Annotated in this window: 11 protein-coding genes and 2 pseudogenes (2 of these 13 only partly in view); 3 read left to right on the top strand and 10 right to left on the bottom strand. The window is 73.3% G+C overall.

The window, feature by feature from the left end; translation table 11 throughout:
- From K7I03_RS31155 to K7I03_RS31130, 8 genes and pseudogenes are all read right to left on the bottom strand, one after another.
- A protein-coding gene (locus tag K7I03_RS31155; RefSeq protein WP_449657238.1) for a type I polyketide synthase crosses the window boundary here: on the bottom strand, positions 1 to 2,445 show its 5' portion. 2,403 nt of this gene lie to the left of the window's left edge; only the first 2,445 of its 4,848 coding nucleotides appear in the window; the start codon lies at positions 2,443 to 2,445; its stop codon lies off the left edge, out of view.
- 77 nt (positions 2,446 to 2,522) lie between these two features.
- Positions 2,523 to 14,285 (bottom strand): type I polyketide synthase, encoded by an 11,763-nt coding sequence (locus K7I03_RS31150; protein WP_224347303.1) that lies wholly within the window; start codon positions 14,283 to 14,285, stop codon positions 2,523 to 2,525.
- Between the two features lie 52 nt (positions 14,286 to 14,337).
- Positions 14,338 to 22,497 (bottom strand): SDR family NAD(P)-dependent oxidoreductase, encoded by an 8,160-nt coding sequence (locus K7I03_RS31145; RefSeq protein ID WP_449657235.1) that lies wholly within the window; start codon positions 22,495 to 22,497, stop codon positions 14,338 to 14,340.
- Positions 22,496 to 25,942 (bottom strand): annotated as a pseudogene (locus K7I03_RS34150) (type I polyketide synthase); the annotation flags it as partial. The gene K7I03_RS31145 and the pseudogene K7I03_RS34150, both read right to left, overlap by 2 nt.
- Positions 25,943 to 26,011: 69 nt before the next feature.
- Positions 26,012 to 26,077, bottom strand: a pseudogene (locus K7I03_RS34550) (polyketide synthase docking domain-containing protein); the annotation flags it as partial.
- A gap of 216 nt (positions 26,078 to 26,293) precedes the next feature.
- Positions 26,294 to 38,347: a type I polyketide synthase gene (locus K7I03_RS31140; protein WP_185941069.1), complete on the bottom strand. Its 12,054-nt coding sequence runs from the start codon at positions 38,345 to 38,347 to the stop codon at positions 26,294 to 26,296.
- Positions 38,348 to 38,399: 52 nt separating this feature from the next.
- Positions 38,400 to 44,882, bottom strand: coding sequence for a type I polyketide synthase (locus K7I03_RS31135; RefSeq protein ID WP_399474490.1), 6,483 nt, complete (start codon positions 44,880 to 44,882; stop codon positions 38,400 to 38,402).
- 45 nt (positions 44,883 to 44,927) lie between these two features.
- Positions 44,928 to 52,463 carry a type I polyketide synthase gene (locus K7I03_RS31130; protein ID WP_185941071.1) on the bottom strand — a complete coding sequence of 2,512 codons (7,536 nt, stop codon included), beginning with the start codon at positions 52,461 to 52,463 and terminating at the stop codon, positions 44,928 to 44,930.
- 303 nt (positions 52,464 to 52,766) lie between these two features.
- Here K7I03_RS31130 and K7I03_RS31125 point away from each other — a divergent pair, with 303 nt between their 5' ends.
- Complete coding sequence (locus K7I03_RS31125) at positions 52,767 to 53,567, top strand: thioesterase II family protein (RefSeq protein WP_185941072.1); 801 nt, start codon at positions 52,767 to 52,769, stop codon at positions 53,565 to 53,567.
- A 223-nt stretch (positions 53,568 to 53,790) separates the two neighbouring features.
- On the opposite strand, the gene K7I03_RS31120 is transcribed toward K7I03_RS31125, so the two are convergent.
- Both K7I03_RS31120 and K7I03_RS31115 read right to left on the bottom strand, forming a co-directional pair.
- A complete protein-coding gene (locus K7I03_RS31120) occupies positions 53,791 to 54,402 on the bottom strand; it encodes a TetR/AcrR family transcriptional regulator (protein WP_185941073.1) in 612 nt (203 codons plus the stop codon).
- On the bottom strand, positions 54,380 to 55,915 hold the full coding sequence (locus K7I03_RS31115; RefSeq protein ID WP_224347302.1) for a DHA2 family efflux MFS transporter permease subunit: 1,536 nt from the start codon (positions 55,913 to 55,915) through the stop codon (positions 54,380 to 54,382). The genes K7I03_RS31120 and K7I03_RS31115 overlap by 23 nt, the downstream gene beginning before the upstream one ends.
- A gap of 298 nt (positions 55,916 to 56,213) precedes the next feature.
- Between K7I03_RS31115 and K7I03_RS31110 the strand changes: the two genes are divergently transcribed.
- Positions 56,214 to 57,065: an alpha/beta fold hydrolase gene (locus K7I03_RS31110; protein ID WP_224347301.1), complete on the top strand. Its 852-nt coding sequence runs from the start codon at positions 56,214 to 56,216 to the stop codon at positions 57,063 to 57,065.
- A 121-nt stretch (positions 57,066 to 57,186) separates the two neighbouring features.
- Positions 57,187 to 57,671, top strand: the 5' end (the start) of a protein-coding gene (locus tag K7I03_RS31105) for a type I polyketide synthase (protein WP_185941075.1). Its footprint extends 1,930 nt past the window's final position; 485 of the gene's 2,415 nt are visible here — the first part of the coding sequence; its start codon is at positions 57,187 to 57,189; the stop codon falls past the right edge of the window.

Here is a 57,671-nt window from a genome sequence, read left to right as displayed (position 1 = left end):
CAGCTCCACGAACACCCCGGCCTGGTCGGCGACGTGCGCGATGGCCTGCCGGAAGAGAACCGGCTGGCGAACATGACGCACCCAGTAGTCGGGAGACGCGATCTCTTCATCGGCAGGGAGACCGGTCACATTGCTGATCAACGGGATCGCAGGAGCCTTGAACCTCACCTCGGCCAGCGCGTCGGCGAAGTCCGGGAGCATGGGCTCCATCAGCGCCGAGTGAAACGCGTGGCTGACGGAGAGCGCTTTCGTCTTGCGTCCCTGGGCGGACCATGTGGCAGCGATCCGCTCCACAGCATCGGCAGGGCCGGAAATCACGGTGGAGTCGGGGGTGTTCACCGCAGCGACACTCACCCCCGAGCCCTCCAGGTCGCCGGCGAGTTCCTCAGGGGTGGCCTGCACCGCACACATCGCACCACCCTCGGGCAGCGCGCCCATCAACCGCGCCCGGGCACCCACCACCCGGCACGCATCCGCCAGATCGAACACACCCGCCACATACGCGGCAGCGATCTCACCGACCGAATGACCGATCACCACATCAGGACGTATCCCCACCGACTCCCACAACCGGGCCAACCCCACCTGGAGCGCGAACAACCCCGCCTGCGCCCACATCGTGTGATCCAAACGATCTTGAGGGCCACCGAAGACGACGTCCTTCAGCGACCCCTCAAGCTCCCCCTCCAACAGCCCACACACCTCATCGAACGCCCCCGCGAACACCGGGAACCGCTCATACAACCCCGACCCCATCCCCACCAGCTGACTCCCCTGACCACTGAAGAGCCACACCGTCCTCCCCCCACGCACCACGCCCGGACCCACCAACCCCGCATGCGACTCCCCCACCGCCAACGCCTCAAGCGCGGCCACCCGCTCCGCTTGCTCCGCAGCGACCACAACGGCCCGATGCTCGAACAACGACCGTGTACGCAACAACGACCAACCCACATCACGTACATCACCAGCATCGCCCACGGCCTCGCTCAAGCGGCCCGCCTGCGCCCGCAACGCGTCCCGGCTGCGGGCCGAGACCACCCACGGCACGACGGCACCGTCCGGGGCGGCGTCGGCGCGCTCCACCGGCTCGTCCGCTTCGTCGGGGGCCTGTTCCAGGATGAGGTGGGCGTTGGTGCCGCTGATGCCGAAGGAGGAGACGCCCGCCCGCCGGGGCCGGTCGGCGCGTGGCCACGGCACGGGGTCGGTGAGCAGCCGCACTCCCCCGCCCTCCCACTCCACATGGGGCGTGGGGCGGTCGATGTGCAGCGAGGCGGGCAGTTCCCCGTGCCGCATCGCCATCACCATCTTGATCACACCGGCGACGCCGGCGGCGGCCTGGGTGTGGCCGATGTTGGACTTGACCGAGCCCAGCCACAGCGGCCGGTCGTCGGCGCGCTCCTTGCCGTACGTGGCGAGGAGCGCCTGCGCCTCGATGGGGTCGCCCAGCGTCGTCCCGGTGCCGTGTGCCTCCACGGCGTCGACGGTGTCCGGGGTGACCCGGGCGTTGGCCAGGGCCTGGCGGATCACCCGTTCCTGGGCGGCGTCGTTGGGGGCGGTGAGGCCGTTGCTCGCGCCGTCCTGGTTGACGGCGGATCCGCGGATGACGCCGAGTACGCGGTGCCCGTTGCGGCGGGCGTCGGAGAGGCGTTCCAGCAGGACGAGGCCGACGCCCTCGGAGAATCCGGTGCCGTCGGCCGCGGCGGCGAACGGCTTGCAGCGGCCGTCCGGTGACAGGCCCCGCTGGCGGGAGAACTCGACGTACGCGGTGGGCGTGGACAGCACGGTGACGCCGCCCGCGAGGGCCAGCTCGCACTCGCCCTGCCGCAGCGCCTGCGCCGCCAGGTGGATCGCGACCAGCGACGCCGAGCACGCGGTGTCGAGCGTGACCGCGGGGCCCGCGAGGCCGAAGGTGTAGGCGATACGACCGGAGATGACGCTGGAGAGGGTGCCCGTGGTGGCGTACCCCTCCACTTCGGCGGGCACCCGGGACCGGGACATGTAGTCCTGGCTGGACACCCCCGCGTACACGCCCGTCGGGCTGTCCTTGAGGGAGGCCGGGTCGATGCCCGCGCGCTCGAACAGTTCCCAGGCCACTTCCAGGAGCACCCGCTGCTGCGGGTCGGCGGCCAGCGCCTCCCGCGGGTTGACGCCGAAGAAGTCGGCGTCGAAGCGCGTGGCGTCCCGCAGGAAGCCGGCCTCCCTCACATAGCTGGTGCCCGGGTGATCCGGGTCGGGGTGGTACAGGTTCTCCACGTCCCAGCCGCGGTCGGCCGGGAACGCCTCGATGGCGTCGCCACGCGAGGCGACCAGGTCCCACAGTTCCTCCGGCGACGTCACACCGCCGGGGTACCGGCAGGCCATCGCGACGATGGCCAGCGGTTCCCGCTGCCGCTCCTCCGTCTCGCGCAGGCGCTGACGGGTCTGTCCCAGATCCGCCGTCACCCGCTTCAGGTAGTGGCGAAGCTTCTCCTCGGTACCCGGCGTGTCTTTCGTACCCGGCATGTTTCTTCCACTCCTGATCAAGAAGGCAGTTCGCGGTCGATCAGCTCGAACAGCTCGTCGTCGGACGCGGACTCCAGGTCGTCGCCCGCGACGGTGTCGCCGCTCCCGTCACCCGCGCCGTCGCCCAGCCGCCACAGCAGGGACTCCAGGCGCGCCACCAGGCGGCCGCGGGTGTCCTCGTCGTGCGCGTGGCCCGCGATCACCGTCTCCAGCCGGTCCAGCTCGCCGAACAGCGGCGCCGACGGGTCGGCCGCCGCGGGGCAGAGCTGCTCGCGCAGTTCCTCCGCGATGGCGGCGGGGGTGGGGTGACGGAAGATGAACGTGGCGGGCAGGCGCAGGCCGGTGGCGGCGGAGAGCCTGTTGCGCAGTTCGACCGCCGTCAGGGAGTCGAAACCGAGGTCCGTGAAGGGAACGTCGGCGCGTACGGCGTCGGTGCCCGCGTGCCCGAGCACCGCCGCGGCGTGGGTACGCACCAGGTCGAGCAGGTTCTGGTACTGCGCCTCGACGGTGAGGCCCGCGAGTCGCCCGGCCCAGTCGGTGCTCGGCCGGCCGGCGGCAGCGGTCGGCCGGGCGGGCCCCTGCCCGTTGGCGAAGGCGCGCAGCAGGGCGGGCAGGGCGGTGGCGGATTTGGCGGCCAGGACGCGGGGATTGAGATCGGCGGCGAGTACGTAGGGCTCGGCGCGGCGCTGTGCGGCGTCGAGGAGGGCGAGGCCGTGTTCGCCGCTCATCGCCTTGACACCGATGCGGGCCATGCGGGCGACGTCGGTCTCACCGAGACCACCGGTCATGCCGTCGCCGGAGGTCTGCCACAACCCCCAGCCCACCGACAACCCACTCAACCCCGCGGCACGACGGCGGCGCATCAGAGCGTCGCAGTAGGCGTTCGCCGCGGCGTAGTTGGCCTGACCCGGACTGCCCAGCGTCGCAGCCGCGGAAGAGAAGACGACGAACGCCCCCAACCGCAGGTCCCGCGTCGCCTCGTGCAGATGGGCCGCGGCCGTCGCCTTCGCCGACCACACACGCGCCAGGCTCTCGGGGGTCTGGGCCGTCACCACCGCGTCCTCCAGGACACCAGCGGCATGCACCACACCGGTCAGCGGATGCGCCGGATCCGCCTTGCCGACCAACTCCGCCACCGACACCGCATCACTCACATCAGCCGCCACCACCGACACCTCGGCACCCAATCCGCGCAGGTGCTCGACCAGCTCGGCCGCGCCCGGAGCCTCCGGCCCACGACGACCCGCCAACAGCAGACGCCGCACACCCCACTGCCGGACCACATGTTCGGCCACGACCCGGCCGAGAGCTCCGGTGCCGCCGGTGATCAGTACGGTGCCTTCGGGGTCGAGGGCGGGCGGTATTTCCAGGACCAGCTTGCCGGTGTGCTTGGCCTGGCTCATGAACCGGAACGCCTCCCGCGCCTTGTCCAGCGGCCAGGAACGCACCGGCAGGGGAGCGAGCGCGCCGGAGGCGAACAGCTCCTCCATCGCCGCCCACATATCCCTGATCCGGTCGGGTCCGGCGTCGGTGACCAGGTCGTAGAGGTGGTACGTCACCCCGGGATACCGCTCGGCCACCTCAGCCGGGTCGCGCACATCGGTCTTGCCCATCTCCAGGAAGCGCCCACCCTCGCGCAGCAGCCGCAAGGACGCCTCGATGAACTCACCCGTCAGGCTGTTCAGCACCACATCCACACCACGACCACCCGTGGCCCGCCGGATCCGGTCCTCGAAATCCACATCACGCGAGGAGGCACGGTGCCCGGCGTCGATGCCCATCTCCTCCAGCACACCATGCTTGGCAGGACTGGCCGTCGCGAACACCTCCGCACCCAGATGACGGGCGATCCGCACCGCCGCCATCCCCACCCCACCCGTCGCCGCATGCACCAACACCGACTCACCCGGCCGCACACCCGCCAACTCCACCAGCCCGTACCAAGCCGTCAAGAACGCCACCGGCGCACCCGCCGCCTCCAGCACACCCCACCCCGACGGAACCGGCGCCACCATACGGGTGTCCGCTATGGCCACCGGCCCGAACGAGCCGCCGAGCACACCCATGACCTGGTCGCCGACCGCGAGGTGCGTGACGTCGGGCCCGACCTCCGTGACGACGCCGGCACCCTCGCCGCCCAGGCCGGTCTGTCCCGGCACCATGCCGAGGCTGACCAGGACGTCGCGGAAGTTGATTCCCGCGGCCCGGACCTCCAGGCGCACCTGGCCGGAAGCCAGGGGTTCGGCGAGTTCGGGGCAGGTCACGGGGGCCACCCCCTCGAGCGTTCCGGTGCCGCTGGTCTCCAGCCGCCAGTCCCGTGCGCCGGGCGCCCCGACGGCAGGGCCCCCGGTCGCGCGGACCAGCCTCGGGATCAGCAGCGTTCCGTCGCGGAGGGCGAGTTGCGGTTCGTCCAGTTCCTCGACGGCGTAGCGCAGCGCGGCGTGCGGGAGATCGTCGCCGTCCGTGTCCACGAGCACGAAGCGGCCCGGGTGTTCGGACTGGGCACTGCGGACCAGCCCCCAGACGGAAGCGGCGACCGGATCGACGTCACCGTCGTCCTCGATGGCGACAGCGCCCCGGGTCACCAGCAGCAGCCGGGACTCGGCCGACTGGGGCGCGGCCAGGAACTCCTGGACCAGGGAAAGCACCCGCTCTGCCGCCGCGAGACCGTCGCCGCCGGCCTCGATGGGAGTGACCACCGCCCAGGGCGCTTCGTCGTCGCCGCTTGGGACGTCCTCCCCAACCGTGGCGGGAAGCGGCAGCGGCGTCCACCGCACGGTGAACAAGCCGTCGTCGTCCCTCACGGACCTCAACTGCCCGACGTCCGCCGGGCGGAGCGTCACCGATCCCACGCTCAGTACGTTCGTCCCGGCGGCGTCCGTGACCAGGAGCCGGAGTTCCCGTTCGGTGGCGTCGTGCTCACCGGGCGACACGCGTACGCGTACGGTGTCGGCGCCCGCGGCCCACAGGCCGACCCGGTTCCAGGTGAACGGCAGCCACAGCTTGCCGTCGTCCTGCGGTTCCCCGCCCCAGTCGAGCAGGAGGGCCGGGTGGAGCGCGGCGTCAAGGAGGGCGGGGTGGATGCCGTAGCCGTCCGGCGAACCGGCGGCCTCCGGCAGCGCGACCTCGGCCAGCAGGTCGTCACCGTCCCGCCACACCGACCTCAGCCCCTGGAAAGCCGGACCGTACGCGTAACCGGCCGCGGACATCCGCTCGTAGAAGCCTTCCACGGCGACCGGCACTGCGCCCGAAGCCGGCCAGGCCCCGACCAGTCCCTCGGGTGCGGCCGTGGGCTCGGGGGTGAGGACGCCGGTGGCGTGGCAGACCCAGGCGTCGTCGCCGTCGTCGGGACGACTGTAGACACGCACCTCACGACGGCCGTCGTCCGCCGCCGCGTCCACCACCACCTGCACCCGCAACCCCGACACCGCCGGCACCACCACAGGAGCCTGCAACATCAACTCCTCGACCGTGACACACCCCACCTCGTCACCGGCCCGCAACACCCACTCCACCAACGCCGCACCGGGAACGAGAACCGTCCCGGCCACCTCATGATCGGCCAGCCAGGAAACACCCGAAGACGACAACCGACCCGTCAGCAGGCAGCCGCCCCGATCGGCGAACTCCACCGCCGCACCCAACAACGGATGCCCCGCGGCCACCAACCCCAGACCCGCCGCATCCACACGCCCAGACCCTCCGGCCAACCAGAACCGCTCACGCTGGAACGCATACGTCGGCAGATCCACCACCGCGGGCTTGCCCTTGCCCTGGAACCAGACGTCCCAGTCCACGGCGGCCCCGGCCGTGTGCAGCCGCGCCATCGCCTCGAGGAACGCCTGCTCCTCGGGCCGGCCGCCGCCCAGCGACGAGACCAGCAGCGGCTCGGGCCCGTCCACCTCGTCGAGGGTGTGCTGGGCGGCGGTGGTCAACACCGGAGCCGGACCCAACTCCACGAAGAACCCGGCCTGGTCGGCAACATGCGCGATGGCCTGCCGGAAGAGAACCGGCTGGCGAACATGCCGCACCCAATAGTCCGGAGACGCGATCTCCTCGTCCGCGGGCAGACCGGTCACGTTGCTGATCAACGGGATCGCGGGAGCCTTGAACCTCACCCCGGCGAGCGCATCGGCGAAGTCCGGGAGCATGGGCTCCATCAGCGCCGAGTGGAACGCGTGGCTGACGGAGAGCGCTTTCGTCTTGCGTCCCTGGGCGGACCATGCGGCAGCGATCCGCTCCACAGCATCGGCAGGGCCGGAAATCACGGTGGAATCAGGAGTGTTCACGGCAGCGACGCTCACCCCTGAGCCGTCCAGGTCACCGGCCAACTCCTCGGGCGTGGCCTGCACCGCGCACATCGCACCGCCCTCAGGCAGCGCACCCATCAACCGCGCCCGAGCACCCACCACCCGGCACGCATCCGCCAGATCGAACACACCCGCCACATACGCGGCAGCGATCTCACCGACCGAATGACCGATCACCACATCAGGGCGAACCCCCACCGACTCCCACAACCGGGCCAACCCCACCTGGAGCGCGAACAACCCCGCCTGCGCCCACATCGTGTGATCCAAACGATCTTGAGGGCCACCGAAGACAACATCCTTCAGCGAACCCCCGAGCTCCTCCTCCAACAGCCCACACACCTCATCGAACGCCCCCGCGAACACCGGGAACCGCTCATACAACCCCGACCCCATCCCCACCAACTGACTCCCCTGACCACTGAAGAGCCATATCGACTTGCCCCCACGCACCACACCCGGACCCACCAACCCCGCATGCGACTCCCCCACCGCCAACGCCTCAAGCGCGGCCACCCGCTCCGTGCCTGCCACCACTGCTCGGTGTTCGAACAGCGACCGCGTACGCAGCAACGACCAGCCCACATCCCGTGCGGGCACGTCAGAGGCGTCCGCCACGGCGTCCTTGAGGCGGTGGGCCTGGTCGCGCAGCGCTTTCGGGCTGCGGGCGGACAGCACCCACGGCACCAGTCCACCGTCACCGGGATCCTCCTCCCGTGCGGCCTCCGCCGGCTCGGGGACGTGCTCGATGATCAGGTGCGCGTTGGTGCCGGACGCACCGAACGACGAGACACCCGCCCGACGCGGCCGGGCCGCCTCAGGCCACGGCACCGCCTCCGACACCACCCGCACCGCACCCGACGCCCAGTCCACATGCGGCGTCGGCTCATCCACATGCAGACTCGCCGGCACCACACCCCGCCGCATCGCCATCACCATCTTGATCACACCCGCCACACCCGCCGCGGCCTGGGTGTGACCGATGTTGGACTTCACCGAGCCGAGCCACAACGGCCGGTCCTCCGGCCGCCCCTGCCCATACGTGGCCAGGAGCGCCTGCGCCTCGATCGGATCGCCCAGCGTCGTCCCCGTGCCATGCCCCTCGACCACGTCCACATCGGACGCGGCGAGCCCACCGCTGGCCAACGCCTGTCGGATGACCCGCTCCTGCGACGGACCGTTCGGCGCCGTCAGCCCGTTGCTCGCGCCGTCCTGGTTCACCGCCGAACCACGCACCACACCCAGCACTCGGCGCCCATGGCGCCGGGCGTCGGACAGACGCTCCAGCAGGAGGACGCCGACGCCCTCTCCCCAGCCGGTGCCGTCGGCCGCGGCGGCGAACGGCTTGCAGCGGCCGTCCGGGGCGAGGCCACGCTGGCGGGAGAAGCCGGTGAAGACCTCGGGGGTCGCCATGACGGTGACACCGCCGGCGAGGGCCAGGTCGCACTCGCCCTGCCGCAGCGCCTGCGCCGCCAGGTGGATCGACACCAGCGACGAAGAACACGCCGTGTCGACCGTCACCGCCGGACCCTCCAGACCCAGCGTGTACGCCACCCGCCCGGAGACCACGCTCCCCGAGCCGGCCAGCATGGAGTAGCCCTCCAGTTGGGGGTCCTCGCCACTGGCCAGGCCCGCCGCGTAGTCGTGGTACATCACGCCCACGTACGTACCGGTCTGCGTCCCCTTCAGCGACGTCGGGTCGATACCCGCCCGCTCCAGCACCTCCCACGACGCCTGCAGCAGCAGCCGCTGCTGCGGATCCATGGCCAACGCCTCACGCGGGCTGATGCCGAAGAACGCGGCGTCGAAATCGGCCGCGTCGTGCAGGAAGGCCCCTTGGTCGGCGTAGCTGGTGCCGGGGTGGTCGGGGTCCGGGTGGAAGAGCCGGTCCAGGTCCCAGCCGCGGCCCGTGGGGAACTCCCCTACCGTGTCCACGCCCGATTCGACCAGCCTCCACAGATCTTCGGGTGAGGTGACGCCTCCCGGGTACTTGCAGGCCATGGAGACGATGGCGATGGGCTCGTCCGCCTCGACGGTGGCACGCTGAACGGCGGGGCCGGCCACCTCGCCGCCTCCCAGCCGGGTGCACAGATGGGCGGCCAGCGCCCGGGGCGTCGGATGGTCGAAGACCAGGGTGGCGGGGAGCCGCAGGCCGCTGGCCGCCGTCAGGCTGTTGCGCAGTTGCACCGCCGTCAGCGAGTCGAAGCCGAGGTCCTTGAAGTTGGCTTCGGTGCGGACGTCGGCCGGCGTGGGGTAGGCGAGTACCGCCGCGACGCACTCGCGCACCAGATCGGTGACGGCGGCGAGGCGTTCGGCGGCGTCGAGGCCCGCGAGCCGGTTCTCCAGCGCCGCCGGGTCGCCGGTGGAACCGGCGGCCGTCCGGCGGCGCGGCCGCCCTGCGAGCTTCCGCAGCATCGCGGGGGCGGTGTCCTGGGCCAGGCCGCGTACGTCGATCCCGGCGGCGACGACCGCCGGGCCGTCCACGTCGCGCGCCGCGTCCAGCAGGGCCAGTCCCTGCTCGTCCGAGAGCGGCTTCATGCCGCCCGCGCGCAGCCGCGCCAGGTCGGCCTCGTCGAGGTGCCGGGTCATGGCGCTGTCACGCGCCCACAGCCCCCAGGCGATCGACAGGGCGGTCCCGGTCCCGTGTGTGCCGTCGCGGCGGGTCACGAGGGCGTCGACGAAGGCGTTGGCGGCCGCGTATCCGGCCTGGCCCGCGTTGCCGAGGACACCGGCGGCGGAGGAGAAGGCGACGAACAGGGCCGGGTCCGCCCGCCGGGTGGCGAGGTCCAGGTTGGCGGCGACGGTCGCCTTGGCGGCCCAGACCCTGGCCAGTTGATCGGGGGTCTGCGCGGTGACCACGGCGTCGTCCAGCACGCCCGCCGCGTGGATCACTGCGGTCAGGGGGTGCTCCGGATCGACGGAGGCGACCAGCCCTTCGGCGGCCCGCCGGTCGGTGAGGTCGGCGGCGACGATCCGCACCTGGGCACCGAGCGCGGTGAGCCGGTCGGCGAGGTCACCGGCGCCGGGCGCGTCGGGGCCCTGCCTGCCGACGAGCAGCAGGTGCCGCACCGACCAGGTGCGGACGAGGTGTTCGGCCACCAGGCCGCCCATCATGCCGGTGCCGCCGGCGATCAGGACGGTGCCGTCGGGGTCGAGGCCGGCGCGGGCGGGCCGCCGGGGTCCGTCGGCTCCGGTCCCGGATTCGGTCTCGGATCCGGTCGTGGTGGCGCGTACGAGGCGCGGGGCGAGGACGCGGCCGGCGCGGAGGGCCAGTTGCGGCTCACCGGAGGCGAGGGCCCGTGCCACGGCCGCGCGGTCGAGCCCCTCGTCGTTCGCGGCGTCGAGGCCGTCCGCGACATCCAGCAGAACGAAGCGGTCCGGGTGCTCGGACTGGGCGCTGCGGACCAGTCCCCAGAGGGCGGCGGCCGACGCGTCCACGTCCCCCGGCTCGTCGACGTCCGGAACGGCCGCCGCGCGGTGGGTGAGGAAGACGAGGCGGGCGTCGGTCAGGCGCGGTTCGGCCAGCCAGTCCTGTACGAGCCGCAGTGTGCGCTCGGCGACGGCGCGACCGTGTGCCTCGACGGCGAGGGACGATGTGTCGGGTGCCGGGGAGGGTGCGACGAGGACCGTTCCGGGAACCGGTGCACCGCCTTCCAGCAGCGCCGCCGGAGTCGCGTAGCGCGGAACGTCCGCTCCGGCCCAGGCCGGCGCGTCCTGGCCGAGCACCGCCCAGCCGCGCTCGTCCCCCGCGTCCGCCGAAGGCACGTCCACCGGCGGAACGTCGGTCCACTCCACGGTGAACAGCCCCTTGGCCCCCGCCTTCCCCGCCACGCGCAGCCGCCCGGGATCGGCCCGGCGTACCGCCAGCGAGGCGACGCTCAGCACGGGTGCGCCGGTGGCGTCGGTCACCGTCAGCCGCAGGTCCGGTTCGTCCCCCTCCCCCCGGTGCGGGGACAGTCGCACCCGCGCCTCGGTGGCACCGGTGGCCCACAGGGAGACGCCGTTCCACGCGAAGGGCAGTCTGACGCCGGCTTCGGGCTCCTCCTGGGCTCCTTCATCGAGCAGCAGCGCCGGGTGCAAGGCGGCGTCCAGCAGGACGGGGTGGATGCCGAAGCCGTCATGAGCGCCCGCGGCGTCGGGCAGGACGACCTCGGCCAGCAGGTCCTCGCCGTGCCGCCACACCGTGCGAAGACCCTGGAACGCCGGGCCGTAGTGGTAGCCGGCGGCCGAGGCCCGCTCGTAGAGACCGCCGATGTCCACCTGCTCCGCGCCGGCCGGCGGCCATGCCCCGCCCGGTTCGCCGTCGACGGCGGACGCGGGTTCGGGGCTCAGCACACCGGTGGCGTGGCACGACCACGCCTCGTCGTGGTCCGCCGCGTCCTCGGTGTCGGGCCGGGAGAAGATCCGCACCTCCCGCCGCCCGTCCCTCTCGTCGGCCGGACCCACGACGACCTGTACCTGGAGCCCGCCGGAGTCGGGCAGCGCGAGCGGCGCCTGGAGCGTCAGCTCCTCCAGGGTGGGGCAACCCGCCTCGTCGGCGGCCTGGAGCGCCCACTCCACCAGGGCCGCGCCGGGCACCAGCGTCGTCCCCGTCACGGCGTGGTCGACGAGCCAGCCGGCGGCACCGGACGCCGCGAGCCGGCCGGTCAGTACGAGCGCGCCGTCCGCCAGACCGAGCGCGGCGGGCAGCAGCGTGTGCTCCAAGCGCCGCAGCCCCGCCTGCCGGACGTCACCGACTCCGTCGACCTCCAGCCAGTAACGCTGGTGCTGGAAGGCGTAGGTGGGCAGGTCGACGGTACGGGGGGTGGGGTCCGTGGGAAAGAAACGCCGCCAGTCGACGTCCGCGCCAGCCGTGAACGCGCGCGCCACGGAATGCGTGAGCTGGAGGATGTCGCCGTGCTCGCGGCGCAGGGTGGGCACCACCGTGGCGGTGACGTCCGCCTGCTCGATGGTCTCCTCCATGCCCAGGTTCAGCACCGGGTGCGGGCTGGCCTCGATGAAGACGCGATAGCCGTCCGCCAGCAGTGCTTCGACCGTGTCGGCGAAGCGGACCTGCTGCCGCAGGTTCGTGATCCAGTAGTCGGAGGTCAAAGTGGCGGTGTCGATCCGGCCGGCGGTGACCGTGGAGTAGAACGCGATGTCGGTCGCCAAAGGCTCGACACCGCTCAGACGCTCGGCCAGCAGATCCGCGATCTCATCCACCTGCGGACCGTGCGAGGCGTAATCCACATCGATCAGGCGTGCACGATGACCTTGCGCCTCAGCTTCCGCGACCACTGCGGCCACCTGCTCCGGCGGGCCCGAAACCACCGTCGACGAAGGGCCGTTCACGGCAGCGACGCCGACTCCTGCGTGCCCGTCGATGAACTCTTCGGCAAGTTCCCGGCCCACGCCGAGAGAAGCCATCGCACCCCGACCGGCCAACCTCCTCAACGCATCACTACGCACCGCGACGATCCGCGCCGCATCCTCCAACGACAACGCACCAGCCACCACCGCCGCAGCCATCTCACCTTGCGAATGACCGATCACCGCGGCGGGCTTCACCCCGTACTCCGCCCAGACGGCGGCGAGAGAGACCATCACCGCCCACAGAACCGGCTGCACCACCTCCACCCGCGACAGCACATCGCCGTCACCGCTCAATACCTCGACCAACGACCAGTCGACATACGGAGACAACGCCCGCTCACACTCGGCAATCCGAGCCGCGAACACCGGTGATTCATCCAACAGTTGGGCACCCATGCCCACCCATTGCGACCCCTGCCCCGGGAACACCAGCACCGGCCCAGGGCCCATCTCACCGGCCACCCCGGACACCACATCCGCCGACACCTCACCCGCGGCCAGCGCCTCAAGACCCGCGACCGCCTGACCGACGTCCCGGCCCACCACCACGGCCCGGTGCTCGAAGGCCGCACGCGACGTCGCCAGCGACCAACCCACGTCCAACAGCGAGGAGCTCTCCGACGCGAAGGCACCCAAACGCTGGGCCTGCTCCCGCAGCGCCTCACCCGTACGCCCGGACACCACCCACGGCACCACCGCACCCGGAACAGGCTCCGGCACACCCTCGTCGGAAACCTCCGCCGGCGCCTCCTCCAGGATCACATGCGCGTTCGTCCCCGAGATACCGAACGAGGACACGCCGGCCCGGCGCACCCGTTCGCTCCGCGACCACGGAACCGGCTCGGTGAGCAGCCGTACGCCGCCGCCTTCCCACTGCACGTGCGGGGTGGGCTCGTCCACGTGCAGGGTGGCGGGCAGCAGCTCGCGCCGGAGTGCCATCACCATCTTGATCACACCGGCCACACCGGCGGCCGCCTGCGTGTGGCCGATGTTGGACTTCACCGAGCCGAGCCACAGCGGCCGGTCCTCGTCGCGCTCCTTGCCGTACGTGGCGATGAGGGCCTCGGCCTCGATGGGGTCGCCCAGCTTGGTGCCGGTGCCGTGCGCCTCCACCGCGTCGATCTCGGACGTGGAGAGGTTGGCTCCGGCCAGCGCCTGCCGGATGACGCGGCGCTGCGAGGGGCCGTTGGGCGCGGTGAAGCCGTTGCTGGCGCCGTCCTGGTTGACGGCCGAACCCCGCAGAACGGCGAGGACCTTGTGCCCGTTGCGGCGCGCGTCCGACAGACGCTCGAGCAGGATCAGGCCCGCGCCCTCGCCCCAGCCCGTGCCGTCGGCCGCCGCGGCGAAGGGCTTGCAGCGGCCGTCGGGGGCCAGGCCGCGCTGGCGGGAGAAGCCGGTGAACACCTCGGGTGTGGACATCACGGTCACGCCGCCGGCGAGGGCCAGGTCGCACTCGCCCTGCCGGAGTGCCTGCGCGGCCAGGTGCATGGCCACCAGCGAGGACGAGCAGGCGGTCTCGACGGTCACGGCCGGGCCTTCGAGGCCGAGGGTGAAGGAGACGCGGCCCGAGAGGACGCTGGGCGCGCTGCCCGCGTACCCCTCGGTGGCCTTGCCCGCCGGGTCGCCCTGGGTCGGGTTGCCGGTCGTCGCGGCACCCACGTAGACGCCCGTGGGGCTGCCCTTCAGGGTGGTGGGGTCGATACCCGCCCGTTCGAGCACCTCCCAGGACGTCTCCAGGAGCAGGCGCAGCTGCGGGCTGCTGGCGAGGGCCTCGCGCGGGCTGAAGCCGAAAAACCCGGAGTCGAACCGGTCGGCGCCGTCGAGGAATCCGCCCTCGCGTACGTAGCAGGTTCCCGGGTGGTCGGGGTCGGGGTGGTAGAGGCCCTCCAGGTCCCAGCCGCGGTCGGTGGGGAAGCCCTCGATGGCGTCCTTGCCCTCGGCCACCAGCTCCCACAGGGCCTCGGGCGACGCGACGCCGCCGGGGAACCGGCAGGCCATGCCGACGATGGCCACCGGCTCCTGGGAGCGCTCCTCCACTTCGCGCAACCGCTGCCGCGTGTCGTGCAGTTCGGCGGCGACCCGCTTGAGGTAGTCGACCAGTTGCTCTTCACTCGCCATGAGAGTTCACCCAGCCTTCAGCGTGGTTGTCGCGCCGTGCACGGTCGTCGGTTCACAGACCCAGCTCTTTGTCGATGAAGTCGAGCACCTGGTCGGTCGTGGCGACCTGGAGCTGCTCCTTGGCGCTGCCGGAGTCGGGCGCGGCACCGGACGCCGCGCCGGACGCCCGCCACTTCGCCAGGAGGGATTCCAGACGCGCGGTGACGGCGTCCGCGTCGAGGTGTTCGACGAGCGCGGAGGACAGGGTGCGCTCAAGCTTCGCCATGTCGCGGAGGACGGAATCGGTGGCCTCCTGCCCGGTCGGCGTTCCGCCGTCGGGTGCGAGCCGTCCGTCGAGGTGTTCCGCCAGGGTGTCGGCGTCCGGGTAGTCGAAGACCAGTCCGGCGGGCAGGCGCAGGCCGGTGGCTGCGGAGAGCCTGTTGCGCAGTTCGACCGCGGTGAGGGAGTCAAATCCGAGTTCCTTGAAGGTGCTGCCGGTGGTGAGGCTGTCGGTGTGGTGTCCGAGGACGGTGGCGGCCTGCTCCCGGATGAGGCCGACCAGTGTGTGGTGCCGTTCGGCCGGCGGCAGGGCGGCCAGCCGGCTCGCCAGGTCGGCGGGCCGCGCGCCCGCGGTCGCCGAAGCCGTCGGCCTGCTCGTTGCGGCCCGATCGGGAGCGGCGAGGCCGCGCAGGAGGGTGGGCCTGGTGTCCACGGGGTGGGTGGCCAGGGTCCGCAGGTCGAGGTCGAGCCCCACCACGTGGGGCCGGCCCTGGTGGTGTGCGGCGTCGAGGAGGGCGAGGCCGTGTTCGCTGCTCATCGCCTTGACACCGATGCGGGCCATGCGGGCGACGTCGGTCTCACCGAGACCACCGGTCATGCCGTCGCCGGAGGTCTGCCACAACCCCCAGCCCACCGACAACCCGCTCAGCCCCGCGGCACGACGGTGACGCATCAGAGCATCGCAGTAGGCGTTCGCCGCGGCGTAGTTGGCCTGACCCGGACTGCCCAGCGTCGCAGCCGCCGAGGAGAAGACGACGAACGCCCCCAACCTCAGATCCCGCGTCGCCTCGTGCAGATTGGCCGCGGCCGTCGCCTTCGCCGACCACACACGCGCCAGGCTCTCGGGGGTCTGGGCCGTCACCACCGCGTCCTCCAGGACACCAGCGGCATGCACCACACCCGTCAGCGGATGCGCCGGATCCGCCTTGCCGACCAACTCCGCCACCGACACCGCATCACTCACATCAGCCGCCACCACCGACACCTCGGCACCCAACCCCCGCAGGTGCTCGACCAGCTCAGCAGCGCCCGGAGCCTCCGGCCCACGACGACCCGCCAACAGCAGACGCCGCACACCCCACTCGCGTACGAGGTGCTCGGCGACGAGCCGCCCCAGCGCGCCGGTGCCGCCGGTGATCATCACCGTGCCCTCGGGGTCGAGGGCACGGGGGATCTCCAGCACCAGCTTGCCGGTGTGCTTGGCCTGACTCATGAACCGGAACGCCTCCCGCGCCTTGTCCAGCGGCCAGGAACGTACCGGCAGCGGCTTAAGCCGGTCTGAGGTGAAGAGTTCGGCGAGACGCTCGAACATCCGCCCGATCCGGTCGGGTCCGGCGTCGGTGACCAGGTCATAGAGGTGGTACGTCACCCCGGGATACCGCTCGGCCACCTCAGCCGGGTCGCGCACATCGGTCTTGCCCATCTCCAGGAAGCGCCCGCCCTCGCGCAGCAGCCGCAAGGACGCCTCGATGAACTCGCCCGTCAGGCTGTTCAGCACCACATCCACACCACGGCCACCCGTGGCCCGCCGGATCCGGTCCTCGAAATCCACATCACGCGAGGAGGCACGGTGCCCGGCGTCGATGCCCATCTCCTCCAGCACACCGTGCTTGGCAGGACTGGCCGTCGCGAACACCTCCGCACCCAGATGACGGGCGATCCGCACCGCCGCCATCCCCACCCCACCCGTCGCCGCATGCACCAACACCGACTCACCCGGCCGCACACCCGCCAACTCCACCAGCCCGTACCAAGCCGTCAAGAACGCCACCGGCGCACCCGCCGCCTCCAGCACACCCCACCCCGACGGAACCGGCACGACCATACGGGCGTCGGCGACCGCGACGGACCCGAAGGCGCCCTCGAACACGCCCATGACCTGGTCGCCGACCGCGACGTGGGTGACGTCCGGTGCGACCTCCGTGACGACGCCGGCACCCTCACCGCCCATGGCCCCGTACGCGGAAACCATGCCGAGGGCCACGAGCACATCGCGGAAGTTGATGCCCGCGGCGCTCATCGACACCCGGATCCGGCCGGGCTCCAGGGGTTCGAGAACCTCCGGGCAGGGCGCCGCCGTCAGGTCCTCCAGCGAGCCGCCCGCGCCCATCCGGAGGCGCCAGGCCGGTTCGCCGAGCGGCGCGACCAGCGCGGCCGGCCGACGTGCCTGGGTGAGGCGCGGGACGCTGAACCGGCCGTCGCGCAGGGCGATCTGGGGTTCGTCCTGCTCTTCGACGAGGTGCCGCAGGGCGGCCTGCGGGAGGTCTCCGCCGTCCGTGTCCACGAGGCCGTCCGTGTCCACGAGCACGAAGCGGCCCGGGTGTTCGGACTGGGCACTGCGGACCAGCCCCCAGATGGAAGCGGCGACCGGATCGACGTCACCGTCGTCCTCGGTGGCGACAGCACCTCGGGTCACCAGCAGCAGCCGGGACTCGGCCAGCCGGGGTGCGGCCAGGAACTCCTGGACCAAGGACAGCACCCGCTCGGCCGCCGCGAGCCCGTCGCCTCCGGCCTCGATGGGAGTGACCACCGCCCAGGGCGCTTCGTCGTCGGAACGCACCACATCGGCCGGGGTGGCGCCTTCACCGAGTGTGACCCAGGGGGCGCCGCCCGGCGCCTCCTGCTCGGGCACCGGAATCGGCGTCCACTCCACCGTGAACAGGCCCTGTTGGTCGCGCTGTTGGTGGGCCGAGAGGTGGGACGCCCGCACGGCCCGGGTCCGCATGGCGTCGACGCTCAGTACGGGACCGCCGGTCGTGTCGGCGACCGTCACCCGCGCGCCCTGCTCGATGCCGCCTTCGACGGGGCTGAGGCGTACGCGGACGGTCGTGGCGCCCACCGCCCACAGCGATACGCCGTTCCACTCGTAGGGGACGCGCACCTCGTCGTGCCCGCCGTCCGGGAACCTGGCGGCCAACAGGGGGTGGAGCGCGGCGTCGAGGAGGGCGGGGTGGATGCCGTAACCGTCCCGCGAACCGGCGGCCTCCGGCAGCGCGACCTCGGCCAGCAGGTCGTCACCGTCCCGCCACACCGACCTCAGCCCCTGGAAGGCCGGACCGTACGCGTAGCCGGCTTGGGCGGCGCGCGCGTAGAAGGTCTCGACGTCCAACGGATCGGCTCCGGCGGGAGGCCAAGGGCCGGACAACTCCGGCGCGGGGCGGGATGTTTCGGGGGTGAGGACGCCGGTGGCGTGGCAGACCCAGGCGTCGTCGCCGTCGTCGGGACGACTGTAGACACGCACCTCACGACGACCGTCGTCCGCCGCCGCGTCCACCACCACCTGCACCCGCAACCCCGACGCCGCCGGCACCACCACAGGAGCCTGCAACATCAACTCCTCGACCGTGACACACCCCACCTCGTCACCGGCCCGCAACACCCACTCCACCAACGCCGCACCGGGAAAGAGAACCGTCCCGGCCACCTCATGATCGGCCAGCCACGAAACACCCGAACGCGACAACCGCCCCGTCAGCAGGCAGCCACCGCGATCGGCGAACTCCACCGCCGCACCCAACAACGGATGCCCCGCGGCCACCAACCCCAGACCCGCCGCATCCACACGCCCAGACCCTCCGGCCAACCAGAACCGCTCACGCTGGAACGCATACGTCGGCAGATCCACCACCGCAGGGCGGTCCAGGAACCAGCCCGTCCAGTCCACGGCGGCTCCGGCCGTGTGCAGCCGCGCCACCGCTTGGAGAAAGGCCAGGTCATCCGCCCGCCCAGTGGCCAGTGAAGAGACCAGCAGCGGCTCGGGACCGTCCACCTCGTCGAGGGTGTGCTGGGCGGCGGTGGTCAACACCGGAGCCGGACCCAACTCCACGAAGTACCCCGCCTCGTCGGCAACATGCGCGACGGCCTGCCGGAAGAGAACCGGCTGGCGAACATGACGCACCCAGTAGTCGGGAGACGCGATCTCTTCATCGGCAGGCAGACCGGTCACATTGCTGATCAACGGGATCGCAGGAGCCTTGAACCTCACCTCGGCCAGCGCGTCGGCGAAGTCCGGGAGCATGGGCTCCATCAACGCCGAGTGGAACGCGTGGCTGACGGAGAGCGCTTTCGTCTTGCGTCCCTGGGCGGACCATGCGGCAGCGATCCGCTCCACAGCATCGGCAGGGCCGGAAATCACGGTGGAATCAGGAGTGTTCACCGCAGCGACACTCACCCCCGAGCCCTCCAGGTCGCCGGCGAGTTCCTCAGGGGTGGCCTGCACCGCGCACATCGCACCACCCTCGGGCAGCGCGCCCATCAACCGCGCCCGGGCACCCACCACCCGGCACGCATCCGCCAGATCGAACACACCCGCCACATACGCGGCAGCGATCTCACCGACCGAATGACCGATCACCACATCGGGACGTATCCCCACCGACTCCCACAGCCGGGCCAGCCCCACCTGGAGCGCGAACAACCCCGCCTGCGCCCACATCGTGTGATCCAAACGATCTTGAGGGCCGCCGAAGACGACATCCTTCAGCGAAGCCCCGAGTTCCGCTTCCAGCAGCCCACACACCTCATCGAACGCCCCCGCGAACACCGGGAACCGCTCATACAACCCCGACCCCATCCCCACCAACTGACTCCCCTGACCACTGAAGAGCCATATCGACTTACCTCCACGCACCACACCCGGACCCACCAACCCCGCATGCGACTCTCCCACCGCCAACGCCTCAAGTCCGGCGATCAACTCCGCATGCTCTGTCCCCACCACCACAGCCCGGTGCTCGTGGGAAGCACGCGTCGTCAGCAGGGACCACCCCACCTCGGCCGGGTCCGCTCCCCCGGCGACAGCCTCCTTGAGGCGGTGGGCTTGGTCGCGCAGTGCCTCCGGGCTGCGGGCGGACAGGGCCCAAGGCGTCGGTGCGTCGGCGGCAGGCTCCCTTTCCGGGGCCGCCGGCTCGGGGACGTGCTCGATGATCAGATGTGCGTTGGTGCCGGACGCACCGAACGACGAGACACCCGCCCGACGCGGCCGATCCACCTCAGGCCACGGCACCGCCTCCGACACCACCCGCACCGCACCCGACGCCCAGTCCACATGCGGCGTCGGCTCATCCACATGCAAACTCGCCGGCACCACACCCCGCCGCATCGCCATCACCATCTTGATCACACCCGCCACACCCGCCGCGGCCTGCGTGTGCCCGATGTTCGACTTCACCGAACCCAACCACAACGGCCGTTCGCTGACGCGTTCCTTGCCGTACGTGGCCAGGAGCGCCTGCGCCTCGATCGGATCGCCCAGCGTCGTCCCCGTGCCATGCCCTTCCACGACGTCCACATCGGACGCCGTCAGCCGGGCACTGGCCAACGCCTGTCGGATGACCCGCTCCTGCGACGGACCGTTCGGCGCCGTCAGCCCGTTGCTCGCGCCGTCCTGGTTCACCGCCGAACCCCGCACCACACCCAGTACCCGATGTCCTCGACGTCGGGCATCCGACAGACGCTCCAGCAGGATCAGGCCGACACCCTCCGAGAAGCCGACTCCGTCGGCCGCCGCCGCGTAGGGCTTGCAGCGGCCGTCCGGGGACAGCCCGCGCTGACGCGAGAAGCCCGCGAAGACGTCGGGGTCGGCCATGACGGTGACGCCACCGGCGAGGGCGAGGTCGCACTCGCCCTGCCGCAGCGCCTGCGCCGCCATGTGGATGGCGACCAGCGATGACGAACACGCCGTGTCGACCGTCACCGCCGGACCCTCCAGACCCAGCGTGTACGCCACCCGCCCGGAGACCACGCTCCCCGAACTCGCCAGGTAGGCGTAGCCCTCCAGTTGGGCGTCGGCTTCGGGAAACGCCTTGGCGTAGTCGTGGTACATCACGCCCACGTACGTACCGGTCTGCGTCCCCTTCAGCGACGTCGGGTCGATACCCGCTCGCTCCAGCACCTCCCACGACGCTTCCAGCAGCAGCCGCTGCTGCGGATCCATGGCCAACGCCTCGCGCGGGTTGACGCCGAAGAACGCGGCGTCGAAGTCCCCCGCGTCGTGCAGGAACCCGCCCTGGTCGCTGTAGCTGGTGCCGGGGTGGTCGGGGTCGGGGTGGAAGAGCCGGTCCAGGTCCCAACCGCGGTCGGTCGGGAAGGCGCCCATCGCGTCCCGGCCGGACTCGACGAGGTCCCACAACGCGTCGGCGGAGGTCACCCCGCCCGGGAAGCGGCAGGCCATGGAGACGATGGCGATGGGCTCGTCCGCCTTGACGGTGACGGGCCGCACGGCGGGGCCGGCCACCTCGCCGCCGCCCAGCCGGGTGCACAGATGGGCGGCCAGCGCCCGGGGCGTCGGGTGATCGAAGACCAGCGTCGCGGGCAACCGCACGTCGCAGGCGGCCGACAGGCGGTTGCGCAGCTCCACCGCCGTCAGCGAGTCGAAGCCCAGGTCCCTGAAGGCGGCGTCCACCTTCACCCGCTCCGCCGTGCCGTGGCCGAGCACCGCCGCCACGTGTTCGCGCACCAGGTCGGTGACTGCGGTGCTGCGGCCCTCCTCGTCCAGGCCGGCCAGACGCGTGGCGAGCGCGCCGCCGGTCGTCCCGGCCGCCGCCACGCGGCGCCGGGTGGCGGGCGGGGCGAGTGTACGCAGCAGGGGGGAGAGGCCGTCGGCCGTGGTGCGCGGGTCGAGGTCGGCCGCCAGGACGTACGGGCGGCCGTGCGCACGGGCGGCGTCGAGCAGCGCCAGGCCGTTCTCGGTGCTCAGGGGCGCGAAGCCGGTGCGCTTCATGCGCGCCAGGTCCGTCCGGCCGAGCTGCCCGGTCAGGTCGCTGGTGGCCTCCCACAGACCCCAGCCGATGGAAAGGCCCGCGAGCCCCTGGGAGCGGCGGTTGCGCATGAGCGCGTCGCAATAGGCGTTCGCGGCCGCGTAGTTGGCCTGTCCGGGGCTGCCGAGGAGGGCCGCGGCGGAGGAGAACACCACGAAGAGCCCGAGCGGCATTCCGCGCGTCGCCTCGTGGAGGTGACGGGCGGCGGCCGCCTTGGCCGACCACACCCCGGCGAGGCTCTCGGGAGTCTGGGCGGTGACGACGGCGTCGTCCAGGGCGCCGGCCGCGTGCACGACGCCGGTCAGCGGGTGGGCCGAGTCGATGCCCGCGAGCAGACCGGCGACCGCGGCGGGGTCGCCGGCGTCGGCCGCCGCGATGCACACCTCGGCACCCAACTCGGCCAGCCGCCGCTTGAGTTCGGCGCTTCCCGGGGCGTCTTCGCCGCGCCGGCTCGCGAGGAGCAGGTGGCGTACGCCCCAGGTCCGGACGAGGTGTTCCGCCACCGCCCCACCGAGGACACCCGTGCCACCGGTGATGAGGACCGTGCCGTCCGGGTCGAGCTCCTCGACGGAACCCTCCCGTGTGCCGTCGGCCCGGGTCAGCCGGGGGACGCGGATCTCACCGCCACGCACGGCCAGTTGCGGCTCGTCGGCGTTCCGGGCCGCCGCCATGGCCGAGGCGAGGGTGTCGTCCGGGCCGATGTCGAGCAGCGTGAAGCGGCCCGGGTGCTCCGACTGTGCGCTCCGGACGAGACCCCATACGGCCGCGGCCGCCGCGTCCACGCCGTCGCCGTCGTCGGCCGCGATCGCCCCTGTTGTCACGAAAACCAGGCGACTGTCGGAGAGTTGAGGTGACGCGAGCCAGGTCTGTATCAGACCGAGGATGCGCGTGGTCAGTGTCAGACCGTCGTCGTCCGCGGCGGTTTCGACCGGGGCGGCGACGAGCCGCGGCGCCGGGGCGCCCGCTTCGAGGGACGCTACCAGCTCCGCGAGGCCGGAGCCGTTCCGGCCCAATGTCGGCCACGTATCGTCGTCCTGGGCCTCCGGCTCCCCCACGGCGGGGGCCTGCGGGGTCCATTCCAGGTCGAACAGGCCGCTCCCCCCGGCCTCGGGCCGTCGCCGCCTCGGCGAGCCGGCCGGTGTCGGCCGGGCGCGAGTGCAGGGCCCGCACGGTGAGGACAGGAGCACCGACGGCATCGGCCACGGTGATCCGTACGCCCTGCTCGACCCGCTCGCCGAGCGGCGCGAGGCGCACACGAACGGTGGTCGCCCGCACCGCGTGCAGTTCCACGTCGTTCCAGGCGAACGGCAGCCAGACCTCAGTGCCGTCGGAGGGCGGGAGGAGCAAAGCGGCGGGCTGGAGGACGGCGTCGAGGAGCGCCGGGTGGATGCCGAACCCGTCCGGGTCACCGGCTTCCTCCGGCAGTGCCACCTCGGCCAGCACGTCACCACGGTGCCGCCACAGCGCCCGTACGCCCCGGAACGCCGGCCCGTAGCCGTACCCTGCCCGCTCCGCCCGCGCGTAGAGGTCCGCGACGTCCACCGGCTCGGCGCCCGCCGGCGGCCACGCGCCGTCCAGGGGCGTCGTGTCGCCGCCCGTCGGCCCTGGGCCGAGCACTCCGGTCGCGTGGCAGGTCCACGGCCGCGTCGAGCCGAAGGCATCGTCGTCATCGGGGCGGGAGAACACCTGGACGTCACGGCGGCCGTCCGCGCCGGCCGCGTGCACGACGACCTGGATCTGCAATCCCCCGTCGGCGGGGAGCACGAGCGGCGCCTGGAGCGTCAGCTCCTCCAGGGCGGGGCAGCCCGCCTCGTCGGCGGCCCGCAGCACCCACTCCACCTGCGCGGCGCCGGGCACGAGGGCCTGGCCCGCCACGACGTGATCGTCCAGCCAGGCTCCCGACTGCCGCGACACCCGGCCGCTGAGCAACTGGACGTCCCCGCTGGCCAGCCCCACCGAGGCGCCCAGGAGCGGATGCCCCGACGCCGCGAGGCCGAGCCCTGCCGGGTCACCCGGGCGCCCGCCTGCGGGGGCCAGCCAGTAGCGCTGGTGCTGGAAGGCGTAGGTGGGCAGGTCGACGGTACGGGGGGTGGGGTCGGCGGGGAAGAAACGCCGCCAGTCCACGTCCGCGCCCGCCGTGAACGCGAGCGCGGCCGAACGCGTCACCTGGAGCAGATCGCCGTGCTCGCGGCGCAGGGTGGGCACCACCGTCGCGGAAACGCCCGCCCGCTCGATGGTCTCCTCCATGCCCAGGTTCAGCACCGGATGCGGGCTGGCCTCGATGAAGACGCGATAGCCGTCCGCCAGCAGTGCTTCGACCGTGTCGGCGAAGCGGACCTGCTGCCGCAGGTTCGTGATCCAGTAGTCGGAGGTCAAAGTGGCGGTGTCGATCCGGCCGGCGGTGACCGTGGAGTAGAACGCAGTGTCGGTCGCCAAAGGCTCGACACCACTCAGACGCTCGGCCAGCAGATCCGCGATCTCATCCACCTGCGGACCGTGCGAGGCATAGTCCACGTCGATCAGGCGGGCACGGAGCTCGCGCCCCTTCGCGTCGGCCACGATCGCCGCCACCTGCTCCGGCGGCCCCGAAACCACCGTCGAGGACGGGCCGTTCACGGCAGCGACGCCGACTCCCGCGTACCCGTCGATCAGCTCTTCGGCAAGCTCCCTGCCCACACCGAGGGAAGCCATCGCACCCCGACCGGCCAACCGCCTCAACGCATCACTCCGCACGGCGACGATCCGCGCCGCATCCTCCAGCGACAACGCACCGGCCACACACGCCGCGGCCATCTCACCTTGCGAGTGACCGATCACAGCAGCGGGCTTCACCCCGTACTCGGCCCAGACAGCGGCGAGGGAAACCATCACCGCCCACAGAACCGGCTGCACCACCTCCACCCGCGACAACTCGGCACCGTCACCACGCAACACCTCGACCAACGACCAGTCGACATACGGCGACAACGCCCGCTCACACTCGGCAATCCTCGACGCGAACACCGGCGACTCGTCCAGCAGTCGAGCCCCCATCCCGATCCACTGTGACCCCTGACCCGGAAACACCAGCACAGGACCCGCACCAGGAGCGCCGGCCACCCCGGACACCACGCCCGCCGACACCTCACCGGCAGCCAACGCGCGCAATGCGTCCGACAGTTCGTCCCGGCCCCGGCCGATCACCACGGCCCGGTGCTCGAACATCGACCGTGTCGTGGCCAGCGACCAGCCCACGTCGAGCAGTGAGGGACCCTCCGACGCGAACGCGCGCAAGCGCGTGGCCTGTTCGCGCAGCGCCTCAACATCGCGCGCCGATATCACCCACGGCACCACCCCATCGGAATCGGCTTCCGGGGTGCCGATGGCGTCACTCTTCTGGACGTCCGGGGCTTCCTCCAGGATCACATGCGCGTTCGTCCCGGACATTCCGAACGCGGACACCCCCGCCCGACGTGGCCGCTCGCCGCGCTTCCACGGCACCGGTTCGGTCAGGAGCCGGACGGAGCCGGAGGACCAGTCGACGTGCGGGGTCGGCTCGTCGGCGTACAAGGTGGCGGGCAGCAGTTCGCGCTGGAGCGCCATCACCATCTTGATCACGCCGGCGACGCCGGCGGCGCCCTGGGGGTGGCCGATGTTCGACTTCACCGAGCCGAGCCAGAGCGGACGGTCCTCGTCGCGGTCGCGGCCGTAGGTGGCCAACAGGGCCCCGGCTTCGATGGGGTCGCCCAGCTTGGTGCCGGTGCCGTGCGCCTCCACCGCGTCCACCTCGGCGGCGCCCAGTCCGGCGTTGGCCAGGGCGGCGCGGATGACGCGCTCCTGCGAGGGACCGTTGGGGGCGGTGAGGCCGTTGCTGGCGCCGTCCTGGTTGACGGCCGATCCGCGCAGCAGGGCGAGGACCTTGTGCCCGTTGCGGCGCGCGTCCGACAGGCGCTCCAGCAGGATCAGGCCGACGCCTTCGGAGAAGCCGGTGCCGTCGGCCGCCGCGGCGAAGGGCTTGCAGCGGCCGTCGGGGGAGAGTCCGCGCTGGCGGGAGAACTCCGTGAACATGCCCGGCGTCGACATCACGGTGACGCCGCCCGCCAGGGCGAGGTTGCACTCGCCCTGGCGCAGCGCCTGCGCCGCCAGGTGCATGGCCACCAGTGACGAGGAGCACGCCGTGTCGACGCTGACCGCCGGGCCTTCGAGGCCGAGGGTGAAGGAGACGCGGCCCGACAGGACGCTGAGGGCGTTGCCGGTCAGCAGGTGCCCCTCCACCGACCTGTCGGCCTGGCCGTTTCCGAAGCCCGGCACGCCCGCGCCGACGTAGACGCCGGTGGGGCTGAGTTTCAGGGTGGCCGGGTCGATGCCGGCCCGTTCCAGGAGCTCCCAGGCGGTCTCCATGAGCACCCGCTGCTGCGGGTCCATGGCGAGCGCCTCGCGCGGGCTGATGCCGAAGAAGGAGGCGTCGAAGCCGGGCGCGTCGTACAGGAATCCGCCGTGGCGCACGTAGCTGGTGCCCGGGTGCTCGGGGTCGGGGTGGTAGAGGCCGTCCAGGTCCCAGCCACGGTCAGTGGGGAACGCGCCGATGGCGTCTCCGCCCTCGGCGACCAGTTCCCACAGCGCCTCGGGCGAGCGGGTGTCGCCCGGGAAGCGGCAGGCCATGGAGACGATCGCGACCGGCTCCTGGTGGCGCTCCTCCACCTCGCGCAGCCGCTGGCGGGTCTGTCCGAGGTCGACTGTCACCCGCTTCAGATACTGACGAAGCTTCTCTTCGGTACTCGGCTGGGCACTCGACATCGAACGTCACTTCTCCATCGGCGAGGGGCACGGAAGGGCGGGGCCACCGGGCAAGGAAGGGCGGGCAGGGGAGGTCAGGGCTTCCGATCGGCGGGCGGTCGCGGCCCGCGGTCGTCGCCGGGCTTCACGACTCGGCTCCGGGCTTCACGACTCGACTCCGGCATCATGACTCGGCTCGGGCATCATGACTCGGCTCGGGCAGCACGATTCCGGGCATCACAGCTCCCGGTCGATGAGCGCGAACATCTCGTCGTCGGACACGCCGTCGAGCGCGTCCAGCTCCGTCGTGCCCGTGGTGGCGCGGTCCCCGCCGTTCAGCTTCGTCAGCAGGGCGTTGAGCCGCCGGGTGATCCGGCCGCGCGCCTCGTCGTCCAGCGCCAGGGCGTCCAGGCCCGACTCGATCCGGCCGAGGTCGTTGAGGACCGGGTCGGCCGCGTCCTTCAGGGGCGCGGGCGCGCCGTCGGGTGACAGGAGGGTCAGGAGGTGGTCGACGAGGGCGGCGCTCTCCGGGTAGTCGAAGACGAGTGTGGCGGGCAGTTTCAGGCCGGTGGCCGCCGAGAGCCGGTTGCGCAGTTCCACGGCGGTGAGGGAGTCGAAGCCGAGTTCCTTGAACGAGGTGTCCGGGCGGATCGTGTCGCGGTCGGTGTGGCCGAGCACGCCGGCGACGTTGCCGCGGACGATGTCGAGCAGCAGACGGTGGCGTTCGGGGGCCGGCAGGCCGGCGAGCCGGTCTGCGAGGCCGTCGCCGGAGGCCGCTCCGGTGGCGGCGGTGGGCCGGCGGTCGCGTCCGCCCGGCGCCGTGGCGGCCAGGGCGCGCAGGAGGACGGGCCGGGACCCGGCCGGCCGGCCGGCGACGGTCCGCGTGTCGAGGTCGACGGCGACGAGGTGCGGGCTGCCGTGGGCGCGGGCGGCGTCGAGGAGGGCGAGACCGCGCTCGGTGGTCAGGGGCGTGAAACCGGTGCGCTTCATGCGCGCCAGGTCCGTCTCGCCGAGGTGCCCGGTCATGTCGCTCGCGGTCTCCCAGAGCCCCCAGCCGACGGACAGGCCGGGCAGCCCGGCGGCGCGGCGGTGCTGGATCAGTGCGTCGCAATAGGCGTTCGCCGCAGCGTAGTTGGCCTGACCCGGGCTGCCGAGCGTCGCCGCCGCGGACGAGAAGACGGCGAACAGGCCGAGGCTTAGATGCCGCGTCGCCTCGTGCAGGTGGTGTGCGGCGGCGGCCTTGCCGGCCCACACCCTGGCCAGGCTCTCGGGGGTCTGCGCGGTGACGACGGCGTCGTCCAGGACGCCCGCCGCGTGCACGACGCCGGTGAGCGGGTGGGCGGGATCGACCGCGCCGATCAGCTCGGCCACCGACCCGGGGTCGCTCACGTCGGCCGCGACGACGGTCGCCGAACCGCCCAGATCACCCAACTTCTCCACGAGTTCCGTCGCGCCCGGTGCTTCCGCGCCGCGCCGCCCCGCGAGGATCAGGTGCCGTACGCCCCAGGTGCGGACGAGGTGTTCGGCCACCGCCCCGCCGAGTACGCCCGTGCCACCGGTGATCAGGACCGTGCCCTCGGGTTCGAGGCCGGCCGGGATCTCCAGGGCCAGCTTGCCGGTGTGCTTGGCCTGGCTCATGAACCGGAACGCCTCGCGGGCCCGGCCGAGCGGCCATGCCGTGACGGGCAGCGGCCGCAGGACCCCGGAGGCGAACAGCTCGCCCATCTCCGCCAGCATCTCGCCGATCCGGTCCGGCCCGGCGTGCGGTACGAGGTCGAAGGCCCGGTACCAGGCGCCCGCGTGGTCGGCGGCGACCCGGTCGGGGTCGCGCTTGTCGGTCTTGCCCATGTCGACCATGCGCCCGCCCTCGGCGAGCAGCCGCAGGGAGGCGTCGGTGAACTCGCCCGCCAGGCTGTGGAGTACGACGTCCATGCCCCGCCCGCCGGTGGCCTCCCGCAGGGTGTGCTCGAAGTCGAGGTCGCGAGAGGAGGCGCGGTGGGCGGCGTCGATGCCCATCTCCTCCAGCACGGCGTGCTTGGCGGGGCTCGCGGTGGCGTACACCTCGGCGCCCAGGTGGCGGGCGATCTGGGTGGCGGCCATGCCCACACCGCCGGTGCCGGCGTGGATGAGCAGCGATTCGCCCGCCTTGAGACGGCCCAGGTCCACCAGGCCGTACCAGGCCGTCAGGAACACCACCGGCACCGCCGCGGCCTCCTGGAGACTCCAGCCTTCCGGCACCGGCACGACCATCCGCGCGTCCGCGATCGCCATCGGTGCGAAGGCGCCCTCGAACAGGCCCATCACACGGTCACCGACGGCCAGACCCGTCACGCCGGGGCCGACCTCCACGACGTAGCCGGCGCCCTCACTGCCCGCGAACGTCCCCTTGTCGGGGTACATGCCCAGGGCGATCAGGACATCGCGGAAGTTGATGCCCGCCGCCCGCACCGAGATCCGCACCTGGCCGGGCTCCAGCGGCGCGAGCGCCTCCGGCGCCTCGACGACCGACAGGCTCTCGACGGTGGCGGTGCCCGCGGTGCCCAGCCGCCAGACGGGGGCGCCGGCCGGCGGGACGAGCTCCACCGGAGCACCCGCGGGAACCAGCCTCGGGACGAGGACGGCACCGTCGCGCAGAGCGAGTTGCGACTCGTCCCGGTCCTCGACGAGGTGGCGCAAGGCCGCCTGCGGGAGGTCCCCGCCGTCGGTGTCGACGAGGACGAGGCGGTCCGGGTTCTCCGACTGGGCGCTGCGGACCAGCCCCCAGACGGAAGCGGCCGCCGGGTCGACGTCGGCGCCCGGGACGGTGGCCACGGCACCGCGCGTCACCAGCAGCAGCCGGGAATCGGCGAGCCCGGGCGCCGCCAGGAACTCCTGGACCAGCGACAGCGCCCGCTCCGCCGTCGCGAGGCCGTCCCCGTCGGCCTCGACGGGAGCGACCACCGCCCACGGCGCGTCGTCGCCGGACCGCACCGCATCGCCGAGAGCCACGCCTTCACCGAGCGCGACCCACGAGGAGCCGTCCGGCGCTTCCCGCTCCGGCACCGGAAGCGGCATCCATTCCACGGCGTAGAGACCGTCGACGCCGCCGCGGGCGGCGGCCGAGAGCTGCGCGGGGTCGGCCGCCCGCAAGGTCAGGGACTCCACATCGAGAACCGGCGCACCGGTGCCGTCGGCGAGCGTCACCCGCAGGTCCCGGTCGGCGGACTCCCCTCGCGGGGACAGTCGGACGCGGAGGCGAGTGGCCTGCTCGGCGTGGAGCGACACGCCGCTCCACGCGAACGGCAGCCACATCGTCCCGTCCTCGGGCCGGTCGATGAGCAGCAGCGGGTGCAGGGCGGCGTCCAGGAGTGCGGGATGAATACCGAACGCGCCCGCGTCACCGGCCTTTTCGGGAAGCTCGACCTCGGCGAGCAGGTCACCACCCTGCCGCCACAGCGCCCGTACCCCCTGGAACGCCGGGCCGTAGCCGTATCCGGCCTCCGCTGCCCGCGTGTAGAAGTCCGCGACGTCCACCACTTCCGCGTCGGCCGGGGGCCACTGTCCCTTCAGTTCACCGGACGGTAGCGCCGGTTCGGGGCTCAGCACACCGACCGCATGGCACACCCAGGCGCCTGAGTCCGGCCGGTCCGGGCGGGAGTGGACGCGCACGTCACGCCGGCCCCGCTCGTCGGCGGCACCCACGGCCACCTGGACGGACAGGCCGCCCGACGCGGGCAGGACGAGCGGCGCCCGCAGCGTCAACTCCTCCACCACGGAGCATCCCGCCTCGTCGCCGGCCCGCAGCGCCCACTCCACGAGCGCCGCGCCCGGCACCAGCGCCGCCCCGCCCACCACGTGTTCCGCGAGCCAGGAGGACACCTCGCCGGTGAGCCGCCCGGTCAGCAAGTAACCGTCGGAGTCGGCGAGTTCCACACTGGCGGCGAGGAACGGGTGGCCGGAGGAGGCCATGCCGAGGTCGGCCGGATCACCGGTGAGCCGTGAGGGGGCTTCCAGCCAGTAGTGGTCGTGCTGGAAGGCGTAGGTGGGCAGGTCGACGGTACGGGGGGCGGGGTCGGTGGGGAAGAAACGCCGCCAGTCGACGTCCGCGCCGGCCGTGAACGCGCGCGCCACGGAATGCGTGAGCTGGACGGCGTCGCCGTGGTCGCGGCGCAGGGTGGGTACCACCGTGGCGGTGACGTCCGCCTGCTCGATGGTCTCCTCCATGCCCAGGTTCAGCACCGGGTGCGGGCTGGCCTCGATGAAGACGCGATAACCGTCGGCGAGCAGCGCTTCGACGGTGTCGGCGAAACGGACCTGCTGCCGCAGGTTCGTGATCCAGTAGCCGGAGGTCAAAGTGGCGGTGTCGATCCGGCCGGCGGTGACCGTGGAGTAGAACGCAGTGTCGGTGGCCAAGGGCTCGACACCGCCCAGACGCTCGGCCAGCAGATCCGCGATCTCATCCACCTGCGGGCCGTGCGAGGCGTAATCCACATCGATCAGGCGGGCGCGATGACCTTGCGCCTCAGCTTCCGCGACCACGGCCGCCACCTGCTCCGGCGGACCCGAAACCACCGTGGAGGACGGGCCGTTCACGGCAGCGATGCCGACCCCCGCATGCCCGTCGATGAACTCTTCGGCAAGTTCCCGGCCCACGCCGAGGGAAGCCATCGCACCCCGACCGGCCAACCGCCTTAGCGCATCACTCCGCACGGCGACGACCCGCGCCGCATCCTCCAACGACAACGCACCAGCCACCACCGCCGCAGCCATCTCCCCCTGGGAGTGACCGATCACCGCAGCGGGCTTCACCCCGTACTCGGCCCACACGGCGGCGAGAGAAACCATCACCGCCCACAGAACCGGCTGCACCACCTCCACCCGCGACAGCGCCTCACCGTTCCCGCACAACACCTCCGTCAACGACCAGTCGACATACGGAGACAACGCCCGCTCACACTCGGCAATCCGAGCCGCGAACACCGGTGACTCATCGAGCAGTCGGGCACCCATGCCCACCCACTGCGAACCCTGCCCCGGAAACACCAGCACCGGACCCGCACCGGGAGAGCCGGCCACCCCGGACACCACATCCGCCGACACCTCGCCCGCCGCAAGCGCCTCAAGACCCGCGACCGCCTGACCGACGTCCCGGCCCACCACCACGGCCCGGTGCTCGAAGGCCGCACGCGACGTCGCCAGCGACCAACCCACGTCCAACAGCGAGGAGCTCTCCGACGCGAAGGCACCCAGCCGCCGGGCCTGCTCCCGCAAGGCGTTCGCGGTGCGACCGGAGACGATCCACGGCACCACCGCGCCCGGAACGGGCTCCGGCGCGCCCTCGTCGGGGACCTCCGCCGGTGCCTCCTCCAGGATCACATGCGCGTTCGTCCCCGAAATACCGAAGGAGGACACGCCGGCCCGGCGCGGTCGCTCACCGCGCTTCCACGGAACCGGTTCGGTCAGGAGCCGGACGGCGCCGGAGGACCATTCGACGTGCGGGGTCGGTTCGTCCACGTGCAGGGTGGCGGGCAGCAGCTCGTGCCGGAGCGCCATCACCATCTTGATCACACCGGCGACGCCGGCGGCGGCCTGGGTGTGGCCGATGTTGGACTTCACCGAGCCGAGCCACAACGGGCGGTCCTCGTCGCGCTCCTGCCCGTACGTCGCCAGGAGGGCCTGGGCCTCGATGGGGTCGCCGAGCGTGGTGCCCGTGCCGTGGGCCTCGACCGCGTCGATCAGTTCGGGGCTCTGGTCCGCCGCGGCCAGGGCGGCGCGTATGACGCGCTCCTGTGAGGGGCCGTTGGGTGCGGTCATCCCGTTGCTGGCGCCGTCCTGGTTGACGGCCGAACCCCGCAGAACGGCAAGGACCTTGTGCCCGTTGCGGCGCGCGTCCGACAGGCGCTCCAGGAGGACGAGGCCCGCGCCCTCGCCCCAGCCGGTTCCGTCCGCCGTCGCGGCGAAGGGCTTGCAGCGGCCGTCGGGGGCCAGGCCGCGCTGGCGGGAGAACTCGACGAAGGTGTTGGGGGTGGCCATCACGGTCGCCCCGCCGGCCAGGGCGAGAGTGCATTCGCCGCGCCGCAGGGCGTCGGCCGCGAGGTGCATCGCCACGAGGGAGGAGGAGCAGGCGGTGTCGACGGTGATGGCGGGGCCTTCGAGGCCGAAGGTGTAGGCGACCCGGCCGGAGGCGACGCTGGGTGTGCTGCCGGTCATGATGCGGCCCTCGTAACCGTCCGGTTTGCGGTCGAGGAAGCGGGACCCGTAGTCGTCGTACATGATCCCGGTGATGACGCCGCACGGGGTGCCGCGCACGGTGGCGGGGTCGATGCCGGCGTCTTCGAAGGCGTGCCAGGCGCATTCGAGGAGCAGTCGTTGCTGGGGGTCGGTGGCGGCGGCCTCGCGCGGGCTGATGCCGAAGAAGCCCGCGTCGAACCGGGCCGCGTCGTAGAGGAATCCGCCTTCCCGGGCGTAGCTGTGGCCGACCCGGTCCGGGTCGGGGTCGTGGAGGCCGGTCACGTTCCAGCCCCGGTCCTCGGGGAAGGGGCCGATGGCGTCCGTGCCGGTGGCGACGAGCTGCCAGAGCTCCTCGGGGGAGGTGACGCCGCCGGGGTAGCGGCAGGCCATGCCGATGATGGCGATGGGCTCGTCGTCGGTGGCGGTGCGGCGTACCGCCGGCTGGGGGGTGGCGGGGGCGCTGTCGGACAGGTGGGTGCGCAGATGGCGGACGAGGGCGTCGGGGGTGGGATAGTCGAAGATCAGGGTGGCGGGGAGCCGGATGCCGGTGGCCGTGGAGAGGCGGTTGCGGAGTTCCAGGGCGGTCAGTGAGTCGAATCCCAACTCATTGAAGGCGCGGCCGAGTTCGAGGGTCTGGGGTGAGGGATGGGCCAGGACGGTAGCGATCTGCTCGCGGATCAGGTCGCCGAGGGCGCGGTCGCGGTCGGCGGAGGAGAGCGCGGCCAGGCGGGCGCTCCATGAGGTCGGCTCGGTTGCTTCGCCGGTGGCGGCTGCGGCGGCCCGGGGCCGGGGAGCGCGGACGAGACCGCGCAGGGCGGCGGGCAGGGTGTGGGCGGCGGCCAGGCCGTGCAGGACGGACCGGTCGAAGCGGGTGGCGAGGACGGTGGGGTGCGGGCCGTTCAGGGCCGCGTCGAAGAGGGCGAGGGCCTGTTCGTCGGTGAGCGCGGCCACGCCGGTGCGGCGGATGCGGGCGCGGTCGGTGTCGGCGAGCCGTGCGGCCATGCCGCCGCTCGCGGACTCCCACAGCCCCCAGGCCATGGAGGTGGCGGCGAGGCCGTGGGCGCGGCGGTGTGCGGCCAGGGCGTTGAGAAAGGCGTTGGCGGCGGCGTAGTTGGCCTGGCCGCCGTTGCCCAGGACGGAGGCGCCGGAGGAGAAGAGGACGAACGCGGCGAGGTCCAGGTCCCGGGTCAGTTCGTGGAGGCGCCAGGCCGCGTCGACCTTGGGGGCCAGCACGGCGTCGAGCTGCCCGGGGGTCATCGCGGTGACGAGGGTGTCGTCGATGACGCCCGCGGTGTGGACGACGGCGGTCAGCGGGTGGTCCGCGGGGATGCCGTCCAGGAGCCGGGTCAGCGCGTCGGGGTCGGTGATGTCGCAGGCCGCGACGCGGACGTCGACGCCTTGGGCGGTCAGTTCGCTCCGCAGGTCCGCGAGTCCCTCGGCGGTCTCGCCGCGCCGGCTGACGAGCAGCAGGTGGCGGGCTCCGTGTGCGGTGGCCAGGTGGCGGGCGGTGGCCCGGCCGAGGCCGCCGGTGCCGCCGGTGACGAGGACGGTGCCCTCCGGGTCGAGGCGTCGCCGTACGGCGGGGTCCGGCCGGGTGCCGTCGGCGTGCGGGGCGCTCTCCGTGGCGGCATCGCCCTCCGGCTGCGGGCCGCTGCCCGTGCCGGGGTTCGTCACGGCGAGGCGCGGCACCAGGGCGGTGCCCGCGCGCAGGGCCACTTCCGTCTCGTCCTGGGATGTCGCGGCCGTCACGGCGACGGGCAGGGCTCGGTGGGTGGCGGCGTCATGGTCGATGTCCAACAGCAGGATCCTGCCCGGCTGTTCGGCCTGGGCCGCGCGGACCAGGCCCCACAGGGGGGCGGTGACCAGGTCGGCAGGGGCGTCGTCGGGGTGGGCGGCGACCGCGCCCGTGGTGAGGATGACGAGCCGGGCCGGGGCGAGGGCGTCCGCGGCGAGCCAGTCACGCAGCAGGTTCAGGGTGGCGTGCGCGTGGGCGTGCGTCCGGGCGGGGATGTCGCCGGGGGCGGTGGGCGGGACGGGGGCGAGGACGAGGTCGGGGACGGGGGCGCCCTCCGCGACGGCCGCCGCCAGCGCGGCGAGGTTCTCGTAGGGCGTGCCGGGGAGGAGGTCCGTCTCCTGGACTCCGAGATCCGTCGCCTCGGCGCCGAGCACGGCCCAGGTGCCGGTGGCCGGCTCGTCGGCCGGCAGCGTGAGCGGCTGCCACGCCATGTGGTGCAGGGGTGTCCCGGCGGGCCGGGCGGAGCGCCAGCGGTCGGCGGGGATCAGCCGCAGCCGGAGCGAGTCGACGGTGGCGACGAGCGCGCCGTCGGGGTCGGTGAGGGTCAGCTTCAGCCGGTCGTCGCCCTGGCCGCTGAGGCGGACCCGCAGCCGGGTCGCGCCGGTGGCGTGGTGGCGTACCCGGCCGAAGGAGAACGGGAGGCGCACCGGTGAGGTGTCGTCGCCGGTGCCGTAGAGCTCGTCGACGGCGTGCAGGGCGGCGTCCAGAAGCGCGGGGTGGAGCGTGAACTGTGCGGCGTCGGCCAGCTGTTCGTCGTCCAGGCGGACGTCGGCGTACAGGTCGTCGCCGTGCCGCCAGGCGGCGCGGACGGCGCGGAAGGCGGGCCCGTAGCTGTAGCCCTGCTCGTCGAGGCGGGCGTACAGCGCGTCGACGTCGAGGGGGGTGGCGTCGGCGGGCGGCCAGGGTGCGGTGTCGGTGGCGGGCGAGGCGCCGGCCTCGGCCGTGGTCAGGGTGCCCGTCTCGGCCGTGGCCGACGTGCCCGTCCCGCCCGCCGTCAGGGCACCGTTCCCAGCCGTGACCGGCTCGCCGGTCTCGACCGCCGTCGGCGCACCGGTCTCCGCCGCGGCCAGCGCGCCGGTGGCGTGGCGGCGCCAGCCGTGGGTGCCGTCCGGGTCCGTGTCGAGGTCCCCGGCGTCGTCGGCGGGGCGGGCGTGGACGGTCAGGGTGCGGCGGCCGGAGGTGTCCGGGGCGCCGACGGCGAGCTGGACGCTGACGGTGCCGGTGTCGTCGAGCAGCAGTGGGGTTTCCAGCGTCAGGTCTTCGACCGTGTCGCAGCCGACGTGGCGCCCGGCGAGCAGGGCGAGTTCGACGAAGGCGGTGCCGGGCAGCGGGACGCTCCCGGCGATGGCGTGGTCGGCGAGCCAGGGGTGGGTGCGCAGGGAGAGGCGCCCGGCGAGGAGCAGGCCGCCGTCGGCCTGCCGGATGACGGCGGGCAGCAGGGGGTGGCCGGTCTCGGCGAGGTCGGCGGCGCGGGCCGGGGCGGCGGCGTCCGGGGTGGGGCGCCAGTAGCGGCGGCGCTGGAAGCGGTAGGTGGGCAGGGGCAGTTGGGCTGTGCGGTCGGGGAAGAGGGGGCCGAAGTCGACCGGCTGCCCGTCGACGTGGAGCGTGGCGAGGGCCGTCAGCAGGGTGCGGTCCTCGTCGTGGCCGGAGCGGAGGGTGGCGGCGACGACGGGCCGGGGCTCCGCGTCGGGCGTCGCGGGGGCCGGGACGCAGTCCTGGACCATGGCGGCGAGGACCGGGTCGGGACCCAACTCCAGGTAGCGCACGACCCCTTGGGAGTGGAGCGTGCGCAGTCCGTCGTGGAAGCGCACCGGCTGCCGGACGTGACGCACCCAGTAGTCGGCGTCGGTGAGGAGTTCGGGTCCGGCGAGCTCGCCGGTGAGGTTGGAGACGACGGGGATCTCCGGCGCGTGGAAGGTGAGTCCTTCCGCGACGCGCCGGAACTCGTCCAGCATCGGCTCGATCAGGGGCGAGTGGAAGGCGTGGCTGACGTTGAGGCGCTTGGTCTTGTGCCCGCGTCCGCGCAGGGTCTCTTCGAGTTCGGCGACGGCCCGCTCGGCGCCGGACACGACGACGGCGGTGGGGCCGTTGACGGCGGCGAGCGAGAGGTGGTCCTCGCGGCCCGCGAGCAGCGGGAGGACGTCGGTCTCGGCCGCCTGGACGGCGAGCATCGCGCCGCCCGCGGGGAGGGCCTGCATCAGCCGGCCCCGGGCGGCGACCAGCGCGCAGGCGTCCGGGAGGGAGAGCACTCCGGCCGCGTGCGCGGCGGTGATCTCGCCGACCGAGTGGCCGGTCAGGTGGCTCGGGGTGACGCCGAGGGAGGTGACCAGCCGGTACAGCGCCGTTTCGAGGGCGAACAGGGCGGCCTGGGTGACGCCGGTGCGGTGGAGGGAGGCGGCCTGCTCGGTGCCCGGCTCGGCGAACAGGGTGTCGCGCAGCGGCTGTTCGAGCAGCGGGTCCAGGTGGGCGCAGACCTCGTCCAGGGCCTCGGCGAACACGCCGGAGGCGCGGTGGAGGCCGGCGCCCATGCCCGGGCGCTGGCTGCCCTGCCCGGTGAAGAGGAAGGCGGTGTCTCCGGTGCGGGCCGGGCCGGTGCCGGTGACGAGGGCCAGGTGGGTGCGGCCGGTGGCCAGCGCGGCCAGGGCTCCGGCGCGCTCGGCCCGGTCCGCGCCGAGCACCACGGCGCGGTGTTCGAAGAGGGAGCGGCGCAGCAGGGTGCCGCCGACGTCGGCCGGGGAGGCGTCCTCGTGGCCGGCGAGGTGCCCGGCGAGGGCGTCGGCCTGGGCGCGCAGGGCGGGGGCGGTGCGGGCGGAGAGGAGCCAGGGCAGCGGCGGGCGGGCGTCCCGGGCGGTCGCGGCGGCGGGAGCACCCGCGGCCGGCTCGCCTTCGGTCTCCCCGGTGTCGTCCGCCGGCGGCTCCTCCAGGATCAGGTGCGCGTTCGTGCCCGAGATGCCGAACGACGAGACGCCCGCCCGGCGGATCCGCTCCCCGCGCGGCCAGGCGACCGGCTCGGTGAGGAGGCGCACCCCGCCGGACTCCCAGTCGGCGTGCGGGGTCGGCCGGTCGACGTTCAGGGTGGGCGGCAGCGTCTGGTGGCGCAGCGCCAGGATCATCTTGATGAGACCGGCCGCTCCGGCCGCGCCCTGGGTGTGGCCGATGTTGGACTTCACCGAGCCGAGCCACAACGGCCGTTCCTCGTGGCGTTCCTGACCGTACGTCGCGAGGAGTGCCTGCGCCTCGATCGGGTCACCGAGCTTCGTCCCGGTGCCGTGTGCCTCGACCGCGTCGACCTCGGCGGGCGAGAGCCGGGCCCCGGCGAGGGCGGCGCGGATGACGCGCTGCTGGGAGGGGCCGTTGGGGGCGGTCAGGCCGTTGCTGGCGCCGTCCTGGTTGACGGCCGAGCCGCGGATGACCGCCAGCACCTCGTGCCCGTTGCGGCGGGCGTCGGAGAGGCGTTCGAGCACCAGCAGGCCGGCGCCCTCGGAGAAGGCGGTGCCGTCGGCGGCGGCCGCGAAGGGCTTGCACCGCCCGTCGGCGGCGAGGCCGCGCTGCCGTGAGAACTCGGTGAAGACGTACGGGGTGGTCATCACCGTGACGCCGCCCGCGAGGGCCAGGTCGCACTCGCGGCGGCGCAGCGCGTGGGCGGCCAGGTGCACGGCGACCAGGGACGACGAGCAGGCCGTGTCGACCGTGACCGCCGGGCCCTCCAGGCCGAAGGTGTAAGCGAGGCGGCCGGAGAGCACACTGGGCGCGTTGCCGGTGACGAGGTGCCCCTCGGCCTCGGGGTCGATGTGCGGGGTGCCGAAGCCGGGCAGGGCCGCGCCCGCGTAGACGCCGGTGCGGCTGCCCTCCAGCGACCGCGGGTCGATGCCGGCGCGTTCGAGGGCCTCCCAGGCGCACTCCAGGAGGAGCCGCTGCTGGGGGTCGAGGACCTGGGCCTCGCGGGGGCTGATGCCGAAGAACTCCGGGTCGAACAGGTCGGCGTCGTGGAGGAAGCCGCCCTCGCTCGCGTAGGTGGTGCCCGGGTGGTCGGGGTCGGGGTGGAACAGCCGGTCCAGGTCCCAGCCCCGGTTGCCGGGGAAGGCGCCCAGGCCGTGGCCGCCCGCGGCGACCAGGTCCCACAGTTCCTCGGGGGTGCGGACGCCGCCGGGGTAGCGGCAGGCCATCTGGACGACGGCGACCGGTTCCCGGTCGCGCTCCTCCGCCTCGCGCAGCCGCTGCCGGGTGGCGTGCAGGTCCGCGGAGACGCGCTTGAGGTAGTCGACCAGTTTCTCTTGGCTCACCATGTGCGCTCTGTCTCCCCGCCGGTGGTCGCGAGGTGTGCGGCGTGCACTCGCCTCACACCCCCAGTTCGTTGTCGATGAAGTCCAGTACTTGCTCGGCGGTGGCGGCGTCCAGCCGGTCCGCGGCGGCGTCGGGTGCCGCCGCCGTGAACCGCGCGAGGAGCGCCTCCAGCCGTTCCGCGACCGCCGCCCGGTCGAGGTCCTGTGCGACGGCCGCGGACAGGGTGTGCTCGACGCGCGCCACCTCCCGCAGGACCTGGGCGGTGATGTCGTCCGTCGTGGCGGGCGCGCCCTCCGGGGCGAGCCGTTCGACGAGGTGGGCGGCGAGCGCCTGAGGCTGCGGGTAGTCGAAGACCAGGGCGGCGGGCAGCTTCAGACCGGTGGCGGCGGCGAGCCGGTTGCGCAGCTCGACGGCGGTCAGCGAGTCGAAGCCGAGTTCCTTGAACCGCGTGTCCGTCTGCACCGCGCCCGGGTCGGTGTGGCCGAGTACACCGGCGGCGTGGCCGCGTACCAGGTCGGTCAGCAGCGCCAGTCGCTCCTCGCCGGTCAGGCCGGCGAGCCTGCCGGGCCAGTCGGCCGCGTCGCCGGCGGCGCCGGTGGCGGCCGTGGGCCGGGAGACCGCCGGGGCCCCGGCGGCGGCGAGGGCGCGCAGCACGACGGGCACGGCCGTCGGCGAGGCCGCGGGCACCCGCGCGTCGAGGTCCAGGGCGAGCAGGTCGGGGCGGCCGTGGGCGCGGGCGGCGGACAGCAGGGCGCAGCCCTTCGCCGCGCTGGTGGGGCGGATGCCGTAGCGGTCGATACGGGCCCGGTCCGCCGCGGACAGCGTCCCGGTGAGGCCGCTCACCGCCTCCCACAGCCCCCACGCCACGGACAGGCCCGGCAGGCCCCGGGACCGCCGGTGCCGGGCGAGTGCGTCGCAATAGGCGTTGGCGGCAGCGTAGTTGGCCTGCCCCGGCGTGCCGAGGGTTGAGGCGAAGGAGGAGAACACGACGAACATCCCGAGCCGCGCGTCCTCCGTCGCCTCGTGGAGCAGCCGCGCGGCGGCGGCCTTGGCCTGCCACACGCGAGCGAGGCGCTCGGAACTCTGCGAGCCGATCAGGGCGTTGTCGAGTGTCCCGGCCGCGTGGACGACGCCGGTCAGCGGATGTGCCGGGTCGATCCCGGCGAGCAGTTCGGCCACGGCACCGGGCGCGCTCACGTCGGCCGCCACGAACGTGGCCTCCGCGCCCAGTTCGGCGAGGCGGGCGGCGAGTTCGGGGGCTCCGTCGGCGTCGGGGCCGCTGCGGCTCACCAGCAGCAGGTGCCGGCTCTCCCCCGTGCGCGCCAGGTGTTCGGCGACCGCGGCGCCGATGGTGCCGGTGCCGCCGGTGACGAGGACGGTCCCGTCCGGGTCGAGCGGTGCGGGTACGTCGAGCACCAGTTTGCCGGTGTGCTTGGCCTGGCTCATGAACCGGAACGCCTCCCGCGCCCGGCCGAGCGGCCAGGCCCCGACCGGCAGCGGGTCCAGCCCGCCCGACGCGAACAGTTCGCCCAGGCGGTCGAGCATCGCGCCGAGCCGGTCGGGGCCGGCATCGGCGACCAGGTCGAAGGCGCGGTACGTGACGCCGGGGTGCTCCCGGGCGACGGTCCCGGGGTCGCGCACATCGGTCTTGCCCATCTCCAGGAACCGGCCGCCCTCGCCCAGCAACCGCATTGAGGCATCGAGGAGTTCGCCGGTGAGGCTGTTGAGGACGACGTCCACACCGCGCCCGCCGGTCGCCCGCCGGACCGCTTCCTCGAAGCCGGCGTCGCGCGAGGAGGCCCGGTGGGCGGCGTCGACACCCATGGCCTCCAGCAGGCCGTGCTTGGCGGGGCTCGCGGTGGCGTACACCTCGGCACCCAGGTGGCGGGCTATCCGTACCGCCGCCATGCCCACGCCGCCGGTCGCGGCATGGATCAGCACCGACTCCCCGGCTCGCAGGCCGGCCAGTTCCACCAGGGCGTACCAGGCCGTCAGGTACGCGGCGGGGGCGGCGGCCGCTTCCCGCATGTCCCAGCCCCGCGGGACGGGGGCCAGCGTCCGCTCGTCGGCGACGGCCCACGGCCCGAACGCGCCCTCCAGCATGCCCATCACCCGGTCGCCGACCGCCACGCGCGCGACACCGGGACCGACCTCGGTGACCACACCGGCGGCCTCCGTGCCCGGCAGGGCGTCCGGGTCGGGGTACATGCCCAACGCGATCAGCACATCGCGGAAGTTGACGCCCGCCGCGTGCACGGCGATACGGACCTCACCGGGCCCGAGCGGCCGCAGTACATCGTCGCAGGCCACCGCCGTGACGTCGTCCAGCGTTCCGGACGGCCCGCCGACCAGGCGCCAGGCCCGCTCCCCGGGCGGCGCGGCGAGCTCGGCGCTCCCGGCCGCCCGCTCCCACCGGGGGACGAACAACCGCCTGCCGCGCACGGCGAGTTGCGGCTCGCCCACGCCCACCGCGCCCCGCACCGCCGCGGTGACGGCGTCGCGGGTGTCCCGGTCGAAGGGAGCGTCCAGGTCGAGCAGGACGAGGCGGTCCGGGTTCTCCGACTGGGCGCTGCGGACGAGCCCCCACACGGCGGCGCCAGCGAGGTCCGGTCCGCCCGGCGCGGCCGCGCCGTCGGACGGCTCGGCGGCGTCCACCGCGCTCCGGGTGACGAGCACCAGCCGGGCCCGGTCCAGGAGCGGCGCGTCCAGGAACCTCTGCACGAGATCCAACGCACGTGCGGTCACGTCCAGTTCGTCGCCCGCGCTGGTGTCCACCGGCGCGAACACGAGGTCGGGCACCGGGGCTCCGGCGGCCACGGCGTCGACGAGCGCGTCCAGGCCCGGGTAGCGGTCCGGGCCGAGGCCGGGACCGCCCAGGACCGCCGACGCCAAGGGTCCGCCGGTGGCGTGCGGCAGGGACAGCGGTGTCCAGCGCAGCTCGTAGAGCCCGTCCGTACCCGGCGCCGCGGCGGCCCGTACCTGCCGGGCGCTGGTGGAACGCAGCCGCAGGGCCGCCACGTCCGCCACCGGCCCGCCCGCCGGGTCGGTCACGGTCACGCGCACCGTCTCCTCGGCACCCCCGCTCAGCCCGGAGATCCGCACCCGCGCAGCGGTGGCGCCGGCGGCCCACAGCGACACACCGCTCCAGGAGAACGGCAGCAACACCTGCCCGTCCCCGAAGCGTTCGGCGAGCAGCAGCGGGTGCAGGGCGGCGTCGAGCAGCGCCGGGTGGATGCCGAACCCGTCGGCGGCACCGGCCTGTTCGGGCAGCGCCACCTCGGCCAGCAGCTCGTCGCCCTGCCGCCACAGCGCCCGCAGTCCCTGGAACGCCGGGCCGTACTCGTACCCCGCGGCGGCGAGGCGCTCGTAGAAACCGCTCAGTTCCACCGGCTCGGCATCGGCCGGGGGCCACTGCCCCGCCTGCCCGGGTGGCCGGCCCGCCGGCTCGCGCCCCAGCTCGCCGGCGGCATGGCACACCCATGCCGCGTCGGACCCCTCCGGACGCGAGTACACCTGTATGTCGCACCGGCCCTGCGCATCGGGCGCCCCCACGGCGACCTGAACGTCGACGCTCCCGGAGGCGGGAAGCACGAGCGGCGCGCGGAGCGTCAGCTCCTCCACGGTGGCGCAGCCCGCCTCGTCGGCGGCCCGCAGCGCCCACTCCACCATGGCAGCTCCCGGCACCAGGGCCGTCCCGGCCACCACGTGCCCGCCCAGCCGGCCACGGCCCTCGGCGGAGATCCGGCCGTCGAGCACCACTCCCCCACCGGCCAGCGCGACCGAGGTGGGCAGCAGCGCGTGCCCCGAAGCGGAACGGACGTCATGTACGGCACCAGCCCTGGCCGAGGAATCGGCCAGCCAGTAGCGCCGGCGCTGGAAGGCGTAGGTGGGCAGGTCGACGGTACGGGGGGTGGGATCGGCGGGGAAGAAACGCCGCCAGTCGACCTCCACGCCAGCGGTGAACGCGCGTGCGACGGAATGCGCGAGCTGGACGGCGTCGCCGTGGTCACGGCGCAGGGTGGGCACCACCGTCGCGGAAACGCCCGCCCGCTCGATGGTCTCCTCCATGCCCAGGTTCAGCACCGGATGCGGGCCGGCCTCGATGAAGACGCGATAGCCGTCCGCCAGCAGCGCCTCGATGGTGTCGGCGAAGCGGACCTGCTGCCGCAGGTTCGTGACCCAGTAGTCCGAGGTCAGAGTGGCAGTGTCGATCCGGCCGGCAGTGACCGTGGAGTAGAACGCAGTGTCGGTCGCCAAGGGCTCGACACCGCTCAAACGGTCGGCCAGCAGGTCCGCGATCTCGTCCACCTGCGGACCGTGCGAGGCATAGTCCACATCGATCAGGCGGGCACGCAGCTCGCGCCCCTTCGCGTCGGCCACGACCGCCGCCACCTGCTCCGCAGGACCGGAAACAACCGTGGAGGACGGGCCGTTCACGGCAGCGACGCCCACCCCGGTACGCCCGTCGATCAGCTCCTCGGCAACCTCCCGGCCCACGCCGAGAGAAGCCATCGCACCCCGACCGGCCAACCTCCTCAACGCATCACTACGCACCGCGACGACCCGCGCCGCATCCTCCAACGACAACGCACCAGCCACCACCGCCGCAGCCATCTCACCTTGCGAATGACCGATCACCGCAGCGGGCCTGACCCCGTACTCCGCCCACACAGCGGCCAACGAGACCATCACCGCCCACAGAACCGGCTGCACCACCTCCACCCGCGACAACACATCGCCGCTCCCGCGCAACACCTCGACCAACGACCAATCCACATACGGAGACAACGCCCGCTCGCACTCGGCAATCCGAGCCGCGAACACCGGTGACTCATCCAGCAGTTGGGCACCCATACCCGCCCACTGCGACCCCTGCCCCGGGAACACCAGCACCGGCCCCGGACCCACATCACCGGCCACCCCGGACACCACATCCGCCGACACCTCACCCGCGGCCAGCGCCTCAAGACCCGCGACCGCCTGACCGACGTCCCGGCCCACCACCACGGCCCGGTGCTCGAAGGCCGCGCGCGACGTCGCCAGCGACCACCCCACGTCCATCAGCGAGGAGTTCTCCGACGCGAAGGCACCCAAACGACGGGCCTGCTCCCGCAGCGCCTCACCCGTACGCCCGGACACCACCCACGGCACCACCGCACCCGGAACAGGCTCCGGCACACCCTCGTCGGAAACCTCCGCCGGCGCCTCCTCCAGGATCACATGCGCGTTCGTCCCCGAGATACCGAACGCGGAGACGCCGGCCCGGCGCGGGTGGCCCGTGTCCGGCCACATGGTGGGCTCGGTGACGACCTCGACCGCCCCGGCCTCCCAGTCGACGTGCGGGCTGAGCTCCTCGACGTGGAGCGTCGCGGGCACGACGCCCTGCCGGATCGCCATGACCGTCTTGATGACGCCGGCGACGCCCGCGGTGGCGTGCGTGTGGCCGATGTTGGACTTGAGCGAGCCGAGCAGCAGGGGCCGGTCGCGGTGCTGCCCGTACGTGGCGAGCAGGGCCTGGGCTTCGATGGGGTCGCCCAGCTTGGTGCCGGTGCCGTGCGCCTCCACGACGTCCACCTCGGCGGGCGTCAGCCGGGCGCCGGCCAGGGCGGCGCGGATGACGTTCTCCTGCGCGGCGTCGTTGGGCGCGGTGAGGCCGTTGCTGGCGCCGTCCTGGTTGACGGCCGAACCCCGGACGACGGCGAGGACGTCGTGGCCGTTGCGGCGGGCGTCGGAGAGGCGCTCCAGCAGGATCAGGCCGATGCCCTCGGAGAAGCCGGTGCCGTCGGCCGCCGCGGCGAAGGGCTTGCAGCGGCCGTCGGGGGCCAGGCCGCGCTGGCGGCAGAACTCGGTGAACATCAGCGGGCTGGACAGCACGAGCACGCCGCCCGCCACCGCCAGGTCGCACTCGCGCTGGCGCAGCGCCTGGCAGGCCAGGTGGACGGCCACGAGGGAGGCGGAGCAGGCCGTGTCGACGGTGACCGCCGGGCCCTCCAGGCCGTAGGTGTAGGCGACCCGGCCCGAGATGACGCTGGTGAGGCTGCCGGTGGTGGCGTGCCCCTCGAACCCCTCGGGGATGCGCGGGAGTTGGGACAGGTAGTCCTCGCTCGATACCCCGGCGTAGACGCCGGTGCGGCTGCCCTTGAGCGTGGCGGGCACGATGCCGGAGCGCTCGAACAGTTCCCAGGAGGTCTCCAGCATCAAGCGCTGCTGCGGGTCCATGGCCAGCGCCTCGCGGGGGCTGATGCCGAAGAAGTCGGCGTCGAAGGAGCACGCGTCGTCCACGAACCCGCCGTGCCGCACATAGCTGGTGCCGTAGTGGGCGGGGTCGGGGTGGTAGAGCGCGTCGAGGTCCCAGCCGCGGTCGGCGGGGAAGTCCTCGATGGCGTCCTTGCCCGCGGCGACCAGACTCCACAGGTCCTCGGGCGAGGTCACGCCGCCGGGGAACCGGCAGGCCATGCCGACGATCGCGATCGGTTCCTGGTGGCGGTCCTCCGCCTGGCGCAGGCGCTGCTTCGTGTCGTGGAGTTCGGTGGTCACGCGGCGCAGATACTCGACCAGTTGCTCTTCGCTCGGCATGTGGGGTCACCCGGCCTTCGGAGTGGGGTTCGCGGGCGCGGTGTCGCGCGAGACGCCCAGCTCGTTGTCGATGAAGTCGAAGATCTGATCGGCGGACGCGGCCTTGAGCCGGTGGGCGGCGCTGTCGCCGTCCGCCGCGGCGTTCGTGGACTTCCACCGGGCCAGCAGCGCCTCGAGCCGGGTGGTGATCTCCCCCGCGTCCCCGTGGGGCAGGCGGGTGGCGATCGCGGTCAGGTCGTTCTCCATGCGGGTCAGGCCGCTCAGGACGGTGTCGGTGGTGAGCGGCCCGGACCGCGCCCCGGCCGGCGCCTCGTTTCCGGCCGCACCTTCCTGGGCGGTCAGCCGTTCGCGCAGGTGGCCGGCGATGGCCGCGGGGGTCGGGTAGCGGAAGACGAGGGCGGTGGGCAGACGCAGACCGGTGTCCGCGACGAGCCGGTTGCGCAGCTCGACGGCGGTGAGCGAGTCCAGACCCAGTTGTTTGAACGTGGCGTCGCCGCGCAGCGCGTCCGGGTCGGTACGGCCGAGGACCGCGGCGGCGTGGGCGCGGACGGAGTCGATGAGCACTCCGAGCTGTTCGGCGGCGGACAGGGGGGCCAGGCGGCCGGCCCAGTCCGTGGGAGGGCGGTGGTTGGCGGCCGAGCGCCGGGCCGGGGCGTGCGGGACGGTGCGGGGGCCCGTCGACGCCGTCGGTGCGGCGGCCTCTTCGGCGGCCCGCAGCCGCTCGGCCGTTGCCGTCACCAGGACGAGGGCCTCGCAGGTGAGCACGTCGGCCCCGGCGAGGTCGCTGACCCGGACCTGCCAGGCCCGCCCCGGCTGCGCGTCATCCCGCCCGTCGAGAGGGGTGAGACGGACGCGCGCGGAGGTGGCGCCGGAGGCCCACAGGGAGACCCCGGTCAGGGTGAAGGGCAGCCACACGTGGTCCGCCTCGGCCGGTTCGGCGAGCACAGCGGGGTGCAGCACGGCATCGAGGAGGGCGGGATGGATACCGAACTCGTCTGCGCCGCTGCTGTCCTGAGGGAGTGTCACCTCGGCGTACAGGTCGTCGCCACGACGCCACATCGCGCGCACGCCCCGGAAGGCGGGTCCGTAGCCGACGCCGGACGCGGCGGCGCCCTCGTAGAAGCCGTCCAGGTCGAAGGGTACGGCGCCGGGGGGCGGCCACGCGCCCTCCGTCGCGACCGGCGGTTCGGCCGCCTCGGCGGCCAGTCGGCCGCTGGCGTGGCAGGTCCAGCCCGTGTTTCCGGTGGGGTCCGCGGCTTCGTCTGGGCGGGCGTGGATGTGGATGTCGCGCTGCCCGTCCCGCTCGTCGGCCGGGCCCACGGCGATCTGCACCCGCACGCCCCCGGTCTCGGGCAGTACGAGCGGCGTCTCGAACGTGAGCTCTTCGACGCCCGCGCATCCGGCCTCGTCGGCGGCGCGCAAAGCCCACTCGGTGAGGACCGAGGCGGGCACGAGAGCCGTGCCGAAGAGGGTGTGCTGGGCGAGCCACGGGTGGCTGTGCCTGCCGATGCGCCCGGTGAGCAGGCGCACACCGCCGTCGGCGAGTTCGGTGGCGGCACCCAGCAGCGGATGCCCGGCCGGCGACAGGCCGAGGGCGGCGGCATCCTGACCGCCTGCGGGCGCCTCCAGCCAGTAGCGCCGACGCTGGAAGGGGTACGTGGGCAGGTCGAGCGCGGGCCTGCCGGAGGCCGCGAACCACTTCGTCCACCGGACGGCGCAGCCCGCGCCGAAGGCGTCACCCAGCGACCGGGCCAGGCGGGCGAGGCCGCCGTCGTCACGTCGCAGCGTGGGCACGGTCACGGCGTCCGCCTCGGCCGCCTCGAAGGTCTCCTGGAGGCCGAGGGTCAGTACGGGGTGCGGGCTGGCCTCGATGAAGACGCGGTATCCGTCCGCCAGCAACGCCTCGACCGTCTCGGCGAAGCGGACCCGCTGCCGCAGGTTCGTGATCCAGTAGTCGGAGGTGAGGTCGGCGGTGTCGATCCGGCCTGCGGTGACCGTGGAATAGAACGCGATGTCCGTGGCGAGGGGCTCGACACCGCTCAGGCGGTCGGCCAGCAGATCCGCGATCTCGTCCACCTGTGGACCGTGCGAGGCGTAATCCACATCGATCAGGCGGGCGCGATGGCCTTGCGCCTCGGCTTCCGCGACCACGGCCGCCACCTGCTCCGGCGGACCCGAAACCACCGTCGACGAAGGCCCGTTCACGGCGGCGACGCCGACTCCCGCATGCCCGTCGATCAGCTCTTCGGCAATCTCCCGGCCCACACCGAGGGAAGCCATCGCACCCCGACCGGCCAACCGCCTCAACGCATCACTGCGCACGGCGACGATCCGCGCCGCATCCTCCAACGACAACGCACCGGCCACCACCGCCGCGGCCATCTCACCTTGTGAATGACCGATCACGGCAGCGGGCTTGACCCCGTACTCGGCCCAGACGGCGGCGAGGGAAACCATCACCGCCCACAGAACCGGCTGCACCACCTCCACCCGCGACAACGCATCGTCGTTCCCGCGCAACACCTCCGTCAGCGACCAGTCGACATACGGAGACAACGCCCGCTCACACTCGGCAATCCGAGCCGCGAACACCGGCGACTCATCAAGCAGCCGAGCCCCCATCCCGACCCACTGCGACCCCTGCCCCGGGAACACCAGCACCGGGCCGGGGCCGACGGCTCCCGTCGGCGTCCCTGCCGGGGTGTCGCCGGAGGCGAGCGCGCCGACCTGTTCCAGCAGGTCCTCGCGGTCCTTCCCCACCACCACGGCACGGTGCTCGAACGCCGACCGTGTCGAGGCGAGTGCCCAGCCCACGTCCGCGGCCGTCACGGACGGTGCTGCCGTCACGAAGGAGCCGAGCCGGCGTGCCTGTGCGCGCAGGGCGTCGGCCGTCCGCCCGGAGAGCACCCACGGGACCACCGCGGCGCCGTCCGCCACCCGCCCGACCGCTTCCTCGTATGAAGCCTCCTCGTGGGGCGCTTCCTCCAGGACGAGGTGGGCGTTGGTCCCGGAGATGCCGAAGGAGGAGATCCCGGCCCGGCGCGGGCGTTCGCCGCGCGACCAGGCGACGGGCTCGGTGAGCAGCCGCACGGTGCCCGGCGACCAGTCGACGTGCCGGCTCGGTTCGTCCACATGCAGGGTGGCGGGGAGCAGCTCGTGGCGGAGCGCCATCACCATCTTGATCACGCCGGCGACGCCGGCGGCGGCCTGGGTGTGACCGATGTTCGACTTCACCGATCCCAGCCACAGCGGGTGGTCGGCGGAGCGTCCGCGGCCGTAGGTGGCGATGAGGGCCTGGGCCTCGATCGGGTCGCCCAGGGTGGTCCCGGTGCCGTGTGCCTCGACCACGTCCACCTCGGTCGCCTCCAGGCGCGCGGCGGCGAGGGCGGCGCGGATGACGCGCTGCTGGGAGGGGCCGTTGGGGGCGGTGAGGCCGTTGCTCGCGCCGTCCTGGTTGACGGCGGACCCCTTGACCACCGCGAGGACCCGGTGCCCCCGGCGGCGTGCGTCCGAGAGGCGCTCCAGGAGGACGAGGCCGACGCCCTCGGCCCAGCCGGTGCCGTCGGCGGCGTTCGCGAAGGGTTTGCAGCGGCCGTCGGGGGCCAGTCCGCGCTGCCGGGAGAACTCGGTGAACATGCCCGGTGTGGCGAGGACCGTGGCGCCCCCGGCCAGGGCCAGGTCGCACTCGCCGCGCCGCAGCGCCTGGGCCGCCAGGTGGAGCGCGACGAGGGAGGACGAGCACGCGGTGTCCACCGTGAGGGCGGGGCCCTCCAGCCCGAACGTGAACGACACCCGGCCCGAGGCCACGCTGGGTGTGCTGCCCGTCAGCAGGTAACCGTCGGTCGACTGCGCGGGTTCGTGCAGCCGGGGGCCGTAGTCCTGGCCCGTCATGCCGACGAAGACGCCGGTGGGACTGCCCTTGAGCAGGTGCGGGTCGTAGCCGGCCCGCTCGAACGCCTCCCAGGCGCACTCGAGGAGCAGCCGCTGCTGCGGGTCGACGGCCAGTGCCTCGCGCGGGCTGATGCCGAAGAACTCGGCGTCGAAGTCGGCCGCGCCGTAGAGGAATCCGCCCTGGCGGGTGTGGCTGGTGCCGGAGCGCTCGCCGTCGGCGTGGAACAGCCGCTCCAGGTCCCAGCCGCGGTCACCGGGGAAATCCCCGATGGCGTCGGCGCGTTCGGAGACCAGCCGCCACAGATCCTCGGGCGAGTCTCCGCCGCCGGGGTAGCGGCAGCTCATGGCGACGATGACGACGGGGTCGTCGTCGGCGTCGGCCGCGCCCGGGCGGGCGGTCGCGGAGGCGGCGGTTTCGGGTGCGGCGCTTTCGGGTGCGCCGGTGAGGAGGGTCCGCAGGTGCTCGGCGACGGCCAGGGGGGTCGGGTGGTCGAAGGTGAGGGTGGCGGTCAGTCCGAGTCCGGTGGCCGCGCCGAGCCGTTCGCTCAGTTCGGTGGCGGCCATGGAGTCGAAGCCGAGCTGCTTGAAGGTCCGCGCCGGGTCGACCGCGCCGGGGGCGGCGCCGAGGACGACGGCCACCTGCCGCGTGACCAGGGCGAGGACGTCGGTCTCGGGGAGCGCGGCCGGGCCGGCCGGTTCGGTCGGCGTCGGTTCCTCGTGCCGCGCGGAGGCCGGCGTCGGTTCCTCGTGCCGTGCGGGGGTCTCCCGCGGCGCGGCCGGGGTGGCCGCCGAATCGGTGTCCGGCCAGTGGCGTTCGCGCTGGAAGGCGTAGGTCGGCAGGCTGACGCGACCACCATGGCCCGCGGCGGCCTGCCCGGCGGTGCAGTCGACGTCGGCGCCGCGCACGTACGCCTGGGCCAGGGCCGTCAGCAGCGTGCCCGTCTCGGCGCGGCCTCTGCGGCACACCGCGATCGCGGCGGGGCGCGGGCGGCCCGGGGCGCCGGTGGCGGGGAAGCACTCGCGGGCCATCGCGGACAGCGGGGCGTCCGGGCCCAGTTCGACGAACGTGGCCACGCCCTGCTCGCAGAGGTGGTGTACGCCGGACAGGAACTGCACGGGCCTGCGCGCGTGTTCCGCCCAGTAGTCCGGACGCGAGAGGTCGGCCGCGGTGACCGGGCGGCCGGTGACGTTGGAGACGATCGGGATGGCGGGTTCGTGGAAGGTCAGCCCCGCCGCGACGGTGCGCAGCTCGTCGAGGGCCGGGTCCATGTGGGGCGAGTGGAAGGCGTGGCTGACCTTCAGGTGGCTGGTCTTGCGGCCGCGTCGCCGCCAGGCGGCGGTCAGTTCCCCGACGGTGTCGCGGTCGCCGGACACGACGACGGAGTGCGGGCCGTTGACCGCGGCGAGGGTGACCCGCTCCTCGTACCCGGCGAGCAGCTCGGCGGCCTCGTCCGCGCTCGCCTGCCAGGCGGCCATCGCGCCGTCCGCCCGTACGGCCTGCATCAGGCGGCCGCGCGTGGCGACGAGCGCGCTCGCGTCCGGCAGCGAGAGGGCACCGGCCACGTGCGCGGCGGCGATCTCGCCGACGGAGTGGCCCAGCAGGTGGCCGGCCCGGAGGCCGAAGGAGGACACGAGGCGGTACAGGCTCGTCTCGATCGCGAAGAGCGCGGGCTGGGTGTACTCCGTCCGGTCGAGGAGGGTGCCCGGCTCCGGGCCGTCGCCGAAGACGATGTCGCGCAGCGGGCGGTCCAGGTGGGCGTCGAGCGCTGCGAACGCCTCGTCGAGGGCGTCGGCGAAGACGGGGAAGGCGTCGTACAACGCACGGCCCATCCCCAACCGTTGGGCTCCCTGGCCGCTGAAGAGGAAGGCGGTGCCGCCCTCGGTGACCGCCTCGCCCGTCACGACGGAGGCGGTGTCCGCGCCTTCGGCGAGCGCGTCGAGGGCGGTGAGCAGCTCGCCGGTGCCGCCGCCGAGCAGGACGGCGCGGTGGGTCAGGGCGGTACGGCGGGTGACCAGCGCGTGGGCCACCGCGGCGGGGTCCGGGGCGGACCGGGCGGCCAAGTGGTCGCGCAGCCGGGTGGCTTGGGCACGAAGGGCGGCGACACTGTGGGCACTGACGGGCCAGGCCACCGGAACCGACGCGGCGGGTCCCGCCGGCGCCGCGACGGACGCCGGTGTCGACTCGGTCGGGACCGGCGTCGACCCGACGGATGCCGCCGCCGACTCACCGGGCGCCCGCGTCGTCTCAGCGGACACCGGCGTCATCGCGACGGACACCGCTGCCGACTCACCGGGCGCCGGCGTCGGCTCGGCGGAAGGCTTCGCCGCGGCGGCGCGCCCGGCGCCCCTCTCCTCGTCGGGTGCCGCGGCCAGGACGACGTGCCCGTTGGTGCCGCCCATACCGAACGACGACACCCCGGCGATCAGCGGCCGTTCGGGACGTGGCCAGTCACCCAGCCGTCGCTGGACGACGAGGCCGAGGCCGGTGAGCGGGATGGCCGGGTTGGGGGCGTCGAAGTTCAGGCTCGGCGGGAGCTTGCGGTGGTGGATGCTCAGGGCCGTCTTGATGAACCCGGTGATTCCGGCGGCGGCTTCGAGGTGGCCGACGTTCGTCTTGACGGAGCCGACGGCGAGGGGCGTCGTGCGCGCGCCGTCCATGCCCAGCACGGCACCGAGGGCCGCGGCCTCGATCGGGTCTCCCACGGGGGTTCCGGTGCCGTGGAGTTCGACGTACTGCACCTGATGGGGCGTCACACCCGCGTCCTGGCAGGCCAATCGCACCACGTCCTGCTGCGCCCGCCCGCTGGGCAGGGTCAGGCCGTCGGTGGCGCCGTCGCTGTTGACGGCACTCCCCCGGATCACGCAGTACACGGTGTCGCCGTCGCGCCGGGCGGCCGCCAGCGGTTTGAGCACCACCAGGCCGCCGCCCTCGCCGCGGACGAAACCGTCGGCCCGGGCGTCGAAGGTGTGGCAGCGGCCGGTGGCCGAGAGGCCGCCGAAGCGGGCGGCGGCCAGCTCGGTGCTCTCCGGGGAGCAGATGAGGTTGACGCCGCCGGCGAGGGCGAGCTCGGACTCGCCGTTCCGCAGGCTCTCGCAGGCCAGGTGCAGGGCGACCAGCGAGGAGGACTGCGCGGTGTCCACGGTGAGGCTGGGGCCGGTCAGGTGGTGGGTGTACGAGATGCGGTTGGCCAGGATGCTGCGGTGGACGCCGGTCATGGTGTGCCGGGTGACGGCCTGGTGCCGGTGGGCCTGGCGGCGCAGGACGTGGGTGTAGTCGTCCCAGATCGCGCCGACGAAGACGCCGGTGCGGCTGCGGGCCAGGTCGGGCGGCCGGATCCCGGCGTCCTCGAACGCTTCCCAGCTGAGTTCGAGGAGGAGCCGCTGCTGCGGGTCCATCGCCACGGCCTCGCGCGGGCTGACGCGGAAGAAGTCCGCGTCGAAGCCGTCGACGCGGTCCAGGTAGCCGCCCGGCCCGGTGAGGCCGGAGTCCGCCCGCCGCCGCGCGGGCGGGGTGGGGCGCACGGCGTCGCGGCCCTCGCTCAGGAGCCGCCAGAACGCGGCTGGGTCGGATGCTCCGGGCAGGCGGCAGGCCATGCCGACGACGGCGACGGGTTCGGGTCGGGCGCCCGGCCCTGTGGGGGAAGTCGCCATCACGTCAGGCGCGTTCGCAGGAGGGACAACTGACTGCCACACAACATCAACTGCGCTCCCGGTCCGAAATCGGAGATCGCTTCGAGTACCGCGCTCATCGTGAGCGGGGTCTCTAAAGGGGAGCCAAACCCCGTCTTGCCGCCTGCCGCTTTAGTCCGCCGCTATGGGTCGCGGTCAGCATCGGGCGCGTAAGAGACCGGTAGGGACCGGTGTGCGCCGGACGGGCCGGGCCGGCTGCGGCCCCGGGCACGCGGGCTCCGGGCGGAGCATCCGCCGCGGGACGACGGGACGAGAGGGAGTGCCATGAGCGAGGCTGCCAAGGGCGTACCGGAGGAGTGGGGAGCGGGGGCCGGGCTGTGGTTGCGCCGGTACCACGACGGCGCGGGCGCGCCGGTGCGGCTGCTGTGTTTTCCGTTCGCGGGCGGCTCGGCGAGTTACTTCTTCGGCCTGTCGCGTCTGCTCTCGCCGGGTGTCGAGGTGCTGGCGGTGCAGTATCCGGGGCGGCAGGACCGGCACGCCGAGCCGTGCCTGGAGTCGGTGCCGGATCTCGCCGACGCGGTGGTGGACCGATTGCCGCCCGGTGACAAGCCGTTCGCCCTGTTCGGGCACAGCATGGGCGCCCTCGTGGCGTTCGAGGTGGCCCGTCGGCTGCGGGGCCCGGGTGGTCCCGGCCGTCCGGTGCGGCTGTTCGCCTCCGGCGGCGTCGCGCGGCCCTACCGGCCGGAGGGCTCGGCCGGTCCGCCCGGCGACGGGGACATCCTGGCGCACCTGCGGTCGCTGGGCGGGACCGACGAGAGGTTCTTCGCCAGCGAGGAGCTGCAGGCCCTGATCCTGCCCGCGCTGCGGGCGGACTACCGCGCTGTCGGCGCCTACGTGCCGCCGGGTCCGGAGCGGCTGGACTGTCCGGTGACGGCGCTGATCGGGGACGCGGACGAGCGGACCTCGCCCGCGGAGGCGGCGACGTGGCGGGAGCGCACCAACGGTGACTTCGAGCTGCATGTGCTGCCCGGCGGGCACTTCTACCTGGACGCCTGCATGGAGCGGGTGGCGGAGATCGTCGCCGACGCGCTGGGCGCGGGCCGTCCGGTCCGCACGGGCGCCTGAGACACCCGTCCCCCGGCGCGTCCCGTACGGGGGTCGGGACGCGCCGGGGGTGGGCCGTGCGCGGCAGGCGGGGGAAGCGAAGCCGCGCACGGCCGGCCGGGGTCCTCGCGGGTCCCGCCGGGGGGGCCGGGGCTCGCGGGGTGCCGTACGCGGTGGGCGGGGGCTCCGCCGCGTACGGCCGTCGGTCGGGGGCGTGGGACCGCCCCGGGGTGGTGGACCGCGGTCAGGGCCGCAGGTCCTCCAGGAACAGGAGTGCCTCGTCGAGGGCGACGGCGAAGTCCAGCTCCGGGTTCTTCGCCCACTCCAGGGAGACCTGGAGCATCACCCCGAAGACCGCCCCGGCGTAGGCGCGGACCGAGGCGTCGCCCGGGTCGCGGCCGGCGCGCTTGGCCACCTGCTCGGACATGATCTCCATGGTCCGGCTCATGTTGCCCAGGCTGGCCCCCCACAGCTCCGGCTCGGAGATGATGAGGACCCAGCGCTCGCGCTGGAGGGCCAGTTCCTCGGGCGGGATGTCCTCGAGCATGGACCTGATGGTCCGGCGCTCCGCCTGGATCGGTGTGAGGTCGGGCGACTGCGCCTGGAGCATCATCGCGAAGGGCAGATCGTAGTCGTGCGAGAAGACCAGGTCCTGCTTGGTCGGGAAGTAGCGGAAGACGGTGCTGGGGGCGACCTCGGCGGCCTCGGCGATCTGCTCGATGGTCGTGGCCGTGTAGCCCTGTTCCCGGAACATCCGCACCGCCTCCCGCTGGATTGCGGCCTTGGTCCTGGCCTTCTTGCGTTCTCTCAGGCCCGTCACCGGTTTGGCCTGGTCAGGCTGCGTCTGCGGCTTCATGCTGAGATTTTGCGGGCTCGGCGGCGCGATCACCAACCTGCCGGGGCAGCATCACCGCGGCGAGCAGCGCGCCGAACAGTCCGAGGCCGGCGGAGACCACCAGGACGACGTCCAGGCCGTGGACGAAGGCGGAGCTGACCATGTCGGCGAGTTCGGATGACTTCACCGCGCGGGCGACGGCCAGGCCGCCGAAGACGGAGTCCTGGATCGCGTCCTGCGCACGCTGGGGCAGGTCGCCGACGTCGAGCTTGCCGCGGTAGCTGGAGTTGAGGATGGAGCCGAGGATGGCCGCGCCGAAGCTTCCGCCGAGGGTGCGGATGGACTGGTTGACCGCCGAGCCGACACCCGCGCTCTCCGTCGACAGCTCGCCGAGGGCGGCGTCCATGGCGGTGGGGAGGGCGAAGCCGAGGCCCAGTCCGTAGGCGGCGGTCCAGGTGGCCGCGAGGCCGGTGCCGCTGCCGGTGTCCGTGGTCGCGCCGTAGAACAGGGCGGCGGCGAGGAGGACGAAGCCCAGGGCCACCGCGGCCTTCGGCCCCATGGCCTTGGCGATCTTCCCGGCGATGGAGACACCCACGAGCAGGCCGCCGACCATCGGCAGCAGCCGGAAGCCGCTGCCCATCGCGTCGGTGCCCAGGATCGCCTGGTAGTACTGCGGCATCGTGAACAGCACGCCGAACATGGTGAAGTTGATGACCGTGCCGAGCAGGGTGCCCGAGGTGAACCGGGCCGAGCGGAACAGCGACAGGTCGACCAGCGGGTCGGTCGCCCGCTTCTCCCAGAGCACGAAGACGACGACGGCGAGCAGGCCGCCGAGCAGCGGCGCCAGCGTGGTGACGTCCGTCCAGCCCTTCTCGCCGCCCTGGATCACCCCGTAGGTCATCGCGGCCAGGCCGACGCTGGAGAACACCAGGCCGCCCATGTCGAACCGCTTGACCTGCGACGCCTTCGACTCCGGCAGCCAGGCGGAGACCGCGAGGAAGGCGAGGATCACCACCGGCACGTTGATCAGGAAGACCGCTCCCCACCAGAAGTGGTTGAGGAGGTAGCCGCCCAGGATCGGGCCGAGCGGGTAGGCCAGCATCGCCGCGCCCGCCACCGCGCCGATCGCCTTGGGACGCTCCTCGTCGGAGAACATCACCGGCAGCAGCGACAGCGTCGTCGGCATGATCAGGGCGGCGCCGAGGCCGAGCACCGCCCGCGCGGCGATGAACGTGCCCGACGACGTGGAGTAGGCGCAGGCCAGCGAGGCCAATCCGAAGATCACCAGGGCGACGAGCAGGATCTTCTTGCGCCCGTAGCGGTCCCCGAGCACGCCGGCCGGGATCATCCCGGCGGCGAAGACCAGCGTGTACGACGTGACGAACCACTGCAGCTCGACGTTGTTGGCGCCCAGGTCATCGGCCATGGCCGGCAGGGCCAGGCTCAGGATCGTCACATCGAAGCCCACGACCAGGGACGCAAGCACGAGAGCCCCGACGGCCCACCACCTGCGCGCCCCCAGATCTGCTGACACGAGAGTCCACCTCCTAACGAGAGTTCAACTTCTTGTCGGAGCGTACTCTCATTTTTTAGGCCGGGGCAATCCCCCCGCCGACCGGGTCGCCGCGGGGGCCGGGGATTGCCCCGGCCCCGGCCGTACGGCAGGCTTCGATCTCCGGCAACCGGCGCTCGCTCGCACGCGCCGCCGGTGCCCGCGACGGCCGCGCCGCACGGACCCGCGCCCGCCGGGACGCGTACGCCGTCGCCCCCGCACAGCGCCCCTGCCCCTTCCCGCCACCGAGGGCCCACCTGTGAAGAACCTCCGCATACCCGTGTCGAAGACCGTCTCCCTCGCCGTCCGCCACCGGCCCGCCGCCGGACCGGACGCCCCGGGCAGACCCTTCGTCCTGCTGCACGGACTGCTGTCGAACGCCCGGATGTGGGACGAGGTCGCCGAGCGCCTCGCGGCCGCCGGGCACCCGGTCTACGCCGTCGACCAGCGCGGCCACGGCGCCTCCGACACCCCGCCGGACGGGTACGAGCACGCCGCCGTCGTCGCCGACCTCGCCAGGACGTTCGCCGCCCTGGAGCTGGAGCACGCCCTCGTCGCCGGGCACTCCTGGGGCGGGCACCTGGCGCTCCGCCTGGCCGCCGAACACCCGCGCCTGGTCGACGGGTTGGCCCTGGTCGACGGCGGCTGGTACGAGTTCGACGGACCGGTGATGCGCGCCTTCTGGGAGCGCACCGCCGACGTCGTGCGGCGTGCGCAGGAAGGCACCACCAGGGCCGCCGACATGCGCGCCTACCTCCGCAGCGTGCACCCCGACTGGTCGCCCGCGGCCGTCGAGGCGCGGCTGGCCGACTACCACCTCAGCCCGGACGGGCTGCTGATCCCGCGGATGACCGCGGAGCAGGTCATGTCGATCGTCGAGAGCCTCCAGCGCGAGTCCCCCGCCGACTGGTACCCGAAGATCTCCGTGCCCGTCGTGCTGCTGCCCGTCATCCCGAACATCCCGCAGCTCGTCGACCAGGTCCGCGCGTGGGTGGACGCCGCCGAGGCCGCCCTGGACCGGGTCCGGGTGCGCTGGTACGACGGCTCCGACCACGACCTGCACGCGAGCGCCCCCGACGAGGTCGCCGCCGACCTGCTCCGGCTCGCCGGCGCGGTCTCCGCCGCCCGCTGAACCCCCTCGGCAAGCCGGGGGTTAGCGCCGCTTAAGCGCGCGCGGCGACCCTGGCTGCGGCCTGCGGCACCGCACGGCCGCTTGAGGCCTCATGCTCGACCGAGGAAGGCTGATCATTTCCGTGGCGAACGAAGAGAAGCTGGTCGAATACCTCAAGTGGACCACCGCGGAGCTGCACCGGGCGCAGCGGCGGCTGCGCGACCTCGAGGCGGCCGGCCACGAGCCGGTCGCCGTCGTCGCCATGTCCTGCCGGCTCCCGGGCGGTACCCGCACCCCCGAGGACCTGTGGGAGCTGGTCGCCGAGGGGAGGGACGCCGTCACCGGCTTCCCCGGCGACCGTGCCTGGGACGTCCCCGAGGACCCCCCGTACGCCGAGCTCGGCGGCTTCGTGCCGGACGCCGCCGGCTTCGACGCGGGCTTCTTCGACATCAGCGCCACCGAGGCGCTGGCCACCGAGCCGCTGCAGCGGCTCATGCTCCAGCTCGCCTGGGAGACCGTCGAGCGCGGCCGCATCGCCCCGCACACCCTGCGCTCCACCCTCACCGGCGTCTACGTCGGTGCCACCGGCCACGACTACGCGACCCGCCTGGACAGCGCACCCGACGA

Origin of the sequence: Streptomyces mobaraensis (genome assembly GCF_020099395.1) — a bacterium.
Taxonomy (GTDB): Bacteria; Actinomycetota; Actinomycetes; order Streptomycetales; family Streptomycetaceae; genus Streptomyces.
This window is presented reverse-complemented; position numbering and strand designations above follow the sequence as displayed.

Coding starts and splice junctions, on each gene's coding strand:
- K7I03_RS31150 (WP_224347303.1), bottom strand. CDS start 14,285: ATGGCGAGTGAAGAGCAACTGGTCGACTACCTCAAGCGGGTCGCCGCC.
- K7I03_RS31145 (WP_449657235.1), bottom strand. CDS start 22,497: ATGCCGTCGGTGCTCCTGTCCTCACCGTGCGGGCCCTGCACTCGCGCC.
- K7I03_RS31140 (WP_185941069.1), bottom strand. CDS start 38,347: ATGGTGAGCCAAGAGAAACTGGTCGACTACCTCAAGCGCGTCTCCGCG.
- K7I03_RS31130 (WP_185941071.1), bottom strand. CDS start 52,463: ATGGCGACTTCCCCCACAGGGCCGGGCGCCCGACCCGAACCCGTCGCC.
- K7I03_RS31125 (WP_185941072.1), top strand. CDS start 52,767: ATGAGCGAGGCTGCCAAGGGCGTACCGGAGGAGTGGGGAGCGGGGGCC.
- K7I03_RS31120 (WP_185941073.1), bottom strand. CDS start 54,402: ATGAAGCCGCAGACGCAGCCTGACCAGGCCAAACCGGTGACGGGCCTG.